Annotated in this window: 52 protein-coding genes (2 of these 52 running past the window's edge); 21 read left to right on the top strand and 31 right to left on the bottom strand. The window is 69.8% G+C overall.

Translation table 11 applies throughout. The features are described from left to right. On the top strand, positions 1–358 hold the 3' portion of the coding sequence (locus tag LPC04_RS10880; RefSeq protein ID WP_275682241.1) for a DNA-binding domain-containing protein. Its footprint begins 413 nt before the window's first position; only the last 358 of its 771 coding nucleotides appear in the window; its start codon lies off the left edge, out of view; the stop codon is at positions 356–358. An 8-nt stretch (positions 359–366) separates the two neighbouring features. After that, entirely contained in the window at positions 367–837 is a 471-nt protein-coding gene (locus LPC04_RS10875; protein ID WP_275682240.1) for a DoxX family protein, read from the top strand. Positions 838–886: 49 nt separating this feature from the next. On the opposite strand, the gene LPC04_RS10870 is transcribed toward LPC04_RS10875, so the two are convergent. From LPC04_RS10870 to LPC04_RS10850, 5 genes are all read right to left on the bottom strand, one after another. Further along, entirely contained in the window at positions 887–1,246 is a 360-nt protein-coding gene (locus LPC04_RS10870; RefSeq protein WP_275682239.1) for a response regulator, read from the bottom strand. Between the two features lie 24 nt (positions 1,247–1,270). Beyond that, on the bottom strand, positions 1,271–2,755 hold the full coding sequence (locus tag LPC04_RS10865; protein WP_275682238.1) for an ATPase domain-containing protein: 1,485 nt from the start codon (positions 2,753–2,755) through the stop codon (positions 1,271–1,273). Further along, positions 2,752–3,546 carry a sensor histidine kinase gene (locus LPC04_RS10860; RefSeq protein WP_275682237.1) on the bottom strand — a complete coding sequence of 265 codons (795 nt, stop codon included), beginning with the start codon at positions 3,544–3,546 and terminating at the stop codon, positions 2,752–2,754. Before LPC04_RS10860 ends, LPC04_RS10865 begins: the two co-directional genes overlap by 4 nt. Positions 3,547–3,733: 187 nt before the next feature. Then, entirely contained in the window at positions 3,734–5,455 is a 1,722-nt protein-coding gene (locus LPC04_RS10855) for a RecQ family ATP-dependent DNA helicase (protein ID WP_275682236.1), read from the bottom strand. Between the two features lie 27 nt (positions 5,456–5,482). Next, positions 5,483–6,394, bottom strand: a complete 912-nt coding sequence (locus LPC04_RS10850) for a YihY/virulence factor BrkB family protein (protein WP_275682235.1) — start codon at positions 6,392–6,394, stop codon at positions 5,483–5,485. Between the two features lie 68 nt (positions 6,395–6,462). On the opposite strand from LPC04_RS10850, the gene LPC04_RS10845 reads away from it, so the two are divergent. Then, positions 6,463–6,753, top strand: coding sequence for a YciI family protein (locus LPC04_RS10845; RefSeq protein ID WP_275682234.1), 291 nt, complete (start codon positions 6,463–6,465; stop codon positions 6,751–6,753). Here LPC04_RS10845 and LPC04_RS10840 read toward each other — a convergent pair. The 7 genes from LPC04_RS10840 to LPC04_RS10810 form a co-directional block, all read right to left on the bottom strand. Continuing rightward, on the bottom strand, positions 6,750–7,325 hold the full coding sequence (locus tag LPC04_RS10840; protein WP_275682233.1) for a flavodoxin family protein: 576 nt from the start codon (positions 7,323–7,325) through the stop codon (positions 6,750–6,752). The two genes, LPC04_RS10845 and LPC04_RS10840, sit on opposite strands and share 4 nt — an antisense overlap. 79 nt (positions 7,326–7,404) lie before the next feature. Beyond that, entirely contained in the window at positions 7,405–9,612 is a 2,208-nt protein-coding gene (locus tag LPC04_RS10835; RefSeq protein ID WP_275682232.1) for a xanthine dehydrogenase family protein molybdopterin-binding subunit, read from the bottom strand. Then, positions 9,609–10,595: an FAD binding domain-containing protein gene (locus tag LPC04_RS10830; protein ID WP_275682231.1), complete on the bottom strand. Its 987-nt coding sequence runs from the start codon at positions 10,593–10,595 to the stop codon at positions 9,609–9,611. Before LPC04_RS10830 ends, LPC04_RS10835 begins: the two co-directional genes overlap by 4 nt. Further along, positions 10,592–11,251 (bottom strand): 2Fe-2S iron-sulfur cluster-binding protein, encoded by a 660-nt coding sequence (locus LPC04_RS10825; RefSeq protein WP_275682230.1) that lies wholly within the window; start codon positions 11,249–11,251, stop codon positions 10,592–10,594. The genes LPC04_RS10830 and LPC04_RS10825 overlap by 4 nt, the downstream gene beginning before the upstream one ends. Before the next feature lie 81 nt (positions 11,252–11,332). Beyond that, complete coding sequence (locus tag LPC04_RS10820; protein ID WP_275682658.1) at positions 11,333–12,256, bottom strand: sigma-70 family RNA polymerase sigma factor; 924 nt, start codon at positions 12,254–12,256, stop codon at positions 11,333–11,335. Between the two features lie 198 nt (positions 12,257–12,454). Further along, entirely contained in the window at positions 12,455–12,961 is a 507-nt protein-coding gene (locus tag LPC04_RS10815) for a GAF domain-containing protein (RefSeq protein WP_275682229.1), read from the bottom strand. 46 nt (positions 12,962–13,007) lie between these two features. Beyond that, positions 13,008–14,225 (bottom strand): GAF domain-containing sensor histidine kinase, encoded by a 1,218-nt coding sequence (locus tag LPC04_RS10810; RefSeq protein WP_275682228.1) that lies wholly within the window; start codon positions 14,223–14,225, stop codon positions 13,008–13,010. Positions 14,226–14,339: 114 nt separating this feature from the next. Here LPC04_RS10810 and LPC04_RS10805 point away from each other — a divergent pair, with 114 nt between their 5' ends. Continuing rightward, a complete protein-coding gene (locus tag LPC04_RS10805; protein WP_275682227.1) occupies positions 14,340–15,779 on the top strand; it encodes a DHA2 family efflux MFS transporter permease subunit in 1,440 nt (479 codons plus the stop codon). 277 nt (positions 15,780–16,056) lie between these two features. Here the strand turns inward: LPC04_RS10805 and LPC04_RS10800 are convergent, their stop codons facing one another. Beyond that, positions 16,057–16,371, bottom strand: a complete 315-nt coding sequence (locus LPC04_RS10800; RefSeq protein WP_275682226.1) for an ATPase with chaperone activity — start codon at positions 16,369–16,371, stop codon at positions 16,057–16,059. 111 nt (positions 16,372–16,482) lie between these two features. On the opposite strand from LPC04_RS10800, the gene LPC04_RS10795 reads away from it, so the two are divergent. Then, complete coding sequence (locus LPC04_RS10795) at positions 16,483–17,481, top strand: DedA family protein/thiosulfate sulfurtransferase GlpE (protein WP_275682225.1); 999 nt, start codon at positions 16,483–16,485, stop codon at positions 17,479–17,481. Here the strand turns inward: LPC04_RS10795 and LPC04_RS10790 are convergent. The 6 genes from LPC04_RS10790 to LPC04_RS10765 all read right to left on the bottom strand — a co-directional run bounded on the left by LPC04_RS10790 (position 17,433) and on the right by LPC04_RS10765 (position 22,123). Next, positions 17,433–18,548, bottom strand: coding sequence for a catalase family protein (locus LPC04_RS10790; RefSeq protein ID WP_275682224.1), 1,116 nt, complete (start codon positions 18,546–18,548; stop codon positions 17,433–17,435). The genes LPC04_RS10795 and LPC04_RS10790 overlap by 49 nt on opposite strands. A gap of 61 nt (positions 18,549–18,609) precedes the next feature. Then, positions 18,610–19,041: a thioredoxin TrxC gene (gene trxC / locus LPC04_RS10785; RefSeq protein WP_275682223.1), complete on the bottom strand. Its 432-nt coding sequence runs from the start codon at positions 19,039–19,041 to the stop codon at positions 18,610–18,612. A 50-nt stretch (positions 19,042–19,091) separates the two neighbouring features. After that, a complete protein-coding gene (locus LPC04_RS10780; RefSeq protein WP_275682222.1) occupies positions 19,092–19,844 on the bottom strand; it encodes a response regulator in 753 nt (250 codons plus the stop codon). A gap of 251 nt (positions 19,845–20,095) precedes the next feature. After that, positions 20,096–20,809 (bottom strand): flagellar basal body L-ring protein FlgH, encoded by a 714-nt coding sequence (locus LPC04_RS10775; RefSeq protein ID WP_275682221.1) that lies wholly within the window; start codon positions 20,807–20,809, stop codon positions 20,096–20,098. Positions 20,810–20,831: 22 nt separating this feature from the next. Beyond that, positions 20,832–21,371 carry a cell division protein FtsI gene (locus LPC04_RS10770; protein ID WP_275682220.1) on the bottom strand — a complete coding sequence of 180 codons (540 nt, stop codon included), beginning with the start codon at positions 21,369–21,371 and terminating at the stop codon, positions 20,832–20,834. A 17-nt stretch (positions 21,372–21,388) separates the two neighbouring features. After that, the gene (locus tag LPC04_RS10765; RefSeq protein WP_275682219.1) at positions 21,389–22,123 is read right to left on the bottom strand and encodes a hypothetical protein; all 735 of its coding nucleotides are present in this window, start codon (positions 22,121–22,123) and stop codon (positions 21,389–21,391) included. A 248-nt stretch (positions 22,124–22,371) separates the two neighbouring features. Here LPC04_RS10765 and LPC04_RS10760 point away from each other — a divergent pair, with 248 nt between their 5' ends. Beyond that, the gene (locus LPC04_RS10760) at positions 22,372–24,939 is read left to right on the top strand and encodes a hybrid sensor histidine kinase/response regulator (RefSeq protein ID WP_275682218.1); all 2,568 of its coding nucleotides are present in this window, start codon (positions 22,372–22,374) and stop codon (positions 24,937–24,939) included. A 96-nt stretch (positions 24,940–25,035) separates the two neighbouring features. Here LPC04_RS10760 and LPC04_RS10755 read toward each other — a convergent pair whose 3' ends face one another. Further along, positions 25,036–25,785 (bottom strand): ZIP family metal transporter, encoded by a 750-nt coding sequence (locus tag LPC04_RS10755; RefSeq protein WP_275682217.1) that lies wholly within the window; start codon positions 25,783–25,785, stop codon positions 25,036–25,038. Positions 25,786–25,847: 62 nt separating this feature from the next. Here LPC04_RS10755 and LPC04_RS10750 point away from each other — a divergent pair, with 62 nt between their 5' ends. Further along, entirely contained in the window at positions 25,848–26,270 is a 423-nt protein-coding gene (locus LPC04_RS10750) for a Fur family transcriptional regulator (RefSeq protein WP_275682216.1), read from the top strand. 16 nt (positions 26,271–26,286) lie between these two features. On the opposite strand, the gene LPC04_RS10745 is transcribed toward LPC04_RS10750, so the two are convergent. From LPC04_RS10745 to LPC04_RS10725, 5 genes are all read right to left on the bottom strand, one after another. Then, positions 26,287–27,357 (bottom strand): flavodoxin family protein, encoded by a 1,071-nt coding sequence (locus LPC04_RS10745; protein WP_275682215.1) that lies wholly within the window; start codon positions 27,355–27,357, stop codon positions 26,287–26,289. 46 nt (positions 27,358–27,403) lie between these two features. Beyond that, the gene (locus LPC04_RS10740) at positions 27,404–29,596 is read right to left on the bottom strand and encodes a hybrid sensor histidine kinase/response regulator (RefSeq protein WP_275682214.1); all 2,193 of its coding nucleotides are present in this window, start codon (positions 29,594–29,596) and stop codon (positions 27,404–27,406) included. Positions 29,597–29,707: 111 nt separating this feature from the next. Then, the gene (locus LPC04_RS10735; RefSeq protein WP_275682213.1) at positions 29,708–30,355 is read right to left on the bottom strand and encodes a PepSY-associated TM helix domain-containing protein; all 648 of its coding nucleotides are present in this window, start codon (positions 30,353–30,355) and stop codon (positions 29,708–29,710) included. Beyond that, a complete protein-coding gene (locus LPC04_RS10730; RefSeq protein WP_275682212.1) occupies positions 30,340–31,026 on the bottom strand; it encodes a Fe2+-dependent dioxygenase in 687 nt (228 codons plus the stop codon). The genes LPC04_RS10735 and LPC04_RS10730 overlap by 16 nt, the downstream gene beginning before the upstream one ends. A 37-nt stretch (positions 31,027–31,063) precedes the next feature. Further along, positions 31,064–33,307, bottom strand: a complete 2,244-nt coding sequence (locus tag LPC04_RS10725) for a TonB-dependent receptor (RefSeq protein ID WP_275682211.1) — start codon at positions 33,305–33,307, stop codon at positions 31,064–31,066. 163 nt (positions 33,308–33,470) lie between these two features. Between LPC04_RS10725 and LPC04_RS10720 the strand changes: the two genes are divergently transcribed. From LPC04_RS10720 to LPC04_RS10700, 5 genes are all read left to right on the top strand, one after another. Next, positions 33,471–34,634, top strand: a complete 1,164-nt coding sequence (locus LPC04_RS10720; protein WP_275682210.1) for an ABC transporter substrate-binding protein — start codon at positions 33,471–33,473, stop codon at positions 34,632–34,634. Between the two features lie 91 nt (positions 34,635–34,725). Then, on the top strand, positions 34,726–35,607 hold the full coding sequence (locus tag LPC04_RS10715; protein WP_275682209.1) for a branched-chain amino acid ABC transporter permease: 882 nt from the start codon (positions 34,726–34,728) through the stop codon (positions 35,605–35,607). 9 nt (positions 35,608–35,616) lie between these two features. After that, positions 35,617–36,489, top strand: a complete 873-nt coding sequence (locus LPC04_RS10710; RefSeq protein WP_275682208.1) for a branched-chain amino acid ABC transporter permease — start codon at positions 35,617–35,619, stop codon at positions 36,487–36,489. Beyond that, positions 36,486–37,283 (top strand): ABC transporter ATP-binding protein, encoded by a 798-nt coding sequence (locus LPC04_RS10705; RefSeq protein WP_275682207.1) that lies wholly within the window; start codon positions 36,486–36,488, stop codon positions 37,281–37,283. Before LPC04_RS10710 ends, LPC04_RS10705 begins: the two co-directional genes overlap by 4 nt. Then, positions 37,280–37,999 carry an ABC transporter ATP-binding protein gene (locus LPC04_RS10700; RefSeq protein ID WP_275682206.1) on the top strand — a complete coding sequence of 240 codons (720 nt, stop codon included), beginning with the start codon at positions 37,280–37,282 and terminating at the stop codon, positions 37,997–37,999. Before LPC04_RS10705 ends, LPC04_RS10700 begins: the two co-directional genes overlap by 4 nt. On the opposite strand, the gene LPC04_RS10695 is transcribed toward LPC04_RS10700, so the two are convergent. Then, positions 37,984–40,515, bottom strand: coding sequence for a hybrid sensor histidine kinase/response regulator (locus tag LPC04_RS10695; protein ID WP_275682205.1), 2,532 nt, complete (start codon positions 40,513–40,515; stop codon positions 37,984–37,986). The two genes, LPC04_RS10700 and LPC04_RS10695, sit on opposite strands and share 16 nt — an antisense overlap. Before the next feature lie 166 nt (positions 40,516–40,681). Between LPC04_RS10695 and LPC04_RS10690 the strand changes: the two genes are divergently transcribed. From LPC04_RS10690 to LPC04_RS10680, 3 genes are all read left to right on the top strand, one after another. Further along, positions 40,682–41,155: a MarR family winged helix-turn-helix transcriptional regulator gene (locus LPC04_RS10690; protein ID WP_275682204.1), complete on the top strand. Its 474-nt coding sequence runs from the start codon at positions 40,682–40,684 to the stop codon at positions 41,153–41,155. Beyond that, the gene (locus tag LPC04_RS10685) at positions 41,152–42,699 is read left to right on the top strand and encodes a DHA2 family efflux MFS transporter permease subunit (protein WP_275682203.1); all 1,548 of its coding nucleotides are present in this window, start codon (positions 41,152–41,154) and stop codon (positions 42,697–42,699) included. Before LPC04_RS10690 ends, LPC04_RS10685 begins: the two co-directional genes overlap by 4 nt. A gap of 160 nt (positions 42,700–42,859) precedes the next feature. Then, a complete protein-coding gene (locus tag LPC04_RS10680; protein ID WP_275682202.1) occupies positions 42,860–44,302 on the top strand; it encodes a coniferyl aldehyde dehydrogenase in 1,443 nt (480 codons plus the stop codon). A gap of 30 nt (positions 44,303–44,332) precedes the next feature. Here LPC04_RS10680 and msrA read toward each other — a convergent pair whose 3' ends face one another. Together msrA and msrB are read right to left on the bottom strand one after the other, a co-directional pair. Then, a complete protein-coding gene (msrA, locus tag LPC04_RS10675; RefSeq protein ID WP_275682201.1) occupies positions 44,333–45,073 on the bottom strand; it encodes a peptide-methionine (S)-S-oxide reductase MsrA in 741 nt (246 codons plus the stop codon). 32 nt (positions 45,074–45,105) lie between these two features. Beyond that, on the bottom strand, positions 45,106–45,612 hold the full coding sequence (msrB, locus tag LPC04_RS10670) for a peptide-methionine (R)-S-oxide reductase MsrB (RefSeq protein ID WP_275682200.1): 507 nt from the start codon (positions 45,610–45,612) through the stop codon (positions 45,106–45,108). Positions 45,613–45,799: 187 nt separating this feature from the next. Between msrB and LPC04_RS10665 the strand changes: the two genes are divergently transcribed. Then, entirely contained in the window at positions 45,800–46,546 is a 747-nt protein-coding gene (locus LPC04_RS10665) for a transporter substrate-binding domain-containing protein (protein ID WP_275682199.1), read from the top strand. 22 nt (positions 46,547–46,568) lie between these two features. Continuing rightward, positions 46,569–47,069 (top strand): acyl-CoA thioesterase, encoded by a 501-nt coding sequence (locus tag LPC04_RS10660; protein WP_275682198.1) that lies wholly within the window; start codon positions 46,569–46,571, stop codon positions 47,067–47,069. Positions 47,070–47,164: 95 nt separating this feature from the next. Here the strand turns inward: LPC04_RS10660 and LPC04_RS10655 are convergent, their stop codons facing one another. Together LPC04_RS10655 and LPC04_RS10650 are read right to left on the bottom strand one after the other, a co-directional pair. Next, positions 47,165–47,650 carry a cupin domain-containing protein gene (locus LPC04_RS10655; protein ID WP_275682197.1) on the bottom strand — a complete coding sequence of 162 codons (486 nt, stop codon included), beginning with the start codon at positions 47,648–47,650 and terminating at the stop codon, positions 47,165–47,167. A gap of 40 nt (positions 47,651–47,690) precedes the next feature. Then, positions 47,691–49,133 carry a diguanylate cyclase domain-containing protein gene (locus LPC04_RS10650; RefSeq protein WP_275682196.1) on the bottom strand — a complete coding sequence of 481 codons (1,443 nt, stop codon included), beginning with the start codon at positions 49,131–49,133 and terminating at the stop codon, positions 47,691–47,693. A gap of 336 nt (positions 49,134–49,469) precedes the next feature. On the opposite strand from LPC04_RS10650, the gene LPC04_RS10645 reads away from it, so the two are divergent. From LPC04_RS10645 to LPC04_RS10630, 4 genes are all read left to right on the top strand, one after another. After that, positions 49,470–49,703, top strand: coding sequence for a DUF2630 family protein (locus tag LPC04_RS10645; protein ID WP_275682195.1), 234 nt, complete (start codon positions 49,470–49,472; stop codon positions 49,701–49,703). A gap of 134 nt (positions 49,704–49,837) precedes the next feature. Then, on the top strand, positions 49,838–50,035 hold the full coding sequence (locus LPC04_RS10640; protein ID WP_275682194.1) for a hypothetical protein: 198 nt from the start codon (positions 49,838–49,840) through the stop codon (positions 50,033–50,035). Between the two features lie 127 nt (positions 50,036–50,162). Beyond that, on the top strand, positions 50,163–51,947 hold the full coding sequence (locus LPC04_RS10635) for an ABC transporter ATP-binding protein (protein WP_275682193.1): 1,785 nt from the start codon (positions 50,163–50,165) through the stop codon (positions 51,945–51,947). A 146-nt stretch (positions 51,948–52,093) separates the two neighbouring features. Continuing rightward, a complete protein-coding gene (locus LPC04_RS10630) occupies positions 52,094–55,645 on the top strand; it encodes an alpha-1,6-glucosidase domain-containing protein (RefSeq protein ID WP_275682192.1) in 3,552 nt (1,183 codons plus the stop codon). Positions 55,646–55,693: 48 nt separating this feature from the next. Here the strand turns inward: LPC04_RS10630 and LPC04_RS10625 are convergent, their stop codons facing one another. Continuing rightward, on the bottom strand, positions 55,694–56,023 hold the 3' portion of the coding sequence (locus LPC04_RS10625) for an NADPH-dependent FMN reductase (protein ID WP_275682191.1). The gene runs 216 nt beyond the window's last position; only the last 330 of its 546 coding nucleotides appear in the window; the start codon falls outside the window, past its right edge — the gene reads right to left on this strand; the stop codon is at positions 55,694–55,696.

Genomic DNA, 56,023 nt, shown 5'->3' with positions numbered 1-56,023 from the left:
GGCCACGGTCGAGCCCGACCGGCAGGCCGAGATCCGTTTCCAGTGGGCGCCCGGCACGGCCATCGTCGAGTCCGCCCATCCGATCGTGCGCATCTGGACGATCCACCAGCCCGGCTACGACGGCGAGTTCAGCGTCGCCTGGGACCTGGCCGACACGGCGCTCGTCGCCCGCGACGGCTACCTGGTGAGCGTGACCGGCTGCAGTCCCGCCGACGCGGCCTTCATCGCCGCGTCGCTCGCCGGCACCCCGTTCGGCGAGGCCGCCGCCGGCGTGCTGGCCGGCCACCCCGATTTCGATCTCGGGGCCCTTCTCGGCCGTGCCATCCCGGCGCGGCTGATCTGCGGCTTCACACTTTGACCAGAACCATGCGAAACCTCATCCAACGCGTCCTCGTCCTCACGGGCTTGGTCGACCGACTGCAACCCGTCGCGCTGCTGGCGCTGCGGCTTTACGTGTCCTCCGTCTTCTTCCGTGCCGGGATCATCAAGATCTCCGACTGGGGCGCGACGCTCGCGCTGTTCCACGACGAGTACAAGGTGCCGCTGCTGCCGCCCGACGTCGCTGCCTGTGTCGGCGCCTTCGGCGAGCTCGCCTTCCCCGTCCTGATCACGCTGGGCCTGATGGGCCGCTTCGGCGCGGCCGGGCTGTTCGTCGTCAACGCGATGGCGGTGATCTCGTACCCGCAGCTGTGGGGCTTCGACTGCCCGGCCGGCATCCACATGCACTTCGTGTGGGGCGCCATCCTGCTGCTGCTGGCCATCTTCGGGCCGGGCAGGCTCTCGCTTGACGAACTGATCCTGAAGCGGTTGGGCTTGCGACCCGCGCCGGCAGCCTGACCGGGCCGCGCGACTCGTCGGACGGCGTCCTCGGACGCCGTTTTTTCGTTCAGCGCCCGATGAAGCGCTGCACCAGTTCCAGCAGCGTCTCGACCTTGAACGGCTTGCGCAGGAACGCGTCGTAGCTGTCGAAGTGGTCGCGGATCGCGACCTCGGGCAGGCCGCTGTTGAGGATGATCTTCGTGTCCGCGAACTGCGGGTCGGCGCGCAGCGCGCGCGAGAACTCCGCGCCGTTCATCAGCGGCATCATGTAGTCGACGATGACGAGATCGGGCACGACGTCGCGCGCCTGGATCAGCGCGAGCTGCCCATTGACCGCGCAGAAAGCCCGATAGCCTTCCTCCTCGAGGATCAGGCTCAGGACTTCCGCACTGCCCAGTTCGTCGTCAACGACAAGAATGGTCTTCACGCGACGCCTTTTATCCCCGCGCCGTCACTTCGACGGCGAAGGCACGGGGCCTTCAGGGCCGGCAACGGGTTGCGCCGAAGGAATCACATCACCGTCCGCCCGATAGGTTCCGGCAATGTGCATTCCTTGCGAATCGATCCTGAGCCTGCGCAGCCCGGCCTGGTAGTCGGTATCGCGCATCTTGATGATCGTCAGCAGCCGCTCGACGTGGCCCTCGTCGTGGACGAAGCGCAGGAAGAACAGGTTGTCGACGAGGCCGGAAACGCCCCAGGGCATCGAGACGACGCTGCTGACGACGTCGCGCGTCTCCAGCGTCATCAGCACCGTCACCTGGCGGCTGCGCAGCTCGTTGACCAGGCAGGAGAAGAAGCGGTTGATGCGTTCGGGATAGACCGTCGAATCGAGGAAGCCCGACAGGCCGTCGATCACGAGACGGCGGACATTGCGCCGGGCGATGGCCGACAGCAGGCGCTCGGCGACCTCGTCGAGCAGCGCCTCGCCCGGCGTCTGCCACATCAGTTCGACCGCGCCGGACGACTCCAGCGGCCCCAGGTCGAGCCCGAGCGAACGCGCCTTGGAGCGGATGCGCTCCGGGCCTTCGAAGAAGCTCAGGTGCAGGCCCGGTTCCTCGGGCGTGCTGGCGTGCACGAATTGCACACCCATCGTCGTCTTGCCGGTGCCGGTCGAGCCGATCACGACGGTGGAACTGGACTTGGGCAGGCCGCGGCTGGCCAGCTGCGCATCGAGCGACGGGATCCCGCTGGTCGTGGCCTCGGCATGCATGGCGTCCGTCGCGGCGCCGCGGTACATCGACTCGATGCGCGGGAACACGGTGATGCCGTCGTTGTCGATGCGCAGCGAATGCTTGCCGCGCAGCGGGCCGGCGCCGCGGAACTTGCGCACCTGGATCGAGCGCTCGGAGCGCGCGTCGAACAGCTTGTCCTCGACCTCGATGAGGCCGTCCACCATCGTGTGCTCGGCGGCCATGCGATGGATGTTGCCGCTGGTCAACAGCAGCACCGTGCAGTCCTGCAGCACCGCGATGCTCTGCAGCTCGTGGATGAACTTCTTCAGGTCGAGGTCGCTCGCGCCCTCGGACGCGGCCACCAGGCCGTCGAGGACGAGCACGCCGACCTTGCGCGTGCGCATCTCGCGCCTCAGCACGCCCATCAGGCCCTTCAGGCCGGCGCTCTCGAGTTCGTGGAAGGCGCTGATGTAGGCCAGGCGGTCGGGGAAGGCCTTGACGTCGAAGAACGACAGCGTCGACAGGTGCTGGATCATGCGCGAGTGCGACTCGGCCAGCAGCGTCACGTAGACCGCCGAGCCGCCCTCGGCGACATGGCCGTAGCAGATCTGGTTGGCCAGGATCGTCTTGCCGCAGCCCGGCAGCCCCTGGATGATGTAGACGCCGGTGCGGAACAGCCCGCCCCCGAGGATCTGGTCGAGGCCCGGCACCGCGCTGCGCAGGCGCTCGATCGGGCCGACGTTGTCGGTGGTGGAGGATGTCATCGGTGAGTGCTCATGTCGTCGGCTTCGGGGATTCGCACCGTGAAGACGCAGCCGGTGCCGGGCGCGCTCTGCAAGGTGACCTCGCCGTCCATCGCCTGCACCAGGCGGGTGACGATCCACAGGCCCAGGCCCGTCCCTGCGCCGCGGGACGAGTGGGCCGCCACCGCGAACTTCTCGAAGACCGTCTTCTGATCCGCGAGCGCGATGCCGCGGCCATTGTCTTCGACTTGGACGCTCCACGCGTGGCCGCCGGACGACAGGCGGATCGTGACGTCGCTGGCACTGGAATGCTTGAACGCGTTGAGCAGCAGATTGTCGACGACCTGCTCGAACGCGACCGGGTCGACCGCGCGCATCGGCCCGAACGTGGCCTCGTCGAACACCACGCGAACCGCGATGCCGCGCGAACGGCCCTCCTGCTCCAGGCTGTCGACCAGGCTGGCCACCAGCGCGGGAACGTCGATGCGCTGACGTGCGAGCGGATACGTGGCGCCCGGCGAGGCGAGCAACTCCATCAGCACGGTGACGCGTTCCGAGTAGCGCCTGAGCGTGAGCTCCGCGCGGCGGATGCGCTCCGCCGCCTCGGCCGCGTTGCCCGCCTGCGCGGTGCTGCGGGCGAGCGCCAGATGAAGCGCCAGCGCATGCAGCGGGTTGCGCAGCTCGTGGGCGGCCAGCGACAGCACGTCGTCGCGCAACGCGATCTCGCGCTTCAGGCGTTCGAGCTCCGACGCATCGTCGGTGCGGCGGCGCCCGGGGTGCGGCTGCGTGGGTCGCAAGGGATCGTGGCTCACGTTGGCTGGCTGGCGTCTCGGGCGGTCATCGACGGCGGTGGCGGGTCGATGAACTGTATCCCGGCATCGCGCTGTTTCGATGCCACACGACAGCAAATATCGAGCCGACAGTGCGTCTGCGGCTGCTCGTTTTCCACGAGGCTGAACAGGCCCTGTCGGGCACGCGCGTTGCCGCGTCGCGGCCCGCTCAGGCGAGCGCCGCGACGACCTGGGCGCGGCGCGGCGGCGTGCGGCGCGCGCGCGGCTTCTTCAGGAACGTCGCGAGGAAGGTGCGCCGGGACTTGTCTGGAAAGCGCACGCCGATCTCTTCGCCCTTGATGCTCTCGACGACGCCCTCGCCGTATCGCGGCGCCTTCACGGCGTCGCCCACCTCGAACGGTGATGGCGACGTCGGCGCCCCGACCTCGATCAGGCGGGGCACCGCCTCGGGTTCGGCCAGCAGCTCGATCGGTTCGGAGGCGAGACGCGCGCAGTTGTCGCAGTGGCCGCAGCGCTCCGCGCTCGCGGGCAGCGCCTCGTCGAAGCCCTCGAGCAGAACGCGCCAGCGGCAGAAGCCGGTCTGGGCGAAGAACACCATGCGTTCCAGCGCGTCGTGGTCGCGTTCGCTCTTCTTCGCGTAGTCGCTCGCGAGCGCGCCGAGGTTGTCCGCCGTCGCTTCGCGGCGCGTGCGGCGCCAGCCGTGGGTGGCGTTGCAGCTGGCCAGTCCGCCGTCGCGCAACAGGCTCAGGGTCACCGACAGCCGGTTCTTCGGCATCGCGGGCAGGCGCGCGTCGAGCTCGGCCAGCGTCGAGCCCTGCGGCGCGATCTCCAGCGCCTCGATGGCCTGCACCAGGTCGGCGACGAGCGGGTAGCGCCGCGCGAGGAAGAACTGCTGCACCTGGCGATCCTTGCGATGGAAGATCAGCACGCAGCGGGCGGCCTCGCCGTCGCGTCCGGCGCGGCCGGCCTCCTGGTAGTAGGCCTGCACGCTGCCGGGCATCTGGAAATGGATCACGTAGCGGATGTCGGCCTTGTCGATGCCCATGCCGAACGCGTTGGTCGCCACCATCACGCGCTTGGCGCCGCTCATGAACGCGTCCTGGTTCGCGTTGCGTTCGGCCGCGGGCAGCTTGCCGTGATAGAGCGTCACCGACTCGCCGGCGTCGCGCAGGCGCTCGAAGACCTCCGTGCAGCACTTGACCGTCGACGTGTAGACGATGCCGTCGCCGGGCGTCGCGCGCAGCGTCTCGAGCAGGCGGTCGACCTTCTCCGCGTCGCTGGTCACCTGGAGCACCTCGAGGTCGAGATTGGCGCGGTACATGCCGGTGTTGACGACCTCGAGCTCGGGCACGCCGAGCTGGTGGCGGATGTCGTCGACGACCTCGGCGGTGGCGGTGGCGGTCAGCGCGAGCACGGTGGGATGGCCCAGTGCCTCGATCGCGGCGCCGATCTCGAGGTACGCGGGGCGGAAGTCGTGGCCCCATTGCGAGATGCAGTGCGCCTCGTCGACCACCAGCAGCGCGACGCCCTGCGTGGCCAGCGCGGCGCGGAACTCGGGGTCGGCCAGGCGCTCGGGCGTGGCGAACACGATGTCCGAGCGCGAGTCGGCGATGCGCTCCATCGAGGCGTCCTGCTCGCTGGCCTTCTGCGCGCTGTTGAGCTGCTCGGCGACGACGCCGGCCTCCTCGAGCTTGCCAGCCTGGTCCTTCATCAGCGAGATCAGCGGCGACACGACCACCGTCGTGCCGTCCAGGTGCAGCGCCGGCAACTGGTAGCACAGCGACTTGCCGGCACCGGTGGGCATGATGGCCAGCGTGGGCTGTCCCGCGAGCACGCGCGTGATGACGTCGTGCTGGCCGGAGCGCAGCTCGTCGAAGCCGAATGTGTCGCGCAGCGATCGGCGCAGCGCCGCCGGAATGGGTGGGGTCATGCGTTGGAACGAGGCAAGCGCCATGCCTCAGCGGAAGCGCACGGCCGGCCGCGCCTCGACAAGGTCGGGGGTCGCGGCCGCTGCGGGCGTGTCCTGCCGCGAACCGAACGCGTGCGCGTAGGCCCACGTGAACTCCGCGCCGAACAGGAAGATCTGCGCCGAGTAGTAGACCCAGGCCAGCAGCACGGCCAGCGAGCCCGCCGCGCCGAAGCCCGACGCCAGCGCGCTCTTGCCGATGTAGAGCCCGATCAGGAACTTGCCGATCGAGAACAGGAAGGCCGTCACCAGCGCGCCGATGCCGACGTCGCGCCACTCGATCGTCGCCTGCGGCATGAAGCGGTAGATCATGGCGAACAGCGCGGTGGTCAGCACGAAGCTGACGACGAAGTTGACGCCGTGCGCGAAGCCTTCCCAGCCCACCAGCGCCGACGTCGACCAGCTCGCGAACGCATCGAACGCGGCGCTCGCGGCCAGCGACACGAGCAGCATGAAGCCCATCGCGAAGATCATGCCGATCGACAGCAGCCGCGTGCGGATGAAGGCCCACCAGCTCGAGACCTTCTGCTTCGTGGGCACCTGCCAGATCCGGTTGAGGTCGTCCTGCAGCTCGGCGAACACCGAGGTCGCGCCGATCACCAGCACCACCACGCCGGTGACGGTGGCGAGGATGCCCGACGAGGGCTTGGACACGTTCTTCAGCAGATCCTGGATCGCCTGCGCGCCGTTCTGGCCGATCAGGCCCTGCAGCTGGTCGACCACCGCGCCCTGCGCCGCGTCGCGCCCGAACACGAGGCCGGCGACCGAGATCGCGATCAGCAGCAGCGGCGCGATCGAGAACACGGTGTAGTACGACAACGCGGCGCCCATGCTCTGCGCGTGGTCGTCGATCCAGGCGTTGGTGGCCTTGGACAGGACGGTGCCGAGGCGGCGCAGGTACATTGGGATCCTCGCGGTGGTTGCGTCGTCCCGACGGCAACACCCATGCCCGACCGCATCGCCCTCACGCCATGTTCATCGTCACGCTGACCTACCTGAAGCCCGTCGAGGAGATCGACGCCCTGATGCACGACCACGTCGAGTGGCTCAAGAAAGGCTACGAGGACGGCCTGTTCATCGCCTCGGGACGCCGCATCCCGCGCACCGGCGGCGTGATCCTCGCAAGGTCCGGCGACGAGGCGGCGCTGCGCGAGAACCTCGCCCGCGACCCGTTCGTGATCCACGGTGCCGCGCGCTGCGACGTCGTCGAGTTCGCGCCCAGCATGACGTCGCCGGGCGCGGAAGTGCTCAAGTCGCTCTAGCCGACGAGCTTGGCCGCGATCTCGGCGACGCGCTTGCCGTGCAGCTTCGCGGTCTCGAGATCGCCCGAACGCGGCGCTTCCTCCGGCGAGGCGTCCGACGGCGAGATGGACAGCGTGCCCGCGAAGCCGGCCGTCCAGTTGATGTCGGCGTGGCTGTGTTCCTTCTTGTTGGACGGCATCAGCCCGGTGCCGACCCAGAACTGGCCGTGCTGCTGCGACAGCGTCCAGAAGTACGTCATGGTCGAGAACTTGTCGCCGTTGGTGGAGGCCGAGTTGGTGAAGCCGGCGGCGACCTTGTTCTTCCAGGCCTGCGTGAACCAGGGCTTGGACGAGGCGTCGGCGAACTTCTTGAACTGCCAGGCCGGGCCGCCCATGTAGGTCGGGCTGCCGTAGATCACGGCGTCGGCGCGCGAGATCTCTTCCCAGCTGGCTTCCGGGATGTTGCCCTCGGCGTCGATGCGGTAGAGCGTGGCGTGGGTGTCGGCGGCCGACGCGGCGCCGGCATGGATGGCCTCGGCCAGCTTGGCGGTGTGGCCATAGCCGCTGTAGTAGATGATGGCGACGTTCGTCATGGCGCTTTTCCGGTGTGGTGAGGGAAGCCGCCATTCTGTTGGCGAACCGGAAGCCCCGTCGCCCGCGGGGCTGTCGAGTTCAGAGCAGCTTGTCCAGCGTGATCGGCAAGTCGCGCACGCGCTTGCCGGTGGCGTTGAAGATGGCGTTGGCCACCGCGCCGGTCACGCCGGTCATCGAGACCTCGCCCAGCCCCTTCGCCCCCAGCGAGTTGACGTGCGGGTCGACCTCGTCGACGAAGCCGACGTCGATGTCGCCGATGTCGGCGTTGACCATCACGTGGTACTCCGCCAGGTTGGCGTTGACGAAGCGGCCGCTGCGCGGGTCGAGCACCGACTCCTCGGTCAGCGCCATGCCCAGCCCCCAGACGATGCCGCCCAGCAGCTGGCTGTGCGCCGTCTTCGCGTTGATGATGCGGCCGGCGCCGAAGCGGCCGACGATGCGCGGCACGCGCACGATGCCGAGGTCGCGGTCGACGTGCACCTCGGCGAACACGGCGCCGAACGAGTTCATCGAGAACTGCCTGTCCTCGTCGCCCGGCTTGCTGTTGCCGTCGGCGACCAAGGGCGCGCCGCCGAGGCGGCTCAGCAGCACGGCCACGTTGTCGCGCCTGCCCTCGCCGGTCTTCGCGCGCAGCCAGCCGTCCTCGATCGTGACGTCTTCGGCCGCGGCGCCGTGCAACGGCGACTCCGGGTCCGCGATGGCCTTGGCGACGAGCTGGCTGCGCGCATCCGCGCACGCCGCGTCGACCGCCGAGCCCACGCTCTCCATCGTCATCGACCCGGCCGAGATCGGTGCCTCGGGCAGGCGGGTGTCGCCCAGCTCGAAGCGCACGCGGCCCACCGGCAGGCCCAGCGCGTCCGCGGCGACCTGGGCCATCACCGTGGTGTTGCCGCAGCCGATCTCCGACGTGCTGGAGCTGACCAGCGCGCGGCCGTCGGCGGTGATGCGCACGCGCGCCGCACACGGGCTGCGCTTGGCCGGCCGCGTCGCGCTTGCGCAGCCCAGGCCGACCAGCCAGTGGCCATCGCGCAGTGCGCCGGGCGTCGTGCTGCGTCGCGACCAGCCGATGCGCCCGGCGCCGACGCGGTAGCACTCGGCGAGCGACTTGCTCGAATACGGCGCGTTCTTCTGCTCGTCGCGCGGCGCGTCGTTGCGCAGGCGGAACTCGATGGGGTCGATGCCCGCGGCGAACGCCAGCTCGTCGAGCGCGCTCTCCAGCGCGAACATGCCCGTGGATTCGCCGGGCGCGCGCTGGAAGGTCGGCGTGCCGACGTTGAGCTTGACCAGCCGGTGCGCGGTCGCCACGGCCGGGCTCGCGTAGAGCTGGCGCGTGACGACGGCGCAGCTCTCGACCCAGTCCTCGATCACGGAGGTCGTCGACGTCGACTGGTGTTCGAGCGCGGTCAGGCGGCCCTGCTCGTCGCAGCCGACGCGAAGCGTCTGCGCGGTGCGCGGCCGTCCGCCCACCGGTCCGAACAGCTGCGGCCGCTGCATCACCAGCCGCACCGGCCGCCCGAGCTGGCGCGCCGCCATCGCCGCGAGGATCACGTGCGACCACGCCGAGCCCTTGCCGCCGAACGCGCCGCCGACGAAGGACGAACGCACGTGCACGAGCTCGGGCGGGATGCCGAAGGTCTTGGCCAGCGTCCGCCGCACGCCGGCCACGTACTGCGTCGAGTCCTCGATGGACAGCTTCTCGCCGTCCCAGCTCGCCAGCGTCGCGTGCGGCTCCATCGGGTTGTGGTGCTGGAACGGCGTGGTGTAGCCCAGCTCGACGCGATGAGCGGCCGAGGCGAGGCCGGCCTCGATGTCGCCGCGCGTGGTATCGGGCGGCGCGCCGTTGAACTTGTCCGGGGCGTACGCGTTCGGCCTCTCGGCCTCGAAGTCGACCTTCGCCTCCGCGCGCGCATACGTCACGCGCACGAGCGCGGCGGCGCCGTTCGCCTGTTCGATCGTCTCGGCCACGACCACCGCGATCGGCTGGTTGCTGTAGGCGACCTGGTCGTCCTGCAGCAGCGACAGCACGCGGCCCTCCGGCGGATGGGCGGCGGCCTTGCCGTCCTGCGGCAGCTTCATCGCGTTCGCGTGCGTGATCACCGCGACGACGCCCGGCGCGCGTTCGGCGGCCGCGGCGTCGATGCGGGCGATGCGCCCGCTGGCGATGGTGCTGGTGACGAGCACGGCGTGGGCCATGCGCGGCGGCGCGAGGTCGCCGGTGTAGTGGGCCTGGCCGCAGACCTTGAGCGGGCCGTCGACCCGGTCCAGTGGGGCGCCGACGCTCGTCATGCCTGGGCTCCCGCCGTCTGCAGCGCCCGCACGATCGCGCGTCGCGCCAGCGTCAGCTTGAACCCGTTCTGCGACGCGGGACGCGCGCCCTGCAGCAACAGGTCGGCCGCCTCGCCGAACGCGGCGTCGGAGGGCTCGTGTCCGACGAGACGCGCCTCGGCCTCGGGACGCCGCCACGGCTTGTGCGCGACGCCGCCGAGCGCGAGCGCCGCGTCGCGGATCACGCCGCCGCGCACGTCCAGCGCCGCGGCCACGGAGACGAGCGCGAACGCGTAGCTCGCGCGGTCGCGCACCTTCAGGTAATGGGCATGGCCGGCGAAGCCGTCGGGCGGCAGGTCGACGCCGAGGATCAGCTCGCCCGCGGCCAGCGTCGTGTCGCGCTGCGGCGTGTCGCCGGGCAGCCGGTGGAAGTCGGCCATCGCGATCGCGCGTTCCCCGCGCGGGCCGCGCACGTGCACCTGCGCGCGCAGGGCCGCGAGCGCGACGCACATGTCGGACGGATGCGTCGCGATGCAGGCCGCGCTGGCGCCCAGGATCGCGTGGTTGCGATTGATGCCGCCGACCGCGCCGCAGCCGCTGCCCGGCGCGCGCTTGTTGCAATGCTCGAAGCCGGTGTCGTAGAAGTACGGGCAGCGCGTCCGCTGCAGCAGGTTGCCGCCGACGGTGGCCATGTTGCGCAGCTGCGGCGACGCGCCGGCCAGCAGCGCCTGGCTCAGCAACGGGTAGCGCGTGCGGATCAGCGGGTGGTTGGCGACATCCGAGTTGCGTGCCATCGCGCCGATGCGCGCGCCGCCGTCGGCGGTGGCCGTCACGTCGGCCAGCGGCAGCCGGCTGACGTCGATCAGCAGCATCGGCTGCACGACGCCGCCCTTCGCAAGATCGATCAGGTTGGTGCCGCCGCCGAGGAAGTGCGCCCCGGGCGTGAGTCCGAGGCGCAACGCCTCGTCGATGCTCTGCGCGCGCCGGTAGCCGAACGGCGTCATGCCACGCCCTCCTGCTTCGCAACGATGCGCACCGCGCGCACGATGTTGGCGTAGGCGCCGCAACGGCACAGGTTGCCGCTCATGCGCTCGCGGATCTCGGCGTCGCCGAGCGGCACGGCGCCCTGCTGCCGCACATCCGGCGTGACCGCGCTGCAGTCGCCGCGCCGGGCCTCTTCCATCAGCGCGACGCCCGAGCAGATCTGGCCGGGCGTGCAATAGCCGCACTGGAACGCGTCCTCGGCGATGAACGCCGCCTGCAGCGGATGCAGCTGGCCGGGCTGTCCGAGGCCCTCGATGGTGGTGATCTCGTCGCCGTCGTGCGCCAGCGCCAGCGCGATGCACGAGTTGATGCGGCGGCCGTCGACGATGACCGTGCAGGCGCCGCACTGCCCGCGGTCGCAGCCCTTCTTGGTGCCGGTCAGCCCGAGGTTGTCGCGCAGCGCGTCCAGCAGCGTGACGCGGGGCTCCACGTGCAGCGCATGGTTCTGGCCGTTGACGCGCAAAGTGAGCCCGACGGGCGGCGCGGACGGCGGGGTCTCGGGCTCCGAGCGCGCGGCCCGGGCCTGTCCGACGACCAGCGGCGCGCCGGCGAGCGCGCCGGCCGATTGCAGGAAGCCGCGTCGCGTGGCGCCCGCGGGCGGGGAATCGTGGGACATGGCGGACGGTGGCGGGGCCGGCGTTGCGACCCGGGAGGGGCAGCAATCGGCGTGCGCGACCGTCGCGCCTTCAGCGCGGCGTCAGGCGGTCTCGCCGCCCTCGCCGCCGCCGGATGTCTCGGCCGACGCCGTCTTGCGGCCGCGGCGTGCGCCGAAGCGGTTGTCGGGCGCGGTGAGCGCGTCCTCGAGCAGCGTGCCCCAGCGCATCTGCGCCTCGCGCGAGGCGACCAGGGTCTCGAACTCGGGCCCGGAACGCGACGGGTAGACGCGGTCGAGGGCGCGCTGGTCCTTCTGCGCGAAGTGCGTGGTGATGCGCTTGACCGTGGCCTGGTAGATCTGCGACACCCGCGAGGTGCTGACACCCAGCGATTCGGCGACCTCCTCGGTGCTCATGCCGATGCCCATGTAGGCGTCGATGACCTGGCGCTCGCGCTCGGGCAGCGTCGCGAAGAACTTCTCGAGGCGGCGCAGCAGGATGGCCGTGTCGACCCGCGCCTCGACCTCGTCGTTGGCGGTGGCGGCGTGGCTGCCCTGCGGGGTGTAGTGCTCGCCGTCGTCGTCGTCGTCGTTGAGGCTCTGCGTCTGCGCGGTGGAGGCGGCTTGCTCGAGCTCGGCGATCTCGTTGACCTCGATGCCGCACACCTCGCTCAGCTCGCTGAGGCTGGGCGGCTGGTCGTGGCCCTGCATCCAGCGCTCGCGGGCGATCTGGATCACCTTGAACTTGCGCCGCTGCGAGCGGCTCAGTTGATCCATCTGGCGCAGTTCGTCGAGCATCGCGCCCTTGACGCGCAGTTGCGCGTAGCGGAGGAAGGCTTCGCGGCCCTCTTCGCTGTCCGGATCGCCTTCCCACTGGAAGTTCATGGCCGCCTGCGCGACGCCAATGAGCCCGGCCTGGATCAGGTCGGCCTTCTCGACGTTGGCCGGCAGTCGGCGCGACAGCGCGCTGGCTTGCTTCCGCACCCACGATTCATGGCGCGCGATCAGTGACGAAGGAACACCCTGCATGGAAATCATGGGGTGATCATATGCAGACAATCGCCGAACCATGGCGATCTTTTCTGCAATCCAAGGGTCAAATCCCTCGAAGCGCGACGAAGTTGTGCGTTTTTTGCAGTCGCCCTGTGGGGAGGCCTGGACGGTTTGGCCGACATGAGGTCAACGGCGCGCCGCGTGTCGCGCCGATACCCACAAACCCTGATCCGCTCAGGGCCAGTCGGTGCCCGCGGCGAGCGCCGCGACGGCCTCGGCGAAGCCGCGCGCATCCTCGGCGTCGAAGCGCGCGGTCAGCGGGCTGTCGAGGTCGAACACCGCGACGAGCCGGTCGCCGACGACCACCGGCAGCACCAGCTCCGAATTGGACGCCGAATCGCAGGCGATGTGGCCGGGGAACGCGTGCACGTCCTCCACCAGCTGGATCTCGCGCGAGCGCGCGCAGGCGCCGCAGACGCCCTTGCTGAACGGGATGCGCACGCAGGCGACCTTGCCCTGGAACGGCCCGACCACCAGCTCCTCGCCGCGCGCCAGGTAGAAGCCGGCCCAGTTGAGATCGGGCACCGACTGGTGCACGAGTGCCGAGAACTGCGAGAGGTTGGCGATCCAGTCGCGCTCGCCCTCCAGGACGGAGCGCACCTGGGCGACCAGCAGTTCGTACGACGCGCGCTTGGCGTCGGGGGTGGACATGTCGAGGGTATCGGCGACTTCGAAGCTCATGGCGCGATTGTCGCCGAGCCGGACGACAGCCGCGGCCGTACGGGCTTCAGAGCCGGATCGGCAGCCGCGCGGTGAACGTCGTGCCCCGCTCCGCCGACGACGTGGCCGTCAGGCGGCCGCCATGCGAGCGCGCGATCTGGCTGCAGATGTAGAGCCCGAGGCCCAGGCCCTCGCGCGCGGCGGTGCGGCGCCAGAACGGCTCGAAGACGCGGTCGATGCGGTCGGCGGGAATGGGTTCGCCGTCGTTGCGAACCTCGATGACGACGTCCGCGCCGTCGAGGAAGGCGCGCACGCCCACCGGCGCGCTCTCCAGCCCGTGCGACAGCGCGTTGGCCAGCAGGTTGGACAGCAGCTGCTGGATGCGCTCGAGGTCGCAGCGCACCGGGCCGTCGACGGCGATGTCGGCGACGATCGCGCGCTCGGGATGCGCCTCGCGCAGTTCGGCGGTGACGCCCTCGAGCGACAGGCCCAGCGTGGTCGTCTCCTCGAGCTCGACGCCGATGCCGCTGCCGAGCCGTCCGCGCGCGAAGTCCAGCACGTCGTTGATCAGCCCGGACATGCGCCGGGCGCTGCGCTCGATGCGTTGCGCCGCGGTGACCACGGCGGCCGGATCGCCCGCCTTGCGCTTGAGCAGCACCGCGCCCATCGCGATGGCCGCCAGCGGGTTGCGCAGGTCGTGGCCCAGCACGGCGATGAACTGCTCGCGCAGCTCGCCCGCCTCGCGCTCGTTCATCAGCAGCGACTCGGTGCGCGCGTGGCGGCGGTCGCTTTCCAGCTGCAGCGCGATCAGCTGCGCGAACAGCTCGAACATGTCCATGACCTTGGGCTCGCGCATCTTGTGCGGCTGGGCGTCGATCGCGCACAGGTTGCCGAAGTACTCGCCGTCGGCGAGCTTGATCGGCACCGACGCGTAGCTCTCGATCTGGTAGATGCGCGGCGTGTGGTGCGTGCAGAAGACCGGATCCTGGCTCGCGTGGTCGATGAAGATCGCCTGGTTGGTGGAACGCACGTCGTGGCACAGCGTCGACGCCAGCGGCAGCTCGCCGCCGGGCATCAGGCCGAACGAGACGCGATCCTCGACGGCGCAGGCGACCCACTTCTCGTCGGTGACGCGCGCGACCGCGGCGAAGCCCATCCCCGTCGTCTCGCACAGCACCTTGAGCAGGCGCGGCACCGCCTCGATGCGGGCGATGGCGGCGATGTCCTGCTCGATGGTCGAGGCGGCGACGTTGCGCATGGCGAGCGATGGGCTGAGCGCGTTCATGGAGCGGCCACTATACGCAAAGCACGCTGAACACGAGTGCGGTCTCGCGACGCCGCACGGCCGGGAGACCATGATCGCCCCGTCCGGCGCCGCTTCGCGCCAGAATGGGCCGCGATGGAGTCCACCCGCACCCAGCGCTACCTGCCCTGGATCGTCGCGACCGCGCTGTTCATGGAGCAGCTCGACTCGACGATCGTCAACACCGGCATCCCAGCCATGGCCGCGAGCCTGGGGGTCACGCCGCTGAGCCTGAAGGCGGTCGTCACGAGCTACATCCTGTCGCTGGCCGTCTCGATCCCCATCAGCGGCTGGCTGGCCGAGCGCTACGGCAGCCGGCGCATCTTCCTGATCGCACTGGGGCTGTTCACGGTCTCGTCGGTGCTGTGCGGGCTGGCGCCCAATGCCAGCCTGCTGGTCGCCGCGCGCGTGCCGCAGGGCGTGGCCGCGGCGATGATGATGCCCGTGGGCCGCAGCGCGGTCGTGCGCACCTTCCCGAAGTCCGAACTGCTGCGGGTGATGAACTTCATCATCATCCCGGCGTTGATCGGTCCGCTGCTGGGCCCGACCGTCGGCGGCCTGATCGTGCACTGGCTGTCGTGGCGCGACATCTTCTTCGTCAACGTGCCGGTGGGCCTCGCCGCGCTGTGGCTGGGGCGCCAGTTCATGCCCGACTACCGCACCGAGAGCCCGCCGCCGCTGGACGTCGTCGGCCTGGTGCTGTTCGGCTCGGGCGTGGCGCTGCTGTCGTGGCTGCTGGAGGTGTTCGGCGAGCACACGATCCCGGCGCTGCAGATGACCGTGCTGCTGCTGCTGTCGGTCGTGCTGCTGCTGGCCTACGGCTGGCACGCGACGCAGGTGCCGTTCCCGCTGCTGCGGCTGGACGTGTTCAAGGTGCGCACCTTCCGCATCTCGGTCCTCGGCGGCTTCGTCACCCGGCTGGGCATCGGCGGCCTGCCCTTCCTGCTGCCGCTGCTGTACCAGCTCGGGCTGGGGCTGCCGGCCTGGGAGTCGGGGCTGCTGATGATGCCGGCGGCGGCGTCGGCGATGTTCATGAAGGTGATGTCGTCGCGCCTGCTGCGCCAGTTCGGCTATCGCCAGGTGCTGATCGTCAACACGGTGCTGATCGCCGGCGGCATCGCGACGTACTCGCTGATCGGGCCGGGCGCCTCCGTGTGGGCCATCATTCCGCTGGGCCTGGTGCTGGGGCTGTTCAACTCGCTGCAGTTCTCCAGCCTCAACACGATGGCCTACGCCGACATCGAGGGCGCCGACGCGTCCATGGCCAGCACGATCGCGAGCACGTTGCAGCAGATGTCGCTGAGCTTCGGCCTGGCGGTGGCGTCGCTGGTGACCGTCTTCTTCCTGGCCGACCTGCCGCAGTCCGACCACGCGGCCGTCACGCGCGCGCTCCACCACGGCTACATCACGATGTCGGTGCTGACGCTGGTCTCGTCGCTGGCTTTCTGGGGGCTGCGCAAGAACGATGGCGAGAGCGTGAGCAAAGGCACGCCGGCGCAGCATGAGGGTGAACCCCGACAGTCGGAACTGTCCTGAAATCCGCCGCTTCTCCTACAAATGGACGCCACGGACGTCGGCACAATACAAAGCATCCGAAGTACGAAACCGGCCGCAAATTGGGCGGAACGATGGGAACCCGTCACCCAGTACTCGCAGGAAACCGTCGTCTCGATCCGTCCTGACGTTCGGAAGATGTGCCCGCCTCCAGCAATGGTTGCGGGCATATTCTTTTGTGGAACTCAGTTTGGGGATCGCGGACGCCGCGCTCGGCCGCTCCGGAGCAAGGGCGCGGCCCCCTCGGGCGGCTGGGGGCTCACGCTTTCCACTTGGGTCGATCCCACTCGAGCAGTTCGGCGAGGCGCCTGATGATCCACTCGCCCTCGTTGGGCGGCACCGGCGCGTCCTCGCCCATCAGGCCGGCGTGCATCCTCTCCAGCACGTCCGCCTCGGTGATGCTCAGCTGCCACTGCAACGTCTGGGCCCGTTCCACCAGCATCGTGGCGAGCGCCTCGCAGAACTCGTAGCGCTGCGTGATCGCCTGCCGCGTCGCGCTCGGCTTCGTGCGTCCGGGTTCGACGAACAGCGCGATGAACGACGGCGGGATCTCGATCTGGTTCTCGTCTGACATGGCCCGATTGTCGCCGCAGGCCGAGACCGGCTACAGCCCTGCGCCGAATGTGCTTCGCAAGGCGCGGTATCCTCCGGCCATCGCCCTTCCACCCGTGTGCCCTGCTCCGCCATGCGCGAACTGATCCCGCTCCTCATTGCCCACGGCGCGTTGATCGTCTTCGTGATCACGCTCGCCGCGCGCGTCGGCGCGCCCGTGCCGGCCGCCCCGTTGCTGGTGGTGGCTGGCGGCGTCGCGATGGCCGGGCAGATCTCGCTCGTCGTCTGCCTGGCGGCCTCGGTGGTCGCCAACGTGCTGGGCGACGCCGTCTGGTACCAGGCCGGACGCTGGCGCGGCCACCGCGTCATGAAGCTGCTGTGCCGCATCTCGCTGTCGCCCGACACCTGCGTGCGCCAGAGCGAGGGCATCCTGTCGAAATGGGGCGGCAGCTCGCTCATCGCCGCCAAGTTCCTGCCCGGCATCTCCGTCGTGGCGGCGCCGATGGCCGGCGCGCTGGGCATGTCGTGGAAGCGCTTCATCAGCTACGACGTCGGCGCCGCGCTCATCTGGACGCTGGTCTTCCTGATGATCGGCGTGCTCTTCGCAGGGCAGATCGTCGTCGTGCTCGACTTCATGACCGAGTTCGGCACCATCGCCGGCGTCGCCATCGTCATCGCGCTGACCACGATGATCATCTATCGCTGGCTGCGCCGCCGCTGGATGCTCAGCGACCGCTACGCGCCGCGCATCGCCGTCAACGAGCTGCGCGAGCTGATCCGCCGCGGCGAGGCGCCGATCGTGATCGACGTGCGCTCGTCGGTGGCGATGCTGCAGGACAACCGCCGCGTGCCCGGCGCGATCGTCGCCACGCTCGCGCAGCTGCCGACGGCCGGCGCCGAGCTGCCGCGCGACCGCGAGGTGGTGCTGTACTGCAACTGCCCCAACGAGGTGTCGGCGCTGCGCGGCGTGCGCATCCTCGCCGACCTCGGCCACCACCGCGCCCGCGCGCTGCACGGCGGACTGGACGCGTGGATGGAGGTCGAGGCCGTCTCGCCGCTGGGCCAGTTGCCCGCGGCGCTGGATCAGAGCCCGATGTCTCCGATCGTCTTCGGTTCCGAGAGCCCGACCTGATTCCTCGCGGCGCGGAAGCGCTGCGCCGCCTCGTAGGCGCCCTTGCGCACGCGCATCACGCCGCCCAGCGGCCGGTGCGCGGCCACGCCGTGCCACGGGCTGAACGCGAGGCCCGCGTCGATGGACTGCGCGCGCGCGTCGCTCCACGACGCCTGCGCGCCCATCACGATGCGCGCCACCGGCTGGTAGGGGCTGAGCTTCTCGTCCCAGACGACGCTGGCGTCCTCGACGGGCATCTTCCCGATGTCGGTGCACAGCTGCACGCACAGCTCCCACTCGCCGCCCTGCTCCTCGAAATGCGCGGCCACGGCCTCGCGCAGGCCGTCGGGCTTGTCCTTCAGGTCGACCGGCTCCTGGAACAGCGCCTTCAGCGACGGCGAGGCCGGGCGCACGCAGATCTTGCCGAAGTAGTCGCCGAACAGCACCGGGACCTGCGAGAAGTAGGTCTCGCCCAGCGGGTTGGTCTCGGGATGGCCGCCGAGCGCGATCAGCGTCGCGCTCTTGCCGCCGACGGCCTCGACCGCCTTCTCCAGCCCACGCAGCGCCGCCGACAGCACTTGCTTGCTGCCCTGGGCCTTGTCGGTGGTCGAGGCCAGCAGCTTCAGGTTGCCGGCGAAGGCCTTCGCGGTCGGCTTGTTGAAGGCCGGGCCGTTGACCATGACGAAGTCCTGCGTGACGTCGCCCTCGGTGCCCGGCAGCCGCTCGCCCTCGACGCCGATGATCTTGATGGCCATCGCGCGCGGCGTGGAGACGTCGTCGGGCAGGATGTCGCCCGGCGTCGTGGACAGCCGCATCACCACCGGCAACGTGCCGGGGCGGGCGAAGATGCCCTGCGCCAGTTCGGGCGGCAGGCCTGCCGGGATGCGCAGTTCGCCCACCAGCAGCCCGTGGCTCTTCGCGTGCACGCTGCGGAGCGCCTTGCCGCCGTCGGCGTAGGTCTTCTCCTGGATCCCGTGCATCTGCTCGTCGATGTCCGCCAGCGTCTGCGCCTCGTCGGGCTCCAGCTGCTCGTATGAAGCCTGGAAGCGCAGCGGCGCGACGCTGGTGGATGCGAGCGTTGAGGACATGGGCAGGACTCCGGTCGGTGGATGGGAACCCGCCGACAGGCAATCGCCGCTCCGACCGGCGTCAGGCGGCGCGCGCGAGCTGCGCCTTCGTCCAGGCCGCGATGTCGGCTGCCGACGACGCCCCCGAGCGCCGCGCCACTTCCTTGCCGCCCTTGAACAGGATCAGCGTCGGGATGCTGCGGATGCCGTAGGCCGCGCTGGCCTGCTGCGCGGCGTCGCTGTCGACCTTGGCGAAGCGCACCTCGGGCAGCGACTTGGCCGCGGCCTCGAAGTGCGGCGCCATCTGGCGGCACGGGCCGCACCACGCGGCCCAGAAGTCGACCAGCACCGGCGCCTCGGTGGCGCGGACGAACTTCGGGAAGACGGCGTCGCTCAGCGCCACGGGCTTCGCATCCATCAGCGCGGTGCCGCAGTTGGCGCAGACCGGCTCGTCCTTGAGGCGATCCTCGGGCACGCGGTTGGTGGTGGCGCAGTGGGGGCAGACGAGCAGCATGGCGATTCTCCGTTGGCGCGGGGTGTAGCCACCCGCGGCGAACGGGATGCCTAACGGGCGAGTTCGGCCGTGAACTGGTAGCCGCGCCCTCTCACGGTGCGGATGAATTGCGGATTCTCAAGGGACTCTCGCAGCTTGGCGCGCAGCCGCGAGACGGCCAGGTCGATGCTGCGCTCGTTGCTCTCGCTGGCGGCGCTGCGCGTCAACTCGACGAGCTGGCCGCGGCTGAGCACCTCGCCCGGGTGCTCGGCGAAGGCCGCCAGCAGCCGGTATTCGACGTTGGACAGCGACAGCCCGATGCCCTCGGGGCTGATCAGCATGCGGTTGCGCCAGTCGATCTGCCAGCCGCCGAAGCCGCGCGACGTGGGAACGCCGGCGGGTTCGAAGCGCGGCGCGGCGCCCTCGGGCCCCGATGCGGCCGCCGGCGAAGTGGCCAGCGCGCCGGCGCTGCGCCGCATCAGCGCGTGGATGCGCGCGAGCAGCTCGCGCGGCTCGAAGGGCTTGGCGACGTAGTCGTCGGCGCCCATCTCGAGTCCCAGCACGCGGCTGATCGGATCGCCCTGGGCAGTCAGCATGATGACCGGCATCTTCGAATGCATGCGCAGGTCGCGGCACAGCTCGATGCCGTCGCCGTCGGGCAGCATCAGGTCGAGCAGGACGATGTCGATGCCGCCACGCTGGAGTTCGCGCCGCATCGCGGCCGCGCTGTCGGCGAGACGGGCCTGCAGGCCGTAGCGCGTGAGATGGTCTCCAACGAGTTCGCGCAGCGCGGGGTCGTCGTCGACGATGAGGCAGGTGATCATTCGGCGGCAGGTAACGAGAAGTGAACGCGCCGCAGCATAGCGCGCACGGCAAGGCGTGTCATGGCGCTGCGGCATCGACAAACATTGCAGTCCTGACACAAACGAAAGCGGCCTCGCCGAAGTGGCGAAGCCGCGTTCATGATCGGGAAACGTCGGGCGTCAGCCGGCCGCCGCGCTCGGCCGCTCCGGAGCAAGGCCTGCCGCCCCCTTGGGGGGCTGCCCGCGGACCTTCGCGGGCGGGGGGCGTCATCTCACCAGACGGACAGGCCGTCGGTCAGCAGCTTCTGCAGCCAGCTGCGCGACGCGGTGTCCGCGGTGCCGCCCGAGCCCGTCAACTCGGTCTTGGCGTCGGCCACGTCGCCGGAGGCGACGATGCCGCCGGCCTTGATGTCGAGCGGGTTGACCACGCCCGAGAAGCGCAGCGTGTTGAGCGTGCCGTTGAACATCATGCTGCGCTCGCCGGCCACCACGAGGTTGCCGTTGGACAGCACGTTGATCACGTAGGCCGAGATGCGCGCCTGGAAGGTCGACGTGTTCTGCGAGTTGCCCTTGCCGGTGAACGAATCGCTGCCGGAGGCGACCACGTCCATGTTGGCCAGGCCCTTCAGCAGCGAGCCGAGGCTGTCCGAATGCGTGCCCGGGCCCTTGGACGTGACGGAGTTGTCGCGGCTGTTGACGCTGTTGACGACGCTGCTCGCGTTGAGGCTTTCCGAGATGTCGATCTTGATCGTGTCGCCGATCGCCTGCGGCTTGCGCTGGTCGGAGAACAGCGCGACGTTGTTCATGTTGCCGCGGTAGATGCCCCCGGTGACGGTGCGTTCCGCGTAGCTCGGCGGCGGCACGGGTCGCACCGAGACCGGGCCCTGCACCAGCGGCGAGGGCGAGGCGCAGCCGCCGAGGACGCCGGCGATGACGAGCGCGGACAGGGCCGCCAGGCGGCGGAAAGACAAGGCGAAGAGGTTCACGGGCGATCCTTGGCGATGCGAATCAGTGGTCGAAGCCGGTGACCAGCGCGGTGACGACGGGGGCCAGCTTGCTGCGGCTGGTGGACCACTTGCCCATCTGGAACGCGCCGTCGAGCGCGTAGGCGCTGCTCGAGAGCACGGTGCCGTTCTCGTCACGCAGCGTCAGCGTCGCGTCGCGGATGTAGGACTTGTAGCCGGTGCCGAACGGGGGTGTGTCCCATTCGATGTCGGCGGTGTAGGTGACGCGGAACTTGCACGAGCTCGGCGCGCCACCTTCTTCGTAGATGCGGCTGTCGATCTCGTGGTTGCGCAGCTCGGCCTGCAGCGCGGGCGCGATGTCCGGGTCAGGCGTGAGCGGGTTGTATTCGACGCAGACGGCGTCGAGCGCCGCATGCTCGTGATAGACGGTGTTGCGGGCGCTGCTGGGGCCGTGCGAGATCGCACTGACGGCGACGGCGCCCGTGGCCTTCGCGAGCTCGATGACCGGCGCCGGGCTGATGATGGAGCAGCCCGGGAGCACGACGGCCGCGGCGGCCAGGGCGAGGATCTTGATGGACTTCATGGTGGATCCGACCGGGTTCAGGCGACCGCGCTGAAGCCGCGCGCGATGCCGGCGACGCCCAGCGTCGCGTAGCTGGCGACCCGGCCGGCGACGTTGCCGACGCCGTCGGCCACGTCGCTGATGCCGTCGCCGACGTAGCCGGCCGCGGTCTTGACGCCGTCGACCGCGGTGCCCGCGTAGTCGCGCGCCTTGTGCGAGCCGTTTTCGATGGCCGTCCAGGCCTCGCTGCCCAGGTGCTCAAGTTCGTCGGTGCCCTTCTCGATGCCGTGCAGCGCCTCGGAGGCGACGTGCTCGACGCCGTGCCAGGCGTCGACGGCGACGTCGGCGACGGCCGCGGCGCCCGCCTCGGCGGCGTGCACCACGTCGCCGGCCATGCCCGCGACGTCCTCGGCGCCGGCCTTGATCGTGTCCCAGGCGGCGGCGCCCGCGTCCTCGGCGCCCTGGATCGTGTTGTTGACGCCGTTCTTGACGGCGGCGTAGGCGGCCATCGCGGCGCTGCCGATGTCGGTGATGCCCGTCTCGACCGCCTGGCCGACGTACTTGCCGGCGTCCTCGACCGCGCCCAGCGCCTTCTCGCTGAGCGAGACGGTGGCGCTGGCGCCTTCGGCGATCGCGTCGCCCAGGCCCAGGACGGCGGCACCGGCGACGCCGTATTCCTTCTCGTTCGCCTCGAACTTGCCAGGCTTGATCTGCTCGTTGACCGTGGCATACGGCGAGACGATCGTGCTGGTGGAGGATGTGACGGACGACATGGGACGGACTCCTTGATTCGGATGAACGAATCGTAGAGAGTCCCCGCCGGCCGTAATCGGCAATGAAAGCCGGAAATGAAGGGCAATTCAGCGCCAGCCGAGAAACTATTCTTTACCCGTCTGTGGGGATCCGCGCACCTCCCTGAGCCTTGCGCAGGCATTCGAGCGTGCGTTGGCTGGCGTCGCGCGGGCGCTTATCCTCCGCCAACGCGCTGCGCGACGACGCAGGCCGCTGCCAAGGGAGTCTCATGGACGCTGGAGATGCGAAAGAAGACAGTCGACCCGCCGCGGACGGCGGCTTCCTGCTGAACCAGCCGGCCGACCGCGCGCAGCGCCGGCGTGCCGCCGCCGTCCTGTTCGCCTCCGTGCTGCTGTTCGGCGCGCTGGTGCCCTTCGTTCGCGTGCCGCTGGGCCAGGTGCCCGCCTTCATCCCGATCTACGAATCGGCGCTGCTGACCAACGACGCCATCACCGCGGTGTTGCTGTTCGGCCAGTACCGGATCCTGCGTTCGCGGGCGCTGATGGTGCTGGCCTGCGCCTACCTGTTCACCGCGCTGATGACCGTCATCCACGCGCTGACCTTCCCCGGCGTGTTCTCGGCGCCGGGGCTGCTGGGCGCCGGTCGGCAGACGACATCGGCGCTCTACATGTTCTGGCATGCCGGCTTTCCGCTGTTCGTGCTGGCCTACGCCACCATGAAGCGGCGCGAGGCCGGCGCCGTCAAGCCGGCGTCCGCCGCCGACGCCTCCTGGCACGCGCCCGCTCCCGCGCGTGACGCGCTCGCGCTCGCGATGCCCGCCGCCACCGTGGCGCTGGCCGCGCTGCTCGCGGCGTGGGCCACGCTGGGCCAGGACTGGCTGCCCACGCTGATCGAGCCGCACCGCTTCGGCATCGCGCTGACGATCAGCGCGTCCAGCATCTGGGCGCTGAGCCTGGTCGTCGTGGCCGCGCTGTGGCGCCATCGGCCGCACTCGGTGCTGGACCTGTGGCTCAGCGTGTCGCTGGTGGCCTGGTCCTTCGACGTCGCGCTGTCGTCGATGCTCAACGCCGCGCGCTACGACCTCGGCTTCTACGCCGGCCGCATCTACGGCCTGATCGCGGGCAGCGCGGTGCTGATCGAGTTGCTGCTGGAGAACGGCGCGCTCTACGCCCGCCTCGTGCGCGTGCACCACAACGACCGCCGCCAGGCCAGCGCGCTGCGCGTCGCGCGCGACGAGGCGCGCTCCGCCGACGCCGCCAAGGGCCTGTTCCTGGCCAACATGAGCCACGAGATCCGCACGCCGATGAACGCCGTCATCGGCCTGACCACCCTGGTGCTGCAGACGCGCCTGGACGAGACGCAGCGCGACTACCTCACGAAGGTGCAGACCTCGTCGAAGGCGCTGCTGACGCTGCTCAACGACATCCTCGACTACTCCAAGATCGAGGCCGGCAAGGTCGCGCTGGAGGCCGAGGAGTTCAGCCCCGAGGAAACGATCGAGAACGTGGGCAACCTGTTCTCGGCCAAGGTCGAGGAGGCCGGGCTCGACCTGCTGTTCGAGATCGACCGCGACATGCCGCCGCGCCTGGTCGGCGACGCGCTGCGGCTGACGCAGGTGCTCAACAACCTGGTCGGCAACGCGATCAAGTTCACGTCGGTCGGCGAGGTCGTGATCGGCGCGCGCGTGGTCTCGCGCAGCGACGACCAGGTCGAGCTCGCGTTCTCGGTGCGCGACACCGGCATCGGCGTCACGCCCGAACAGGCCGAGCGCCTGTTCAACGTGTTCCAGCAGGCCGAACGCTCCACCGCGCGCAAGTACGGCGGCACCGGGCTCGGGCTGGCGATCTGCAAGCGGCTCGTCGAGCTGATGGGCGGCCGCATCGAGGTGGCGCCGGCGCCCGGCGGCGGCAGCATCTTCGGCTTCACGTCGAAGTTCGCCGTCGCCAGGGGCGCGGTCGAGCGCATCGACCTGCACCGCATCCGCGGCATGCGCACGCTGGTCGTCGACGGCCAGCCCACGGAGCGGCTGATCCTGCAGCAGATGCTCCAGAGCTGGCGCTTCCAGGTCGGCACGGCGTCCTTCCCCGACGACGCGCTGCACAAGCTGCGCCGCGCCGACCCGGCCGCGCCGCACGAACTGATGCTGCTCGATTGGAAGACGGGCGACCTCGACCTGCTGCTGAAGGCCCGCCGAGCGGTCGAGGAGCACCGCGCCGAACGCCGCGGCGCGCCGCTGTCGGTGATCGCGATGACCTCGCTCGCGTCGCGCGAGCGCGTGGCCGAGGCCTTGAAGGGCCTGCTGGGCGTGGGCATCGTCGTCAAGCCGGTGACGCCCTCGCGCCTGTTCGACACCGTCGTCCACCTGCAGCACGGCGAGGCGCCGCCACGACGCGCGGACGAGGGCCGCTTCGACCTCGCCGAGGCGATGCGCGCCATCCGCGGCGCCCGCGTGCTGCTGGCCGAGGACAACCCGGTCAACCAGCAGGTCGCCGCGGCCTTCCTCAGTGCCGGCGGGCTGGAGGTGACGCTGGCGGAGAACGGTGTCGAGGCCGTCGAGTGGGTCAAGAAGATGCGCTTCGACGTCGTGCTGATGGACATGCAGATGCCCGACATGGACGGCACCCAGGCCACGCGCCTGATCCGCAAGCTGCCGCAGGGCATCGGCCTGCCCATCATCGCGATGACGGCCGCGGCGATGGAGTCGGACCGCCAGGAGTGCCTGGCCGCCGGCATGAACGCGCACGTGGCCAAGCCGATCGACGCCGAGAAGCTCGTGAAGACGCTGCTCGAATGGGTGTCGATGGCGGACATCGCGCGCAACCGCCCGGCGTCCTGAGCTCCCGGCTACTTCTTCGGCAACGCATACGTGATCACGAACGCGACGCCGCCGGCCGTCATCACGGGGCCGCCGAGGTTGGGCACGCCCAGCGACTCAGGGCGAGAGCCGCACGACCGCGTAGACGAAGGCCGCGCCGCAGCAGGTCAGCGCGATCAGCTTCGTCGCCACGCCGGGGCCGGCGCGCGAGTGGGCCTCGGGCAGGATGTCGGAGACGCCGATGTACAGCAGGAAGCCGGCGAAGAAGCCGAGGTAGGTCATGAGCTGGAACGGCGGGATCGCGAACGCCAGCGTCAGCAGCACGCCCACCAGGGGCGCGACGGCGTCGACCGCCAGCATCGTCAGCGCGCGCCGCGTCGAGTTCCGGTGGCGCAACATCAGGCTGACCGTGTTGAGGCCGTCCGAGAAGTCGTGCGCGATCACCGCCATCGCAACGGTCACGCCCACCATCGCCGACACCTGGAAGCCGATGCCGATCGCCACGCCGTCCATGCAGCTGTGCCCCGCCAGCACCGCGGCGGACGCGAGGCCGACGTTGGGATGGTGGTGGTGCGAGTAGTGATCCTCCTGCGCCGGATGCACGAGCACGAACTTCTCGAGGCTGTGGAACAGCAGGAAGCCGACCACCAGCGCGATCATCGAGGCCGACGGGTCGAAGCCGTGGGTGCGCGCGAGCGCGAAGATCTCCGGCAGCAGGTCGAACGCGACGACGCCCAGCAGCACGCCTGCGGTGAAACCCAGCAGGTAGTGCAGGCGGTCGCGGAAGCGCAGCGCCATCGCGCCGCCGGCCAGCGTCGAGACCACGGCAGCGGCGGTCAGGGCGACCGGGGAGAATCCAGCAAGCATCGCTTAATGATAATGCATCCTCAATATCATCAGGCGTGGCAGAATTTGGACCGAGGATCGCCATGGAACGAGCCACCCGCCAGAACACCGCCATCCGAGAGGCCATCGCCGCCGCCGGACGCCCGCTCTCGCCCACCGAGGTGCTGGACGAGGCGCGCCGCCACGTCGCCGCGCTGGGCCTGGCCACGGTCTATCGCAATCTGAAGTCGCTGGTCGACGCCGGCGAGATCCAGGTCGTGACGCTGCCGGGCGAGGCCGCGCGCTACGAGCTCGCGCGGCATGGGCATCACCACCATTTCCGCTGCGACGCCTGCCAGCGCGTGTTCGACGTCCACGACTGCCCCGGCGACCTCGCCGGACTCGCGCCGCCGGGCTTCAGCGTCTCGCGCCACGAGATCACGCTCTACGGACGCTGCAGCGATTGCCAGCCGGCGCGCAGGCGCGGCGCCAAGAAGGCGCCGCCGCCGCACGGCCACTCCCACTGACGGGCGGCCGCGGGCGTCATTTCGGGCGCGGTCGCCGGAGATTCGGCTGCACCGCCGCCAGGGTTCCGGTGCGCAGTTCCTTGACCGCATGCGCGACGGCCAGCGCCACGTTGCGCGCCTCCTGCTGCACCGGCAGGTCGAGATCGAGCGTCTCGTGGCTCGTCGCGTACGGCTCGTAGTAGCCGATGAAGCGATCGAGCTGCGCCGGCTGGCCGGAGTCGATGAGGCCCATCCAGTCCAGCCAGTCGGTGAGGCTGCGGCGCGATCCCTCGATGCCGGCGACGTCGCCGTGCACCATCACCCCGTAGGCGCGTCCGGCCACGTGCTGCGGATAGTCCCAGCCCTTCATCTCGAGGTCCTTGGCCTGCGCCGCCTTCTTGCCGTGCGTCGACGACGGGTCGTCGTTGCCGCCGTCGGCACAGACCATGCGGTCGATCATCAGCTTGAGCGGGCTCGGCGACTGGTACCAGTAGACCGGCGTGACGATGACGATGGCGTGCGCGGCGACCCAGCGCGGGTAGATCTCGTTCATCCAGTCGCCGGTCTGCCCCAGCGCGTGGTTGGGATAGCAGCTGCAGGGCCAATGGCACAGCGGCATCGCGGTCGACACGCACCCCTTGCACGGGTGGATCCTGCGGCCGTATTCGGAGGTCGTCAGGCTCAGGTCCAGCGTGTCGACCAGCATGCCCTGCCCTTCGAGTTCCTCGGTCATCCACTTCGCGAGACGGAACGACTTCGAGATCTCGCCGGGACAACTGCCGTCGTTGCGAGACGAGCCGTTGATCACCAGCACGCGCGATGGCGACGTCGCGTCGGCCCACGTCGCCTGCGCCGCGGCGATCGCGTCCTTGGCGGCCAGCCAGTCGACGGACAGGTCGTAGTCAGGATCGGCGTAGCCCGGGCCGGCCTTGCGCGTCACGGGCGACTTGCGTTCGGCCTTGTAGTTGATCCACGCGATCTCCTCGATGCGGACCAGCGCCTCCTTCTCGGCCTGGAACGCGGGATCGCGGAACGAGGCCTGGTAGCGCTCGCCGAACTCGCTGCGGGAAAGCTGTCCGGGCGCCTGGCCCCGGCGGACTTCGGTCATGGTGTGCCCTCCTCGTCGGATGGGCCGACCCCGGCAAGCGAGGCGCCTACGTCCGCTTCACGCGCACCGCGTACTGCAGTTCCATCAGCAGCGTCTCGATCGAGTACGGCTTGGAGAGCACCTTCACGCCCGCGTCGATGTGCTGCGTGGTGTAGCCGGTGGCCACGATCACCGCCATCGCCGGGATGTTGGCCTGGCACCAGGCCGCGAGGTCCAGGCCGCTCATGGCGCCGGGCATCACGACGTCGGTGAACACGATGTCGAACAGTCCGCCGTCCTGCAGCGCGCGCGCCGCGGCCTCGCCGTTGAGGCAGTGGCGCACCGTGTGGCCGGCCGCCCGCAGCGCGGGCACCACCACCGACGACACCAGCAGGTCGTCCTCGACGAACAGCACCCGCAGCGGCATGAACTCGGCCGGCGCCGCCGACGCGGCATCGCTCGCCTGCACCGGGTCGCGCGAGACAGGCAGCAGCAGCGACACCGTCGTGCCGACCCCGCGCTCGCTGCTGATCGTGGCCGCGCCGCCGGACTGCACCGCGAACGCGCGCACCTGCGGCAGCCCGAGGCCGCTGCCCACGCCCACCGCCTTGGTGGTGAAGTACGGCTCGAACACGCGCTGCAGCACCTCGGCGTCCATGCCCCCGCCGGTATCGACGACGTCGACGGCGATGTAGCGGCCCGACGGCAGCGCGGACGCCTGCGTTGCGCTCGCCAGCCGGCCGCGGATCATCACGGTGCCGCCGTCCGGCATCGCGTCGCGCGCGTTGAACACGAGGTTGAGCAAGGCGAGCTCGAACTGCGTCGGGTCGGCCATCAGCGGCGGCAGGCCGGGCTCGATGTCGGCGGTCAGGCGCACCTTGCCGCCGACGGCGCGGCCCATCAGGTCGTCGCAGCGCAGGACGAAGTCGTGCAGGTCGATCGGCTGCGGCTTGAGCGGCTGCGAGCGGCCGAAGGCGAGCATCTGGCGCACCAGCGTCGCCGCCTTGTCGAGCGCGCGCGTGCTGGCCTCGATCACGCGCCGGCCGGCGTCCTCCTTGACGAGGCGGTCCAGCACCTGCAGGCCGGTGCTCATGGTCTGCAGGAAGTTGTTGAGGTCGTGCGCGAGACCGCCGGTCAGGCGTCCGATCGCCTCGTGCTTCTGGCCGTCGAGCAGGCGAGTCTGCGCCTCCTGCGTCTGACGGATCGCCTCGGCCACGCGCGACTCGAGCAGCTCGGTGGCGCGCGCGGAACGCAGCCCGGCCTCGTGCAGTGCGGCACCCACCTGGTCGGCCTCGAACAGCCCGGTGCGCAGCGGTTCGGGCACGCGGTCGCGGCCGAGCTCGGCGGCGGCGTCGCTCAGCGCCAGCACCGGGCCGCCGATCTGGCGCGCGAAGTAGAGCGCCAATCCGAGGCCGATGACCGCCAGGATCCCGGCAGCGGCAAAGGCCTGGATCGTCACGCGGATCGCCGGCTCGTTGAGCGCGGTACGCGGCAGGCCCACGCCCACCGTCCAGCCGTAGCGCGCCGACCGCGCGATGACGGCCACTGTCGGCTCGCCCTCGTGCGACATCGAATCGAACTGCTGGTCGAGCAGGCCGTTGGAGGCCGCCGCGACCGTGGCCGAGGCGGCCCGCACGCCCAGCCACTTCTGCGGATCCTTGCTGCGAGCCACCGTCTGGTACTTGCCGTCGAGCACCGAGGCGATCGCCCCGGGCGGCAGCTTCTGGATGTCGAGCACGTGCTGGATCACGTCCGGGCCGAAGGCGACGCCGATGTTGACCTTCTGCGGCGCGACGCCCGGCTCCGGCACCATGACCGTCAGCACCGGGACGCCGTTGACCGAACTGTGCATCAGGTCCGCCACGACGGGCGCACCGGTGACCAGCGGCGGATCGGGCTTCCACCCGCGCAGCGGCAAGGGCTCGCCGAAGGGCCTGCGGGTGTTGATGATCTGGCGCTCGGCGTCGACCACCAGCACCGTGTTGCCGCTGCCCTCGGTGGCGCGCTTCGCGTGCTCGTAGAAGCGTTCGAGCTCGCCCTCCTTCAGCGAGCGCGCGGCGCCCAGCGTGTTGGCGATCGCGACGCGCTTGTCGAGCTCGCTGTCGACGGCCATGCTGATCGAACGCGCCAAGTCGCGCAGGTGGTTGGTCGCGACGCGCGTCTCGTGCAGGTAGGTCGAGCGGGCGAGCATGCCGAAGCCTGCCATCGCAGGCAGCCAGACGGCGAAGACGAGAAGCAGCAGTCTCGTTCGAATACTCACGCGGCGCGGTCCCTGGAGTCGGTCGTGTTTGCTGCGCACGTTACCCGAAAATCGGCTCGCCGCGCCCGAAGCGCCCTGAATCCCGAGGGGCGTGCCGCCCTGCCCGGCCGCCTAGAGGTGGGCGATGGCCAGGCCCGCGGTCACGGCCAGCGCCGTGCCGAAGATCGCCAGGCCCACGGTGCGCCTGCGCCGCGTCAGCATCCACAGCGCGAGGCCCGACAGCGACAGCAGGATCATGCTGCCGGCCAGCGTGTCGACCAGCAGGATCCACGCCACCGGCATGCCGATGCCCTTGTGCAGGTTGGTCAGCGTGGCGACGACGCCGTTGTCGGTGCGGCGCACGCTGACCGCGTCGTTGCCGACCCAGTACTCGGCCTGGATCTGCACGCGCGGCGCGCCAAAGTTGAACGTCCAGTGCTCCGGCTGCATGGCCGCGGCAGACGCCGACGCCTCGGCCCACGGCGCGGGCCTGGCCTTCTCCGTGCGAACGTTTCCGGCCGGCTCCGGCAGAGACAGCGCGGACTGCAGCCACGCGGCCATCGCGTGCGCGTCGGCGGGCCGCGGGTCGGGCAGCGCCAGCCGGGAGTTGTCGCGCTCCGCCGCGGGCTTCAGCGGCAGCACCGCGCGGTGGTTCAGCCAGATGCCGCTGAATCCGAACAGCAGGCCCAACGTCGCGCCCCACAGGCCGATCCAGCCATGGGTCTTGCGCAGCCAGATGACCGCGGTGGCCCGTGCAGGTGAAATCAAGTGTCGCTCCATTGGCGCATGAGGTTGTGATAGACGCCCACCAGGCCGCGCCGTGCGAGCGCGTCGGCGTTCGTCCGGTTCAGGCGCTGGATGGCGGTGTCGAGGTCGAACATCATCGATCGCTGGGCGTCGTCGCGCACCAGGCTCTGGATCCAGAAGAACGAGGCCAGCCGCCGGCCGCGCGTGATGGGCGTGACCTCGTGCAGGCTGGTGGCCGGATAGACCACCATGTCGCCCGCCGCCAGCTTCACGCGGTGCGTGCCGAAGGCGTCGTGCACCACCAGCTCGCCGCCGTCGTACTCGCCGGGATCGTTCAGGAACAGCGTGGCCGAGACGTCGGTGCGCAGCTTGCGGCCCGTGTGCGGATGGATGCGCACGCTGCCGTCCACGTGCGCGCCGAAGGCCATGCCCTGGCCATAGCGGTTGAACATCGGCGGGTAGACCTCGTTGGGCAGCACCGCGCTGATGAACAGCGGATGGCGCTCCAGCGCGCCGAGGATGATGGACTGGCAGGCCGCGGCGACGTCGGAGCGCTCGTCGACCTGCTCGTTGTGCTTGACGGGCGCGCCCTGGTAGCCGGCCGACACGCGGCCGTCGACCCAGGCATCGCCCGCGGCCTCCAGGCGCGCGCGCACCTCCTGCAGTTGCTTGGGATCGAGCGCGTTGGGAATGGCGACGAGCATGGCTTGGCTTGCTTCCGCCAGATGGCGGGACGCTGGCTTAGACGTGGTAGGAAAAGGAGAGCATCGCGCTGCGGCCCGTGCCGGGCACGGAGCGTCCGCCGTCGGACTGGATCAGCGCGTCGAAGTACTTGCGGTCGAACACGTTGAACACGTTGAGGCGGACGTCGTACTTGGGCTGGTGATAGTCGAGCGTGCCGTCCCAGCGCGCGTAGCCGCCGACCAGCGTGGTGTCGGTGTTGTTGGCATAGCGCCTGGACGCGTAGACGGCGCCGCCGCCGATGTCCCAGTGCGGCACGAGCTCGTAGGTCGTCCACAGCGTGCCCGAATTGCGCGGCGTGTTGCCCGGCACCATGTTCTGCGTGCCGACGCCGATGCCGTCGATGATCCGGGCATCGAGGTAGGCGTAGCCCGCGAACACCTTCCAGCCGTGCGCGAGCAGGCCCGAGCCGCCCAGGCGCGCGCCGCGCACGCGCACGGTGCCGGTGGCCGTGTAGTTGCCGCTCGAATCGGCGGAGCGTGCGTTGTCCTGCGTGATCTGGAACACGGCGCCGTCGACGGAGAGCTTGCCCGTCAGCACGTCGATCTTGCCGCCGAGCTCGTAAGCCTTGTTGGTCTCGGGCGGCAGCGGCGCCGTGGTGCCGGTGGTGTTGGTGAGCTGCTCCAGCGACGGGTTGAACGACGTGCTGTAGCTGACGTAGTACGACTGCGCCGGCGTCGGCTGCCAGATGCCGCCCGCGCGGTAGCTGGTGTACGAGACGTTCTGCGTGATGAACTTCGGCGCGGTGATCGTGTTGTTGATCGTGGCGTCGAAGCGGTCGCGGCGGATGCCGCCGACGAGTTTGAACTGCGAGCCCAGGCTCAGCGTGTCGCTCAGGTAGGCGCCGTACGAATTCGCGCGGCTGGTGGATAGGTTGCCCGCGACGTCCGGCGCGCTGGCCGGGCTGTCCTGGTAGACCGGCGCCAGCAGCGGTTCGCAGCCGACGTAGCCCGTGGCCATCGTCGCGCCGTCGCACTTGCCCGTGCGGCTGTACGCCTGGTTGCGGTAGGTGTCCTGGCCGATCTCGGCGCCGGTGATGATCTCGTGGTGGACGAAGCCGGTGTCCAGGCGCGCCGTCAGGTCGAGCTGGTCGAAGACCGCGTGGTCCGTGATGACGCGGTCGTGGCTTTGCAGCTTGACGAACAGCTGGTCCAGCGGCGTGGTGGTGGCCGCGGTGCAGAAGCCGCTCGCGCAGGCCAGCCCGCCCGGCTTGTCGGTGGGCAGGCCCAGCGACTGCGACGCCGTCTCGCGCGCATCCACGTGCACGTGGTTGCTCTGGATCTCGTTGCGCAGCGTCATGTCGTCGCCGAAGCGGTGCGACACCAGCGCCGAGAACGTCGCGACGTCCTGGTTCGTGCGGTCGTTCCTGTCGCCGTAGAAGTTGTCGTGCCGCGCGTCGACGGGCCGGCCCTTCCAGGGCGAGAAGCCGTAGTCGGGCATGTCGTGGTTGCGCTGCAGCAGCGCCGACAGCGTGATCTCGGTGTTCGTGCCGATGCCGACCTTCAGCGACGGCGCCAGGCCGAAGTCTGTGTTCTTCATCTCGTCGCGGGTCGACGTGCGGCCCGACTGCGCCATCGCGGCGACGCGAAACGCCGAGGTCGCGTCGATCGCACGGCCGACGTCCGCCGTCGTGCGCACCATGCCGTTGGTGGTGGCCGACGCATCGACCTCGGTCACCGGCTTGAGCTGCGCCACCTTGCTGACCTGGTTGACGACGCCGCCGGTGGAGCCGCGGCCGAAGAGCATCGACGACGGGCCCATCAGCACCTCGACGGCATCGAGCGCGAAGGTGTCGCGGTAATACTGGCCACGGTCGCGGAAGCCGTCGAGGTAGATGTCGGTGCGGGCGGTGAAGCCGTTCAGGTTGATGTTGTTGCCGATCTGGCCGCCCTCGGCCCCACCCAGCGTCACGCCGGGGACGTTGCGCAGCGCGTCCGACAGCGACGAGGCGCCCTGGCTCTGCAGCAGCGACTTGCTCAGCACCGTGACCGACTGCGGCACGTCGCGCAGGTCGGCCGACAGCTTGTTGAGCGACGCGTCCCTGCGCGTGAAGTCCTTCGCGGACTCGCCCTGGATCTCGACTTCCTGCACGCCCATCAGGGCACCCGCGGCGGCGGGCATCGTGGCGGCGGTCGTGGCGCTGCCGGCGGCGGCCGCGTCCCGCGTGGGCGCGGATTGCGACCAGGCGGGCGCGACGGTGGACAGCGCGAGGAGCGCGGAGGCAACGGGGGTCAGTCGGTTCATTGTTCTTTCGTCGGGTTGGCGCAAAGGATTCGGTGGGTGTTGCCTACCTAAATACGAATCATTCGCATTCATCTTATCAAAGATGAAACGGCCCTCACAAAAAAATTCTCATACTCCGCTTACAGTCGAGGCTGTTCACAGAACTGCCATGGAGACAAGACCCGTGAATTCGCAACGACGCATTGCCCGGTTCTCGGCCGTCGCGCTGGCCGCCGCCCTGTCGCTCGGCTCGGCGCTGGCCGCCGAGCCCATCAAGATCGGCGTCGCGGAAGCGCTGTCGGGCGGTGCCGCGCAATACGGCATCAGCATCCGCAACGGCTTCCAGATGGCCGCCGAGGAGATCAACGCCGCCGGCGGCATCAACGGCCGCCAGATCGAGATGGTCATCGAGGACGAGCAGGGCAAGAAGGACGAGGCGATCAACGCCTTCAAGAAGCTCATCTTCCAGGACAAGGCGCTGATGCTGTTCGGCCCGACGCTGTCGAACTCGGCCGCCGCAGCCGACCCGATCGCGCAGGCCGCGCACATCGTCGTCTTCGGCACCTCCAACACGGCCGACGGCATCACCACGATCGGCGATCGCGTGTTCCGCAACTCCGTCACCGAGGCCGACGTGCTGCCGGTCACGATCAAGGTCGCCGCCAAGGTCGCCAAGATCAAGAAGGTCGCCGTGCTGTACGGCAACGACGACGTCTTCACCAAGAGCGGCTACGACGCGTTCAAGAAGGCGCTGGACGACCAGAAGATGCCGGTCACCACGACCGAGACCTTCGCCAAGGGCGACGTCGACTTCAAGGCGCAGCTGACCAAGATCAAGGCCACCAACCCCGACGCGATCGTGCTGTCGGCGCTGATCGCCGAGGGTGCGCCCATCATGGTGCAGGCCCGCCAGCTGGGCATGAACCTGCCCTTCATCGGCGGCAACGGCATGAACTCGGTCAAGGTGTTCGACCTGGCCAAGGGCGCGTCGGATGGCCTGTGGGTGGGCAGCCCGTGGTCGATCGAGAACCGCACGCCGGCCAACAACAGCTTCATCATCGCGTACACGAAGAAGTACAGCGCGCCGCCCGACCAGTTCGCCGCCCAGGCCTACGACGCGATGCACATCGCCTCCGAGGCGCTGAAGAAGGTCAAGCTGAGCGGCGACCTGGCCAAGGATCGCGAGGCCGTGCAGGCCGCGCTGCCCGCCGTCAAGTGGACGGGCGCCACCGGCGCGTTCGCGTTCCGCCGCGTGACCGACAAGTCGGGCAAGCCCGCCGGCTACGACGCGAACCAGGAAGCCATCGTCAGCACCACGCGCGGCAAGAACTACGAGATCGAGAAGTGATCCGGCCGGGCCGCGTCCGCGCGGCCCGCGAGCCTTCCAGGCCCCTGTGCGTCATCCGGGGCCGCCTTTCCATTCCTGACCAGGTTCCCACGTGCTCGAACAGCAGCTCTTCAACGCCCTGTCGCTCGGCTGCGTCTACGCCCTCTTCGCGCTCGGCTTCACGCTGGTGTTCGGCGTGCTGGGCGTCGTCAACCTCTCGCAGGGCGCCGTCTTCATGGTGGGCGCGTACGCCGCGCTGACCGCCATCACCAGGATGGGCTTCCCGCTGTGGGCCGCCATCCTCTTCGCGTTCGCGTTCTCGGGCCTGCTGGGCATCGTGATCGACCGCCTCGTGCTCAAGCCGCTGCGCGCGCGCAATGCGCCGCACCTGATCCCGATGATCGCCACGATCGGCCTGGCCATCGCGATCAACAGCCTCGTCCAGGGCCTGTTCGGCGCCGAGAACCAGCGCTTTCCCAGCGAGGTGCTGCCGCAGGACTCGCTGCAGATCGCCGGCGTCAGCGTCACCGTGCTGGAGCTGGGCATCATCCTGGTGTCGTTCGTGTTGATGACGGTGCTGATGCTGACGCTGAAGAAGACCCAGCTGGGCCGCGCGCTGCGCGCCATCGCCGAGTCGCCCAAGGCCGCGCGCCTGCTGGGCATCAACGTCGACGGGCTGTTCCTGCTGACCTCGTTCGTCGCCGCCGGCCTGGGCGGCATCTCGGGCGTCCTCATCGGCCTCTATTCGAACGCGCTGTTCCCGCTGATGGGCCAGCCGATGCTGCACAAGGGCATCGCGGTGATCATCCTGGGCGGCATGGGCGACATCCGCGGCGCGATGCTGGCCGGCCTGTTCCTCGGCTTCGCCGAGGTGCTGTCCGTCGCCTACATCGGCTCGGACATGCGCGACGCGGTGGCCTTCGGCCTGCTGTTCCTCGTGCTGCTCGTGCGGCCCAAGGGCCTGTTCGGCAGCCAGCAAGAGCGCAAGGTCTGATCAAGAACGATGCTCGACTACCTAGACAATTTCTGGTCCATCTACAGCAACCTCGTGTTGTCGCTGGGCACGGCGTCGCTGCTGGCGCTGTCCATCTACCTGACGCTGTCCTGCGGCATGCTGGCGATGGCCAACGCCGCGTTCATGGGCATCGGCGCCTACACGTCGTCCATCCTGACGATGAACTACGGCTGGCCGTTCCCCGCCGCGATCGCGGCCGGCATGGCGGCGCCCGCGGTCGTGGCCTTCCTGATCGGGAAGCCGACCCTGCGGCTGTCGGGCGTCTATCTCGCGATGGCCACGCTGGCCTTCGGCGAGGTCGTGCGCCTGATCGTCATCCGCGCCGAGGGCCTGACCGGCGGCGCGCTGGGCCTGAACGGCATCCCGCAGCTGACGCAGTGGTGGCACGTGCTGCTGGCCGTCGTGCTGGTGCTCGCGTTCCTGGCGCGGCTGCGGCGCTCGAAGATCGGCCGCGCGTTCGAGGCGATCAAGGAGGACGAGACCGCCGCCGGCCTGATGGGCATCGACGTCAACGGGCACAAGATGCTCGCGTTCGCGCTCGGCGCGGCCATCGCGGGCCTGGCGGGCGTGCTCAACGCGCACCTGACCTTCTTCATCGGCCCGCAGGAATTCGGCTTCGACCGCGGCGTCGAGATCCTGACGATGACCATCCTCGGCGGCATCAACAGCCTGTTCGGCCCGGTGCTGGGCGGCGTCATCATCACGCTGCTGCCGGAGCTGCTGCGCAGCTTCAAGGACTACCGCGCGGTCGCCAACGGGCTGATCCTCGTGCTGATCGTGCTGTTCCTGCCCAAGGGCCTGTGGAACCCGGCGTGGATGCGCAAGGTGCTTGGCTTGCGCAAGAAGGGAGTGACGCCATGAGCAAGCTCCTCACGCTGACCAACGTCTCGCGCCATTTCGGCGGCCTGAAGGTGCTGCAGGACGTCTCGTTCGACGTGCGCCCGGGCACCATCTCCGGCCTGATCGGCCCCAACGGCGCGGGCAAGACCACCGTCTTCAACCTGATCACCGGCCTGCTGCCGCCCACGACCGGCGACATCGCGCTCGACGGCAAGACGCTGCTGGGCCGCAAGCCGCACCAGATCACGCGCGCGGGCATCGCGCGCACCTTCCAGAACATCCGCATCTTCAAGGAGATGACGCTGCTCGAGAACGTCATCGTCGGCATGCACCGGCACATGGACTACGGCGTGCCCGGCCTGCTGTTCGCGCTCCCGAAGTACCGGGCCGAGGAGCGTCGTGCGCGCGACCGCGCGCGCGAGCTGCTGTCGTGGATGAAGCTCGATCACAAGGCCGACGACCTCGCCGACAACCTGTCGTACGGCGCCCAGCGCAAGCTCGAGATCGCGCGAGCGCTCGCCACCGAGCCCACGCTGCTGCTGCTCGACGAGCCCGTGGCGGGCATGAACAGCACCGAGAAGACCGAGCTGATGCGCGAGATCGTCAACATCCAGGGCCGCGGCTACACGATCTTCATGATCGAACACGACATGCGCTTCGTGATGGGCCTGTGCGAGGAGATCTCCGTGCTGAACTTCGGCAAGATCATCGCGCACGGCGGCCCGGAGCAGATCCGCAACGACCCGCAGGTGATCGAGGCCTATCTCGGCCGCGAGGACGACGAGGTCGCGGTGGTGCCGGGAGTCGCCGAATGAGTGCAGCACTCCTGTCGGTCTCCGGCCTGAGCGTCAACTACGGCCACATCGAGGCCGTGCGCGCGGTCGACCTGTCGCTGCAGGCCGGGCAGATCACGACGCTGGTCGGCGCCAACGGCGCGGGCAAGTCGACGACGCTGCTCGCGCTGTCCGGCCTGGTGCCCAAGGCCGCCGGCAAGGTGATGTTCGACGGCCACGACGTCAGCGCCCTGCCCGCCCACAAGCTCGTCGCGGCCGGCCTGGTGCAGGTGGCCGAGGGCCGCGCCACGCTGACGACGCTGACGGTGCGCGAGAACCTCGAGCTCGGCGCCTACACGCGGCGCGACGGCGCGGCCGCGCGCGCGAGCGACCTCGAGCGCATGTTCACGCTGTTCCCGCGGCTGAAGGAGCGTGAGAACGGCCTCGCGGGCAACCTGTCGGGCGGCGAGCAGCAGATGCTGGCGATCGGGCGCGCGCTGATGGCGCGTCCGCGCGTGCTGCTGCTGGACGAGCCGTCGATGGGCCTGGCGCCCATCGTCGTGCAGGGCATCTTCCGCACGCTGCGCGAGATCAACGCCGGCGGCCTGACGATCTTCCTGGTCGAACAGAACGTGCGCCAGGCGCTCAAGATCGCCGAGCGCGCCTACGTGCTGGAGAACGGCCACGTCGTGCTGCAAGGCAGCGGCCGCGAGCTGCTGGACGAGCCGCGCGTGCAGGAAGCCTACCTGGGCGGCTGAGCGACGGCCGCGAGCGGCGCGGCGCGAGGCGCGTCCAGCATCGCGCGGCGCAGTTCGCGCAGCAGGTCCTGCGGCGGCGTCGGCTTCGGCAGCACGCGCAGGCCGCCCGAGACGGCGTCCTCGAGCTGCTTCGCATAGCCGGTGATCAGCACCACGGGCAGGCGCGGCCACAGCTCGCGCAGGCGGAACGCCAGGTCCATGCCGCTCAGCTTGCCGGGCATCTCGATGTCGCTCAGCACGATGTCGGGCAGCGTGGCGCCGCCCTGCAGCGCGGCGAGCGCGGCGTCGGCGCTCCACTGGTGCGTCACCTCGAGCCCGGCGGCCTGCAGGATCGCCGCGGTCGATTGCGCGACGTCCTCGTTGTCCTCCACCAGCAGCACGCGGCCCGCCAGCCGCCCCGGGTCGGCCGGCACCTGCGCCGCCGGCGAATGCGCCAGCGGGTGCTCGGCCGGCAGCAGCAGTTCCACCGTCGTGCCCACGCCAGGTTGGCTGTCGATGCGCGTGCGGCCGCCGGCCTGCGCACAGAAGCCGTGCACCTGGCTCAGGCCCAGGCCCGACCCGGCCTCGTTCATGCGGGTCGTGAAGAATGGCTCGAACACGCGCGGCAGCACGTCGGCCGCGATGCCGACCCCCGTATCGGCGACGGCGATCGCCACCATCGTCGTGCCGTCCTCCGACGCGCCGTCGTTGCGCGCGGCGATGCGCAGGCGGCCGCCGCCGGGCATCGCGTGCTTGGCGTTGAGCGCCAGGTTGATCAGTGCCAGCTCCAGCTCCGCGACGTCGACGCTGATCGGGCACACGTCCGCGTCCACCACGATCTCCATCGCGATGCGCGAGCCGAGCGTGCTGCGCAGCAACCCTTCGGCGCCGGGCAGCCAGGACTGCAGCGCAATGAGCTCCGGCCGCAACGCCTGCTTGCGCGAGAACGACAGCAGCTGGCGCGTGAGCCGCGTGCCGGACTGCACCGCGCGGTCCATCGCCTGGATATGCCGCTCCTCGCCATGCTCGGGATGCAGGTGGCGATGCACGTGCAGGCTGCTGCTGACGATGGCCAGCAGGTTGTTGAAGTCGTGCGCCACGCCGCCGGTGAGCTGCGCGAGCGTCTCGAGCTTCTGGCTCTCCAGCATGCCCTTCTCGGCCGCGGCGCGCCGGCGCACCGCCTCGTTGAGGGCCGCCGTGATGGCCTGCTCGCGGCGCGTCTTGCGCAGCGCCAGCAGCGACACGTAGGTCAGGCCCGCCGTCACCGGCACCAGCAGCGAGGCCAGCAAGCCCACGAAGCGCAGCCATCCGGCCAGCATCGCGGCGCGGCTCACGCCCGCGACGACGTAAAGCGGATAGTCGCCCACGCGCTGGAAGCTGATGAAGCGGCGCTGGCCGTCGCGTCGCGAGGTCACCTCGAGATGGCCCTCTCGGTCGCCGGCCTTCACGCGCGCGAAGACGTCGTCGTTGAGCTGCACGCGCGGCGAACCGTCGGCCTCCGTCAGCGGCCAGTTGGCCAGGATGGCGCCGTCGGTGCGCACCAGCGCGAAGCGCGCGAGCGTCGGGTTCTCGGCGGCGAGCGAACGGTAGTACTCGCGGAAGAAGGCCGGCGACAGCGACACGGAGACGATCCCCGCGAACTGGCCATCCGGCGTCTTGCGGCGGATCGTCGCGTTGAGCAGCTGCAGCCCGGTCTGGCGCCCGGTGAGGACGTCGCTGATGCCCAGCGGCACCGGCGTGTGCTGCTGCTGCAGGAAGTAGCCGCGATCGTCGACCGCGACGATGTGGTCGGTCGGGTAGCGGTCGCTGCGGGCGATCGGCCGGCCCTGCGCGTTCCAGACGTTGAGGTTCACCACCGAGGGCAGGCCCGCCACCATGTCGGCCAGGCGCGCGTGGATCTCCGCCTCGCGCCCGCGCAGCGTCGCCTCGTCGCCGCGCGAGGCCTCGTCGGCGCGATGGGCGATCTGCTCGGCGATCTCGAAGGTGCGCTGCGCCTGGCCGCGCACGAGGATCGCGGCGCGCTCGGCGGCGCCCTCCGCATCGGCCACCGCGTGCTCGTAGCCCCACCACGACGCCGCGAGGAAGGCGGTGATCGGCACCAGCACGGCGCCCCACAGAACGGCGCGCAGCCAGGTCTCGAGCGGGGTGTCGAAGGTCGTCTCGGCGTCGCCGGTGGCGTGCGCCACGGGGCCGCGCGCGCGCAGGTTCGTGAACAGGCTGATGAAGATGGCCACCAGGCAGAACGCACCGACGTGCATCGGCCGGTCGGACGGCTCCAGCGTCGGTGGGATCCACGGCACCGCGGCCACCAGGGCGGTCGCGAGCGCGACGAACAGCCCCGAGCCGATGCCCCACATCGACGATGCCAGCACGACGGCGGGATACGCGATCAGGAACGGCAGCCTGTCGCCCAGCACCGGCTCCAGCAGCACCCGCAACCCGACGGCCACGACCGCCGTGGCCAGCGTCAGCATCCAGCGCGGCAGCGTCGGGATGCGTTCAGCGGAAGCGGCGATCGAGCGCTGCGACGTCGGCATGAGCCATTGGGCGGACTGGGATGCACCCATGTTAGCGGCGCTGGCCGTCGCCGGCGCCGGGCTTTCGGCAAGCCTTTGCAACGGGCGGGCTACCCCGGCGAATCGCCCCGGTCGGGCCGATGGCGTTCAGCCTGACTTAATAAACTGGCTTATCATATATCCCTATATGAAAAAGCCAGCCGAATTCCAGAACCGGGTCGGATTCATCGTCAACGAGGTGGGCCGGCTCTACGGCCGCCAGTTCGACCAGCTGTCTCGGGTCGAGCTGGGGCTGTCGCGCGCGCAGTGCCGCCTGATCGGCCAGGTGAAGTACAACGAGAGCGGCCATCCGCCGACGCAGGCCGAGCTCGCGCAGCACCTGGACCTGACGCCCATGGCCGTGGCCACGCTGGTCGACCGCATGGAAGCCGCCGGCTGGATCACGCGCCGCCCGAGCGAGACCGACCGCCGCGCCAATGCCATCGAGCTGCAGCCGCGCGCCGAGGCCGCGCTGGAGAAGGCGTTCGCTGTCAGCGACCGCGTGCAGGAAGCCGCGCTGGCCGGCTTCAGCGCGGCCGAGCGCAAGCAGCTGGTGGCCATGCTGCAGCGCGTGCGCGCGAACCTGCAAGGCGACGCGGGCGGGCCCGGAGACGCCGCATGAGTCTTGGCGACCATCGCCTGATCCCGCACCGCGGCATGATCACCATCTCGATCATGCTGGCGACCATCATGCAGGCGCTCGACACCACGATCGCCAACGTCGCGCTGCCGCACATGCAGGGCGCGCTGCAGAGTTCGCAGGATCAGATCTCCTGGGTGCTGACCTCGTACATCGTGGCCGCGGCCATCGCCACGCCGCTCACCGGCTGGCTGTGCTCGGCCTTCGGCCGCCGCCGCGTGTTCCTGATCGCCGTGGCCGGCTTCACCGTCGCCTCGGCGCTGTGCGGCATGGCCGACAACATCCTCGAGATCGTCGCCGCCCGCCTGCTGCAGGGCCTGTTCGGCGCGGCGCTGGTGCCGCTGTCGCAGGCGGTGCTGCTGGACATCAACCCGAAGGAGAAGATCGGCCAGGCGATGGCGATCTGGGGCGCCGGCATCATGATCGGCCCCATCCTGGGCCCGATGCTGGGCGGCTGGCTGACCGAGAACGCCAGCTGGCGCTGGGTCTTCTACATCAACCTGCCGGTGGGCGTGCTCGCCTTCTACGGCATCGCCCGCTTCCTGCCCGAGAGCCGGCCGGCCGGCATCAAGCTCGACCTGTTCGGCTTCGCGACGCTGAGCCTGTCCATCGGCCTGCTGCAGATGTTCCTCGACCGCGGCGAGCAGCTCGACTGGTTCGACTCGATGGAGATCCGCATCGAGGCGATCGGCTGCCTGATCGCGTTCGCCTTCTTCGTCGCGCACACGTTCACGGCCATCGGCACCTCGTTCTTCGACCGCCGGCTGCTCAAGGACGCGAACTTCGTCACCGGCCTCCTGTTCGCATTCATCGTCGGCATGGTGCTGTACGCCACGATGGCGCTGCTGCCCACGCTGCTGCAGGGCCTGCTCGGATACCCCGTGGTCTATACCGGCATGGTGATGGCGCCGCGCGGCGTCGGCACGATGGTGGCGATGCTGATGGTGGGCCGCCTGCTGCACTACGTCGACGCCCGCGCCATCATGGCGCTCGGCTTCACGCTGACCGCGATCGCGCTGTGGATGATGACCGGCATGACGCTGGACATGAGCAGCCGCATCATCATCGTCTCCGGCGTGATCCAGGGCCTGGGCATCGGCTTCACGTTCGTGCCGCTCAGCGCGGTCGCCTTCGCCACGCTGAACCCGGAATTGCGAAACGACGGCACGCCCATCTTCAGCCTGCTGCGCAACATCGGCTCCAGCGTGGGCATCTCCATCGTGCAGGCGATGCTGACCTCGGGCACGGCGCGCGCGCACTCGGAGCTCGCCTCGGACATCACGGCCGGCAACCTCGGCTTCCAGTCGCTGCCCGCGATGGTCGATCCGGCCAGCCAGGGCGGGCTGGCCCTGGTCAACACGCTGGTCGACCGCCAGGCCGCGATGATGGCCTACCTCGACGACTTCCGCTTCATGCTGGCGCTGACGGTGGTGTCGCTGCCGCTGCTGCTGCTGATCCGCAAGGCCAGGCCCGCGCCGAAGAAGCCGGATGGCGACGCCGAGATGGACATGGTGCACGAGGTCTGAAGACAGGTCCGGTTCCCTGGACGAGTGGCCCTGCAGGCCACCGGCTGACTTCGCGGGCCAGAATCGCTCGCCCGACAGGGGTCGTCCCTGAGGCCGCATGCTCGAGCGAAAGCGGACAATCGGCGCAAGACGCGCGCATGCGTCGTCCGAGGAGCCTGCCATGAAGAACGACCTGCCCAACATCGCCCCCGACAGCGCCGAGATCGCCCGCACGCTCGAGGACGCGCTCGCGCTGCAACGCGCCGCCTACTTCGCGCACCCGGTGCCCACGCTGGCCGAACGCAAGGCCGACCTGCGCACGCTGCAGCGCTTCATCCGCGAGAACAAGCAGGCGCTGTGCGACGCGATCAGCGCCGACTACGGCCACCGCTCGCAGCACGAGACGCTGCTGGCCGAGATCTTCCCGGCGATGGACGGGATCTCGCACGTCATCGGTTCGCTGCGCAAGTGGATGCGCCCGCAACGCCGCTCGGTCGACTTGCGCAACTTCCTCGGCGCGAGCAACCGCGTGATCCCGCAGCCGCTGGGCGTGGTGGGCATCATCGTGCCGTGGAACTTCCCGCTGCACCTGAGCCTCATCCCGCTGACCTACGCGTTCGCCGCCGGCAACCGCGCGATGATCAAGATGAGCGAGAACTCGCGCCACCTGGCCGCGTTCCTGATCGAGAAGATCCCGGCCTACTTCCCGGCCGACAAGCTGCGCTTCTTCGACGAGACCGGCGGCGTCGGCATCGAGTTCTCCAAGCTGACGTTCGACCACCTGCTGTTCACCGGCTCGGGCCAGACCGGCCGCTCGGTGATGGCCGCCGCCGCGGCCAACCTGGTGCCCGTCACGCTGGAACTGGGCGGCAAGGCGCCGGCCATCCTGTGCGACGACTTCCCGCTGCGCCTGGCCGCCGAGCGCATCCTGTTCGCCAAGCTGATGAACGCCGGCCAGATCTGCACGACGGTCGACCACGCGTGGGTGCCGCGCGCCAAGGTCGACGAGTTCGTGGCCGCCGCGCGCGAGATCATCAACGCGCGCTATCCGACGATCGCGTCGACCGACTACACCTCGGTCATCGACGACCGCTCGTTCGAGCGGCTCGTCGGCGCGCTGGAGGACGCCAAGGCACGCGGCGCCACCGTGATCCAGGTCATCCCGGGCGAGCCGTACGACCGCGCGACGCGCAAGATGTCGCCGCACATCGTGCTCAACGCGCCGGCCGACTCGGTGCTGCTGCAACGCGAGATCTTCGGGCCCATCCTGCCGATCCGCGCCTACGACTCGCTCGAGACCGTGATCCAGACCATCAACGCCGGCGCGCGCCCGCTCGCGATCTATCCGTTCAGCAACGACGGACGCCGCGTGCAGATGCTGCTCGATCGCGTGATGTCGGGCGGCGTGTCGGTCAACGAGGCGCTGTTCCACGTCGCCCAGCACGACCTGCCGTTCGGCGGCGTGGGCGAGTCGGGCATGGGTCACTACCACGGCCGCGAGGGCTTCGACACCTTCTCGAAGCTGCGCCCGGTGTTCTACCAGGCCCGCTTCAGCGCCCTCTCGCTGATCGGCCCGCCGTACGGCAAGTTCGCGACGACGCTGCTGGGCTTTCTCACGAAGTGACGGCGGGCGGCCGCGCGCCGCCCTGCCCGTTCACTTCGACGCCACGACGTTGGGCACCAGCACCGGCTTCTCGGCGTACTCCGTCGGGAACACCTTCTTCAGGTCGGCCACCTTGGGCAGGTCGTTGTAGACGATGTACGGATAGTCGGGGTTCAGCGTCAGGAAGTTCTGGTGGTAGCCCTCGGCCGGGAAGAATCCCTTGTAGGCCTCGACGCGCGTGACGATGGGCTTGGGGAACGCCTTGGCCGCGTCCAGCTGCGCGATGTAGGCCGTGGCGACCTTGCGCTGCGCGTCGTCCAGCGGGAACAGCGCCGAGCGGTATTGCGTGCCGTGGTCCGGGCCCTGGTAGTTCAGCTCGGTCGGGTTGTGCGCCACCGAGAAGTAGACCTGCAGCAGCTTGCCGTAGCTGACCTGCGTCGGGTCGAACGTGACCTGCACCGATTCGGCATGGCCCGTGTTGCCGCCGCTGACGGTCTCGTATTCGGCCGTGTCCTTCTTGCCGCCGGAGTAGCCCGAGACGGCGTTGGTGACGCCCTTGACGTGCTGGAACACGCCCTGCACGCCCCAGAAGCAGCCGCCGGCGAACACGGCGGTCTCGGTGTGGCGGCCGGCGGCGGGCTCGTCGGTGGCCGGCGCGGGGATGACGACCGACGGCTCGGCCGCGCGGGCGCCGCTGAAGTGCAGGCCGATCGCCAGCAGGCAGCCGACGCCCACGGTCGTGAGGAAGAATTGGCGGGCCTTGTAGGAAGCGGCCACGGGGATGCTGGTCATGATGAGGTGTCCTTGAGCAAGAAGAAGAGACGTCAGGCCGGCGTGAACGCCATCGCGACGCCGTTCATGCAGTAACGCAGGCCCGTCGGCTTGGGGCCGTCGTCGAAGACGTGGCCGAGATGGCCGCCGCAGCGGCGGCAGTGCACCTCGTCGCGCGACATGCCCAGCGAGTTGTCGACGCGCTGGTTGACGGCGTTGGGCAAGGGCTTCCAGAAGCTGGGCCAGCCGGTGCCGCTGTCGAACTTGGTGTCCGACGCGAACAGCGCCAGCGCGCAGCCGGCGCAGGTGAAGGTGCCCTTGCGGTGCTCGTTGTTGAGCGGGCTGGTGAACGGCGTCTCGGTGCCTTCGTGGCGCAGCACGGCGTACGCCTGCGGAGACAGCCTGGCCTTCCACTGGTCGTCGGTCATCTCGACTTCGAAGTGCTCCTTGGCGGTCGGCGCGGCGCCGGCGCGGCTGCAGGCCGCCGCCAGCACGGCCACGCCGCCGCCAAGCAGCAGGTTGAAGCCGGACAGGAGTGCGGTTCGACGGGCGATGGGCATGGAAACTTTCCTGGATTCGTTGCGGGGTTGAGTGTCTGTCGCCGGAGGCGGTGCGATCCTTACAGTGACGCGGGCCGGATCATGCAATCTCCGGCTCCGGCGCGCCGAACGCACCCTTTATGACCATCCGGCGCGCCAGAGGTTCAATACGGCTGCGCAGGGCCGCCGGATCCAGCAGAATGTCCCGATGAACGACGCCTTCGATCCCGCCACCGCCGCCCTGCTCGCACCGACCGGCCGGCTGCGCGCGTCCATCAACCTCGGCAATCCGATCCTGGCCAACACGGATCCCGCCACCGGCCGCGCTCGGGGCGTGTCGGTCGATCTCGCGCAGGCGCTGGCCGAACGCCTGGGCGTGCCGCTCGAGACGATCGAATTTCCGGCCGCGGCCAAGTCGGTCGACGCCGTCACCGGCGGCGTCGCCGACGTCGGCTTCTTCGCGATCGACCCGTTGCGCGCCGCCGAGATCGCGTTCACCGACGCCTACATCCTGATCGAAGGCGCCTACCTGGTGCGCGAGGATTCGCCTTGCCGGGCCAACGAGGACGTCGATCGCCCTGGCACCTCGGTGGTCGTCGGCCAGGGCAGCGCGTACGACCTGTTCCTGACGCGCGAGCTGAAGGCGGCGTCGTTCCTGCGCGTGGCCGGCGCGGCGGAGGTCGTCGAGACGCTGCGCCGCGGCGGCGCCGACGTGGCGGGCGGCATCCGCCAGACGCTGGTCGAGGTCGCCGCCGCCACGCCAGGGCTGCGCGTGCTGCCGGGTCGCTTCATGGTGATCCGCCAGGCCATGGGCCTCGCGCGCGCCCGCGGCGCGGACGCCCACGCCGCACTGCACGCCTTCGTGGAGGACGCGAAGGCCAGCGGCTTCGTCGCCGACGCGATGCGCCGCCACGCGGTCGCCGGCGCCTCCGTCGCGCCGGCCGGCGCCGCCTGAACACTTGACTGGAGGACGCCGCATGGACTCGCCCAAACACCAACTCTCGATGACGGTGCTGATGACGCCGGACATGGCCAACTTCTCGGGCAACGTGCATGGCGGCACGATCCTGAAGCTGCTGGACCAGGTCGCCTACGCCTGCGCGGCGCGCTATGCGGGGCGCTACGTCGTCACGCTGTCGGTTGACCAGGTGATGTTCCGCGAGGCGATCCACGTCGGCGAACTGGTGACCTTCCTCGCCTCGGTCAACCACGTCGGCACCAGTTCGATGGAAGTGGGCATCAAGGTGTTGGCCGAGGAGATCCGCACGCAACGGGTGCGCCACGCCAACAGCTGCTTCTTCACGATGGTGGCGTTGGACGACGACCGCAAGCCCGTCGCGGTGCCGCCGCTGGAGCCTCGCACGAGCGAGGAGCGGCGGCGCTTCGCAACCGCGGAGCTGCGGCGCGTGCTGCGCTCGGAGTATCGGGCGCGTTTCGAGGCCTTGCGCCAGGAGGCCGTCGACGACGACGCCGACTGACGCAGCGGCGCGATCTCGCCGTGCATGATCGTTGGATCGACAGATGCTGGCCGCGCCCGGCCAGGTCGGCGGGCCGTGGCCGCTTCCTTGCGCGATCAGGCCGCAGGATGCGTCGGATCGACCCAGGCGACGTCCTCCGGCGGCTCGGCCGGTTCGATGTCGAGGTTGACGGCGATCGCCTGCCCGTCGCTGCGCACCAGCACGCACTCCAGCGTCTCGGTGGGACTGGCGTTGATCTCCTGGTGCGGCACGAACGGCGGCACGTAGATGAAGTCGCCCGGGCCGGCCTCGGCCGTGAACTCGAGTCGCTCGCCCCAGCGCATGCGCGCGCGGCCCTTGACGACGTAGATCACGCTCTCGAGCGGTCCGTGGTGGTGGGCGCCGGTCTTCGCGTTCGGGTGGATGTGCACCGTGCCGGCCCACAGCTTCTGGGCGCCGGTGCGCGCGAAGGTGATCGCGGCCTGGCGATCCATGCCGGGCGTCTGCGCGGTGTTGGGGTCCAGCCTGTCGGCGGGCACCACGCGCACGCCGTCGTGCTTCCAGGGCGGATCGCCGGGCGAATGGCTGTGCGAGTCGGTCATCAGGGCTCCGCGGTCGAATGACGTCGCACCGATTGTGGACTCAGTCCAGCAGCTCCGCATCCGACATGAATGCCGACACGCCCTCGACCTCGTCGTGATTGTGCTTGGCGTGATACATCGCGTGGTCGGCCTCGCGCAGGAAACGCGAGGCGTCGGCCGGCGGCTTGTACAGGCTGATGCCGATGCTCGCGCGCAGCCGCAGCTTGTGGACGTCCAGCGGCGGCTTCATCGCCTCGATGATCTTGTCGGCGATCGCGCGCGCCTGCTCCAGCGAGACGACGCCCTCGGCAAGCACTGTGAACTCGTCGCCGCCCAGGCGCGCGACGGTGTCGCCCTTGCGCACGCAGCCCTCGAGGCGGCGCGCGAAGGCATGCAACGCGAGGTCGCCGACGTGGTGGCCGTGGACGTCGTTGATCTCCTTGAAGCCGTCGAGGTCGAGGAACAGCAGTGCGAGCGGTGGCCCCCCGCGCGCGTGACGCGAGACGGCCTTCTCGAGCGCCTCCATGAAGCCGCGCCGGTTGGCCAGGCCCGTGAGGCCGTCGCTGAGCGCCATCGAGCGCAGCTTGGCCTCGAACTGGCGCCGTTCCGAGACGTCGTGGCCGAAGGCCGTCAGCTCCCAGTGGCCGGCGACGCGGGTCGCGGTCAGGCTCACCTCGACCGACAGCAGGCGCCCCGCGCGGTCGACCGCCTGCAGCGTGACGCGCTGCTGTGCGTCCTCCAGCCGCTCGGAGGTCGCGTAGCGCGTGACGACGCTGGCGATCTCGGCGCGCATCGCGGGCGGCACGATGAGGTCGGCCACCGGCTGGCCGATGGTCTCGATCGGCGACCAGCCGAACAGCCGCTCCGCCGCGCGGTTCCATTGCGACACGCGGCCGTGCTCGTCGATGGAGATGACGGCGTCGTGCGCGTGCTCCAGCAGCGCGCGCATGCGCTCCTCGCTCGTGCGCAAGCGCGCCTCGGCCTCGTTGCGGGCGTCGAGCGCGGCCTTCTTGGCGAGCGCCGCGACGATGGCGCTGGCCATCAGCTGCAGCATCTGGACGTCGCCGTCGTCGAACGCCTGCGGCCGTTCGGAGAACACCTTCAGCACGCCGACGGTGGCCGTGCCCTGGCGCAGCGGCGCGAAGATCATCGAACGGACGCCGAGGATGCGGCAGGTCGCGCGGTCGACGCGCTCGTCGGCTTCCGAATCATCGCAGCGCTGGACGGCGCCGGTGCGGACGCACTGGCCCGACAGGCTGGTGGCGTTGGCGATGCGCAGGCCCAGGTGGCCGGCCAAGGCGCCGCTGGCACGGCGGACGACGGTGTGCTGGTCGTCGACGAAGTCGACCGAAGCGCCGTGGGCCTGCGTGAGCTCGCGCAGCTTGTCGATGACCAGCTGCATGAACGGGTTCAGCGCCAGATCGGCCTGAACCAGCAGCGCTTGCGTCTGGATAATGCGTTCGAGCCGATCGAGACGCTCGATCCGCTGTGCAGCTGCCACCATGGAAGTTCCCTCGTGTCGGATCGCGCGACATGTGGCCTGCGCTAGCGGCCGCCTCGCGCGGCTGTCTGCACAGACTCATCTCGGTTCGATGACTCGAACTCGAATCCGGCAGTATGCGTTGGCGCCGCGGGGCTGTCCACGGGGTTGGCACTTCGAAATGGCGAAGAGCGCCCTCATGAAAACCCTAGCTCGGCGGGTCGCCGCATGACCCTGCCGCCAGGACGTGACGCCGCGATGACGCATGCTCCGGGTGACGCCCGCCGCCGAGGAGCGTAAATTGCTCGCGCGGCTCGATGCGTCCGCACCCGCGGACGCCCTGCCTACCCAGGAGCCAACATGGAAGACCAGACCATTCTCGATCGCATCACCGCGCTCGTCGACGAGGAACATCGCCTGCGCGAAGGCGCTCCGGCGCCGGAGGCGAACGCCGATCGCCTCAAGAGCGTCGCCGAGCAGCTCGACCAGTGCTGGGACCTGCTGCGCCAGCGCCGCGCCAAGCGCGAGTTCGGCGCCGACCCCGAGACCGCCAAGCCGCGCGACATCGGCACCGTCGAAAACTACACGAACTGACCTCCGGCGCCCGCTGCGTGAAGCTCGTTCACGTTGCGGGAATGCGTGTTGCCGCTTCTCGATACGACCTCCGAACGTCTTCGAAGGCCGTCTCCACCGGAGAACGGCGGGGCAACCCAACCAAGGAGCAACACGTGCAAAAGAATCCGAACCAGCAAGGCGGCCAGGACAGCAAGCTGACCCCCAGCGGCGGCTCGAACAAGCAGCAGAGCCAGTCGGGCGGCAGCCGCGACCAGCAAGGCAGCAACATCAAGTCCGACCCGGGCCAGGCGCAGAGCCGGGACGTGCAGCAAGGCGGTGACAACAGCAACCGCTCGAACAAGCAGCGATGACATCGCGGGCCGCCAGCCCGCCCCCTCCTCCTAGCCAGAACGGCCGGCCTGCCCGGCCGTATCTCATGGCGCGGCCGATTCGGCTATGGTGTCCGCCGACGCACCCTTCAGCGAAACGGACGCCCTCGTGCCCTCTTCCCGAAATCCCGTGGACGCCGGTCTCTATCGTGGCGTCTGGCGCTACGCCAAGGGCACGCGCGTCGCGATGCTGCTGTCGATGGGGCTGCTGGCCACGTCGCAGGTCGTGCGGCTCGCGGTGCCCTGGCTGGCCGCGCAGGCCATCGATGCCTTGCAGAAAGGCGGCCCCGACAACCTCCGGCGCGCGCTCGCCTGGGTCGCGGGCGTGATGGCCGCGTCGATCGCGGCGTGGATGCTGCACGGGCCCGGGCGCGTGCTCGAGCGCCGCGTGGGCCTGCGCGTGCGCGAGTCGCTGTCCGACGAGCTCTACACGCGACTGACCGCCGCGCCGCTGAGCTGGCACGAGGGCCACCATTCGAGCGACATGCAGCAACGCGTGCGGCAGTCGACGCTGGCGCTGTACGACTTCTCGGCCAACCAGTTCCTCTACCTGCAGTGCATCGTCGGGCTGGTCGGGCCGCTGTTCGCGCTGGCGGCGCTGTCGACCGGCATCGGGCTGGCTGCGTTCGTCATGTTCGCGGCGCTGGCGATCGCCAGCATGCGCATCGATCGCACGCTGATCCGCAATTCGATGGAGGAACTCGCGGCCGAACGCCGCTACAGCGCAGGCATGGCCGACTTCCTGCGCCACATCGGCACGGTGCTGAGCCTGCGCCTGCAGGCCGCGTCGCGCCGCCTGCTGCACCAGCGGCTGCAGCGCGTGTTCGTGCCGCTCGCGCGCAACATCGTGGTCAACGAGGCCAAGTGGTGCATGGTCGATCTCGTCAGCACGCTGACGACCTGGGCGCTGGTGGTGGCGTATGTCTTCCTGCAGAGCCGCCAGGGCGCGGGCACCATCGCGATCGGCGCCGTGTTCATGGTGCAGCAATACGCGGGACGCACCGCCACCGTCGCCACCGACATGACCGCGCACCTGCAGAGCCTGTCGCGCACGCGCGCCGACTACGCCAGCGCGCGGCCGATCTTCGACGCTCCCGCCAGCGAGCCCGTGGCGCCCCTGCCGGCGCAGTGGCAGCGCATCGTCGTGCGCGACATCGCGTTCCGCCATGCGACGGCCGCGCCCGAGTCCCCGCCGCTGGGCCTGGACGAGCTCGCGCTGCGGCGCGGCGAGCGCATCGCGCTGGTGGGCGGCAGCGGCTCCGGCAAGAGCACGCTGATGCGTGTCCTCGCCGGCCTCTACTCGGCGCCGGGCACCGTCGTCGAGGTCGATGGGCGGATACAGCCTGGGGTACACAATCTCGCGGCGCTGGCGACGCTGATCCCGCAGGAAGCCGACGTCTTCGAGGGCAGCGTGCGCGAGAACCTCGACTTCGGCACCGCCTTGCCCGAGGCCACGCTCGCGGCGGCGATGCGCGGCAGCGCGTTCGACGACGTGCTGTCCGGGCTCGACGGCGGCCTCGAGTTCGCCGTCGCCGAGCGCGGCAGCAACCTGTCGGGCGGCCAGCGCCAGCGGCTGTGCCTGGCGCGCGGCGCGCTGGCCGCGGCGAGCAGCTCGATCGTGTTCCTCGACGAGCCCACCGGCGCGCTTGACCCGATCACCGAGGCGCGCATCCACCACGCACTGGCCGACACCTTTCCTTCGGCCTGCATCGTCGCCTCGGTGCACCGCATGAGCCTGCTCGCGCACTTCGACCGCATCGGCCTGATGGACGCCGGGCGGCTGGTCGACATCGGCCCGCTCGCCCAGCTGCGCGAGCGCCAGCCCGCGTTCGAACGCCTGCTCGCGGGCATGGCGCACGACACCGCGCCGCCGGTCGGCGATCGCGCTGCCTGAGCGCCGAATCAGACTACAACGAGAATGTAGTTACCAATCTTCTCAAGGGAAAGCACTCTTATTTGTTGTAGTTTGCCTTCATTACGATGCCTCAATACCGGAGCGATGCCTTTGGCATGAGGCTCCGGCAGCACAACGGAGACATCATGAACGCAAGTTGGATGACAACATGGCGCCGCGCGCGCCATGTGCTTGTCGGGGCCGTCGCGGCCCTCGTGCTGGCCGCCTGCGGCGGCGACGATGGCGGCGGAACGCCCCCGCCCGTCACGCCGCCGACCGTCGACCCGAACCTGGCCGACGGCAACTCCACCAACCTGCGCCTGGTGCTCAACGCCGTGCCGCCCGCGGTCGCGCCGTCCTCGCCCGCAGGTGGCGCGACGTCGCTGCGCATCCACTACAAGCGCACGGACGCCAGCTACGCCGGCTGGCAGATGTACACGTGGGGCTCCGCCAGTTCTCCGACCTGGCCCGACGGATGGGATCCGGACGGCACCGACGCGTTCGGCGTGTACTTCGACGCCAAGCTGACCGCCTCCACCGGCAACGTCGGCTACATCTTCCACAACGGCAACACCAAGGACGACGGCGGCGCCGACCAGGGCTACACGCTGCAGCCGGGCGCCAACGAGATCTGGCGCATCCAGGACGACCTGACCGTCTACACGAGCAACCCCGACGGCGCCACGGCCCCCGACATCGCCACCGTGCGCGTGCACTACCTGCGCTACGCCAACGACTACTCGACATGGGGCCTGCACCTGTGGGGCGGCAGCGGGCTGGACACCACGCGCATGGGCAGCATCGCGTACGGCGACTGGAACAACCCGACGCCGTTCAGCGCGATGCCCGACTACGCGCTGGCGCCGACCGAGGTCACCTTCGACATCCCGGTGGTCAACCCGACGACCACGCCGGGCGCGAACACGCTGCAATTCATCATCCACGGCATGCCGCCCAATGTCGACGACAAGGACGGCCGGCCCGACAACATCGTCGTCAGCTACGCCAATCTCAAGATCGCCAGCCAGGTCGGCGAGATCTGGATGGTGCAAGGCGACCCGACGGTCTACACGAGCGTGCCCGACACGCGTTCCGTGTCGACCACCGACCAGCGCGCCGTCTGGCTCACGAGCAAGCTCGTGCAATGGCCGAACGTCTCGAGCGGCAACACCGTCAAGCTGTACTGGTCGAACACCGGGCAGATCGTCGCGTCGCTGGGCGTGCCCGTCACGGGCGCGGACGGCTCGATCACGCTGGACGATTTCACGGGCACGATCCCGTCGGATGTCGCGACCCGCTTCAAGTGGGTCGGCTCCGGCAGCGTCTACACGGTGCGCGACGCCGACGTCTCCAAGCTCGCGGCGCTGCACAAGGCGCAGGTCGTGATCGTGCAGGAGGACATCGGCGGCAACGCGCAGAACGGCACGACGGCGCAGATCGCCGGCGCGATGGACGACCTCTACGCCGCGGCCACGACGGCCTCGCTGGGCGCGTCGGTCTCCGCCGGCACCACGACGTACAGGCTGTGGGCGCCGACCGCGCAGAGCGTGATGCTGTACCGCTACGCCTCGGGCACGTCGGACGCGACCAATGCCGACCCGATGGCCTTCGACGCCACGACCGGCATCTGGAGCGTCACCATTGCTTCCGACACCAGCGGCAGCTACTACCGCTTCGGCGTCAAGGTGTTCGTGCGCGGCGTGGGCCTGGTGCGCAACCTCGTCACCGATCCGTATTCGCTGACGCTGGCGGCCGACAGCGTGCGCAGCGAGGTCGTCAACCTCGACGACGCCCGCACCAAACCGAGCGGCTGGGACGCCAGCACGCCGCCGGCGACGGTGTCGACCGCCACCGACCAGACGATCTACGAGCTGCACGTCCGCGATTTCTCGGCCAACGACGCCACCGTCCCCGCCGCCCACCGCGGCAAGTACCTGGCGTTCACGGACACCGGCTCGAACGGCATGAAGCACCTGGCCGCGCTGGCCGCCGCGGGGCTGACCGATGTCCACCTGATGCCCATGTTCGACTTCTCGAGCGTGCCCGAGACCGGCTGCACGACGCCGTCGCCCAGCGGCGCGCCCGACGCCCAGACGCAGCAGGCCGCCGTCGCCGCGACGCAGGCCACCGACTGCTTCAACTGGGGCTACGACCCGTACCACTTCAACGCGCCCGAAGGCAGCTACGCGAGCTCGGTCGACGACGGCCTCACGCGCGTGATGGAGTTCCGCAGCATGATCCAGTCGCTCAATGCCGCGGGCCTGCGCGTGGGCATGGACGTCGTCTTCAACCACACGACCTCCTCGGGCCAGAACGACCACTCGGTGCTCGACGAGATCGTGCCGGGCTACTACTACCGCTACGGCACCCAAGGCCAGCAGCTGACCGATTCGTGCTGCGCGGACACGGCCGCCGAGAACCACATGATGGGCAAGCTGGCGCAGGACTCGGTCGTCCTGTGGGCGCGCGAGTACCACGTCAGCTCGTTCCGCTACGACATCATGAGCTTCATCCCGCGCGACGTGCTGGCCGCGCTGCAGACCAAGGTCGACGCCGCCGTGGGCCGCCACGTCGAGATGCTGGGCGAGGGCTTCAACTTCGGCACCGTGGCCAACGGCGCGCGCTTCGTGCAGTCCAGCATGGGCAGCCTGGACGGCACCGGCATCGGCTCGTTCAACCCCTACCTGCGCGACGCGGCGCGCGGCGGCAGCGGCTTCGACACGGGCAACGCGATGATCGCCAACCAGGGCTTCCTCAACGGCCAGTTCTACGACCCGAACGGCCAGGGCACGGCCGCGGTCGGCGACCTCATGTGGGCCGGCGACGTCATCAAGGCCGGCATGGCGGGCTCGATCGCCGGCTACACGCTGACCACCAGCTGGGACGCGCAGCTGCCGCTCTCGCAGATCAGCGACGGCGGCAGCCCGCTGGGCTTCGCGGCGGCGCCGTCGGAGTCGGTCACCTACGTCGAGAACCACGACAACCAGACGCTGTTCGACAACGACCAGTACAAGTTGCCGCTGGCGACCTCGCTGGACGACCGTGCCCGCGTGCAGATGCTGGGGGCCGCGATCGTGTCGTTCGGCCAGGGCGTGGCCTACTACCACGCGGGCGTCGACACGCTGCGCAGCAAGTCGCTGGACAAGAACAGCTACGACGCCGGCGACTGGTTCAACAGGCTGGACTGGAGCTACGCCGACGACAACTTCGGCGTCGGCCTGCCGCTGCAGTCGACCAACGGCAGCGACTGGCCGGTGCAGCAACCCCTGCTGGCCAACGCGGCGATCAAGCCGACGGCCACGCAGATCGCCTGGGCGCGCGACCAATTCCGCGACCTGCTGCGCATCCGCAAGAGCACCTCGCTGCTGCACATGGCCAACGCGGCGGACATCAAGGCGCGCCTCAAGTTCTGGAACACCGGCTCCGCGCAGGTGCCGACCGTGATCGTGGGCGACCTGGACGGCAGCGGCGGCTACGCCGGCGCGAACTTCCAGGAGGTGACCTACTTCATCAACGTCGACAAGCAGGCGCACCCGATCGCGATCCCCGCGCTCGCCTCGCGCAACTTCGTGCTGCACCCGGTGCACCTGGCCGCCGGCGCGGCAGACACGCGCGCCGCGCAGGCCAGCTACGACGCGGCGACGGGCACCTTCACGATCCCGCCGCGCACGGCGGTGGTGTTCGTCGTGCCGCAGTGATCTCCTGAGGCATGTGGGCTGGGCCTCGCCGCTTGCGGGGCCGTTTTTTCAGGCGTGGCGCTTCACGAACGCCAGGTAGGCGTCCATCCAGCCCTGCATCAGCCTGGTCGTGGACTCGGCCAGCTTGCCGTCGCCCGTGAACAGGCCTTCCTTGTGCTGGATGAAGATCTCGGGCTGGCCCAGCGTGGGCACGTCGAGGTAGGCCAGCACGTTGCGCAGGTGCTGCTGCGCCATCGCGGTGCCGGCCGCGCCGATGGACACGCCCAGCACGCCGGCCGGCTTGCCCTTCCACGCGCTCTGGCCGTAGGGCCGCGACGCGTGGTCGATCGCGTTCTTCAGCACGCCAGGCATGGAACGGTTGTATTCCGGGGTGACGAA

The organism is Scleromatobacter humisilvae, from assembly GCF_023231945.1.
Lineage (GTDB): Bacteria > Pseudomonadota > Gammaproteobacteria > Burkholderiales > Burkholderiaceae_C > Scleromatobacter > Scleromatobacter humisilvae.
The sequence above is the reverse complement of the archived record's forward strand: the minus strand, read 5'-3'. Positions and strand labels throughout refer to the sequence as shown.

Coding starts and splice junctions, on each gene's coding strand:
- msrA (WP_275682201.1), bottom strand. CDS start 45,073: ATGACCAGCATCCCCGTGGCCGCTTCCTACAAGGCCCGCCAATTCTTC.
- LPC04_RS10650 (WP_275682196.1), bottom strand. CDS start 49,133: ATGGTGGCAGCTGCACAGCGGATCGAGCGTCTCGATCGGCTCGAACGC.
- LPC04_RS10790 (WP_275682224.1), bottom strand. CDS start 18,548: ATGTCCTCAACGCTCGCATCCACCAGCGTCGCGCCGCTGCGCTTCCAG.
- LPC04_RS10780 (WP_275682222.1), bottom strand. CDS start 19,844: ATGATCACCTGCCTCATCGTCGACGACGACCCCGCGCTGCGCGAACTC.
- LPC04_RS10805 (WP_275682227.1), top strand. CDS start 14,340: ATGGAGTCCACCCGCACCCAGCGCTACCTGCCCTGGATCGTCGCGACC.
- LPC04_RS10795 (WP_275682225.1), top strand. CDS start 16,483: ATGCGCGAACTGATCCCGCTCCTCATTGCCCACGGCGCGTTGATCGTC.
- LPC04_RS10855 (WP_275682236.1), bottom strand. CDS start 5,455: ATGACCCCACCCATTCCGGCGGCGCTGCGCCGATCGCTGCGCGACACA.
- LPC04_RS10875 (WP_275682240.1), top strand. CDS start 367: ATGCGAAACCTCATCCAACGCGTCCTCGTCCTCACGGGCTTGGTCGAC.
- LPC04_RS10820 (WP_275682658.1), bottom strand. CDS start 12,256: ATGCAGGGTGTTCCTTCGTCACTGATCGCGCGCCATGAATCGTGGGTG.
- LPC04_RS10810 (WP_275682228.1), bottom strand. CDS start 14,225: ATGAACGCGCTCAGCCCATCGCTCGCCATGCGCAACGTCGCCGCCTCG.
- LPC04_RS10695 (WP_275682205.1), bottom strand. CDS start 40,515: ATGCCGACGTCGCAGCGCTCGATCGCCGCTTCCGCTGAACGCATCCCG.
- LPC04_RS10690 (WP_275682204.1), top strand. CDS start 40,682: ATGAAAAAGCCAGCCGAATTCCAGAACCGGGTCGGATTCATCGTCAAC.
- msrB (WP_275682200.1), bottom strand. CDS start 45,612: ATGCCCATCGCCCGTCGAACCGCACTCCTGTCCGGCTTCAACCTGCTG.
- LPC04_RS10705 (WP_275682207.1), top strand. CDS start 36,486: ATGAGCAAGCTCCTCACGCTGACCAACGTCTCGCGCCATTTCGGCGGC.
- trxC (WP_275682223.1), bottom strand. CDS start 19,041: ATGCTGCTCGTCTGCCCCCACTGCGCCACCACCAACCGCGTGCCCGAG.
- LPC04_RS10660 (WP_275682198.1), top strand. CDS start 46,569: ATGGACTCGCCCAAACACCAACTCTCGATGACGGTGCTGATGACGCCG.
- LPC04_RS10655 (WP_275682197.1), bottom strand. CDS start 47,650: ATGACCGACTCGCACAGCCATTCGCCCGGCGATCCGCCCTGGAAGCAC.
- LPC04_RS10765 (WP_275682219.1), bottom strand. CDS start 22,123: ATGTCGTCCGTCACATCCTCCACCAGCACGATCGTCTCGCCGTATGCC.
- LPC04_RS10830 (WP_275682231.1), bottom strand. CDS start 10,595: ATGACGCCGTTCGGCTACCGGCGCGCGCAGAGCATCGACGAGGCGTTG.
- LPC04_RS10680 (WP_275682202.1), top strand. CDS start 42,860: ATGAAGAACGACCTGCCCAACATCGCCCCCGACAGCGCCGAGATCGCC.
- LPC04_RS10735 (WP_275682213.1), bottom strand. CDS start 30,355: ATGGAGCGACACTTGATTTCACCTGCACGGGCCACCGCGGTCATCTGG.
- LPC04_RS10755 (WP_275682217.1), bottom strand. CDS start 25,785: ATGCTTGCTGGATTCTCCCCGGTCGCCCTGACCGCCGCTGCCGTGGTC.
- LPC04_RS10815 (WP_275682229.1), bottom strand. CDS start 12,961: ATGAGCTTCGAAGTCGCCGATACCCTCGACATGTCCACCCCCGACGCC.
- LPC04_RS10685 (WP_275682203.1), top strand. CDS start 41,152: ATGAGTCTTGGCGACCATCGCCTGATCCCGCACCGCGGCATGATCACC.
- LPC04_RS10645 (WP_275682195.1), top strand. CDS start 49,470: ATGGAAGACCAGACCATTCTCGATCGCATCACCGCGCTCGTCGACGAG.
- LPC04_RS10760 (WP_275682218.1), top strand. CDS start 22,372: ATGGACGCTGGAGATGCGAAAGAAGACAGTCGACCCGCCGCGGACGGC.
- LPC04_RS10750 (WP_275682216.1), top strand. CDS start 25,848: ATGGAACGAGCCACCCGCCAGAACACCGCCATCCGAGAGGCCATCGCC.
- LPC04_RS10845 (WP_275682234.1), top strand. CDS start 6,463: ATGTTCATCGTCACGCTGACCTACCTGAAGCCCGTCGAGGAGATCGAC.
- LPC04_RS10840 (WP_275682233.1), bottom strand. CDS start 7,325: ATGACGAACGTCGCCATCATCTACTACAGCGGCTATGGCCACACCGCC.
- LPC04_RS10835 (WP_275682232.1), bottom strand. CDS start 9,612: ATGACGAGCGTCGGCGCCCCACTGGACCGGGTCGACGGCCCGCTCAAG.
- LPC04_RS10710 (WP_275682208.1), top strand. CDS start 35,617: ATGCTCGACTACCTAGACAATTTCTGGTCCATCTACAGCAACCTCGTG.
- LPC04_RS10730 (WP_275682212.1), bottom strand. CDS start 31,026: ATGCTCGTCGCCATTCCCAACGCGCTCGATCCCAAGCAACTGCAGGAG.
- LPC04_RS10725 (WP_275682211.1), bottom strand. CDS start 33,307: ATGAACCGACTGACCCCCGTTGCCTCCGCGCTCCTCGCGCTGTCCACC.
- LPC04_RS10850 (WP_275682235.1), bottom strand. CDS start 6,394: ATGTACCTGCGCCGCCTCGGCACCGTCCTGTCCAAGGCCACCAACGCC.
- LPC04_RS10700 (WP_275682206.1), top strand. CDS start 37,280: ATGAGTGCAGCACTCCTGTCGGTCTCCGGCCTGAGCGTCAACTACGGC.
- LPC04_RS10745 (WP_275682215.1), bottom strand. CDS start 27,357: ATGACCGAAGTCCGCCGGGGCCAGGCGCCCGGACAGCTTTCCCGCAGC.
- LPC04_RS10770 (WP_275682220.1), bottom strand. CDS start 21,371: ATGAAGTCCATCAAGATCCTCGCCCTGGCCGCCGCGGCCGTCGTGCTC.
- LPC04_RS10825 (WP_275682230.1), bottom strand. CDS start 11,251: ATGTCCCACGATTCCCCGCCCGCGGGCGCCACGCGACGCGGCTTCCTG.
- LPC04_RS10665 (WP_275682199.1), top strand. CDS start 45,800: ATGAACGACGCCTTCGATCCCGCCACCGCCGCCCTGCTCGCACCGACC.
- LPC04_RS10800 (WP_275682226.1), bottom strand. CDS start 16,371: ATGTCAGACGAGAACCAGATCGAGATCCCGCCGTCGTTCATCGCGCTG.
- LPC04_RS10630 (WP_275682192.1), top strand. CDS start 52,094: ATGAACGCAAGTTGGATGACAACATGGCGCCGCGCGCGCCATGTGCTT.
- LPC04_RS10865 (WP_275682238.1), bottom strand. CDS start 2,755: ATGACATCCTCCACCACCGACAACGTCGGCCCGATCGAGCGCCTGCGC.